The sequence below is a fragment of the Photobacterium profundum genome (assembly GCF_003026285.1).
Lineage (GTDB): Bacteria > Pseudomonadota > Gammaproteobacteria > Enterobacterales > Vibrionaceae > Photobacterium > Photobacterium profundum.
In genome coordinates this window covers 288,357-346,027 of sequence record NZ_PYOD01000003.1, presented here as the reverse complement: position 1 = coordinate 346,027, position 57,671 = coordinate 288,357, and the positions used below count along the sequence as shown (strand labels likewise).

Genomic DNA, 57,671 nt, shown 5'->3' with positions numbered 1-57,671 from the left:
TAACGTACCTACAATCGGGATCATAATACGGTCAGTTCGCTTACAAAAAACCACATGCTCAGCCAAGGTTAAACGGGCTTGTTTATCAATGATTGAAAGGTGTTGAACGATAAAAATAATATCCCAGCCTAATTTACGCGCATGAAGCAGCCAGTTAATAATCTCTTGCCGTCCTTTGTCATTCCAAGACCGAGAATTAAACCAAGTACCACACTCATCAAGCACCAATAAGCCGTTTTTATTTTCATCAAAGATGGGTTTGCCTAATGTGGAGTTACCTTTACCAATAGCAAGTAAATCGTCCAGACACGGTTTATCAGGCACGCGTAACACACGACTCTGTTTGGCTTTTCGTCCTAGCAATGCCACCAAGTTCAAATCCAGATTAGTCGCGACCTTGCAGCCTTTCTGTAAGCGCTCCTGAATACGCGCCACTGACATAATGGACTTACCGCCACCCAATTTACCTGTTACAACATAAACAGCCATAACGCCCCCTTAAACGTGACTCATCCAAGCAATAGCCCATGCTTTCCATTCCCAAACCCAGCGAATAACCCGAGCGGAAAACACAGCAGAAAGGCAAGCTGGCGCATTAGAAGGAATGACCATGGCAAACCCCTCAGAGATACCTGGAGGGAGAACATACGACAATCCCGACAAAATCCCTTTCAAGGCAAGCAAGTTGACCAACGCCAACGCAGACACTAAAGCGATAATGGTTAAATTCATCGCCGTTCTTTTCGTAAACCACGTTAAGAACCAGCCAAAAACGGACATCGCCACAGCAAAAATAGACGACACAAGGGCAGGTAGTCGCAACGCTGTCCCGATGCCCGCAAGAATAGGCAGTAACGCAACCATGATTAAAGCCCCGCTCGTTTTGGATCAGGCACAATGCCCGTAAATAGAATATCGAATAGGGTAAAGGCCGTTAAAAAATACAGAATGAAACCAAAATACTCTTTAAACCGATTAACCTGAGCGCAAGACACTTTAAGAGGACCGAAACTCAACCCATTGCAATCACCTGTAATACCGACCAAGTCGTCGTAATAAGCCCCAACGAAATCCAATGTTCCTGCATTCACCTCTAAGGCATCAGCCCCCGAACCAATAACCTCAACAGCAGAATCAATCACATCATCCATCACGCCTTCAACAATCCCCGTCGATGTTGATGCCGTACCATTCACACCGCCAGACGTTAACCCCGTCTCTAATAAGCGGTCAGTCTGTTCACCAATAGCGCCCTCAATACCATCACCAATAGCGCCAACGGCATCGATTAAATCATCATTGCCTTGCTTGTATTGGTCACGTAATTCACGCCAACGACTTTCACCCTGAGCATCACTGTTTGCCAAGGCTGCTAATAATTGGTCGGTGCGTTTTGAGGATTGGGATTCATTGACAATTAATGTTTCATTAATCGCATCAAGCTTGTTATTACCCGAACCTAATTGATTGTTCATTTGGGCGAGTTTGTCATTCACCGACTTCAATTCGTTATCCGTGACCGAGTTATCCCCGAGTTCTGCGGTTAATTCTTTTATATTCGCCAGTAGGTCGGTTTGTTTTTTGGTTTCATCAAATTGCGCGAAGGCTTTATCTAACTGGGCTTTATTGGCGTCAGTTAAATCGGTATTGTTTTTTGCCGTCATGGCTTTGATGTCATCGAGTAACTGATTATTGCGTTCTGACTTCTTATCTAACTCAGGAATACCTACACCAAAACTATCATTGAGTTCAGCCATTTTGTCGGCAATGATTTTTTGATAGGCCGTTTGTTCATCGGCTTTTGCGCCCAAGCTATCCGTGGCATTTTTAACATCGGATAGGGCATTTTTATTTGAGACTTTCAGCGCATCAATATTGCCACCCAAGCCACTGGTTAACGCTGATATAGAATCAAGACTAGAGCTTAAATTACGACGACTTGCCGCAGCAGAATTAAACTCACTGGCATTAAAACTCTTTAAACTGCTAATGCTATTTAATACAGGTCGAAGGTCAGCGGGTTCGGCATTCAAACCATTAATACCATCAATGCCATTTTTACCCGATGCACCACGTTCACCATCAACACCGTCACGACCATTTGAGCCATTTAAACCGTCAACGCCATCGCGACCATCAGCCCCATTTATTCCATCTTTTCCATTAATACCATCAATGCCGTCAGTTCCTTTTTCCCCATCGATACCATCAACACCGTCTTTGCCTGCTTCTCCTGTATCGCCGTTATCTCCCTTGTCACCTTTTTCGCCTTTGTTTCCGTCACCATTGCCAGAACCATCACCGCCAGATGAGCCGCCACCGGATGAAGAACCACCATCTCCACCACTTGAGCCACCGCCAGTATTTCCACCGTCACCGCCAGAACCTGAACCACCACAGGCATCACCCGTACAAGGCTTATCAATAGGCTTTGAATTACAGCCGCCTAAAATAGCTTTCGCATCGTTACTGCAAGAATAGGTATGAGTGTTTTCATAGCCAACGGGGGGATTAGATATGCAGGCACTGATCGCGCTACTTAATGCATTTTGACCCGCGGCTGTATCACAATATTCTTCCTCTGGCTCAGCACATTTACCCGATGAATTAAATTTCTGACCATCGGGACATGAACCATTACTACGAAAGAAACCGCACGACGTGGAAGAATTACCACCACTGGACGTCTTAAAATTACAATACAAATCTTGACGAGAAAGCCGTACATAAGTAATAACATTACCGCGCCCAATACTCTGACCTTTACAGGCACTATTAACCGCCTCTAACGAACCATAAACCCCCTGACAACCAGAGCCTAATTGCCATTGACTCACGATAAAGGTTGAGGCAAAAACACTTGTCGAAACAAAAGATAAAGTGATGAACAGACACAATGAAGCAAGAAAACGTTTCATAACTCGAACCCATAAAAAAGGGCGACCGAAGCCGCCCAGAATGTAATAACGCAGTGATAGGGTTATTCGATTAAACGGCTTTGTTAACGAATTTCTTGAACAGTTTGATGCCGATAAACGCACCCGTGACTGCCAAAATGACAGGCCATGTGTAACCTTCGTATTCAGTGACTTGAGCGCCAACAGCCGTAAACGCAGCCGCCGCGCCAGTACCTTCAGCAAACGAAGAGCCCGACACAACCATCAGGCCAGCAGCGATAAGTTTATTTTGGTGAACAGTTAACGCATTTTTTAATGTAGACATAATATTGTTCTCATTATTGAGGGTTTGAAATAAGAAACACTTACCCCGTGTAAGTGGTTTCAATGAATTTTTTGTACGCTAGAATCGAGAATCCAAAACACCAACCTAAACCCCACGCCCCGAACAGATAGGCAACAATTTCAATCATCGTTGACCGCCTTTAATCGCCCCAAGGGCGAAGCAAATGACCAGACCCACACAGAACAGAATCTTTGTGATGTCTTCGGGGTTTAAGTCAGTCATGGGTTAGCCTTGTTGTGTGGGTTTGCTTTCAAGTGACGGAACAGCCAACAAATGCCAGCCTGAAAAGCTCACGTGTTTACCGCCATCACCTGCAAAAGAACGTTCAACGTGTTGGATCTTAAACTCGACTTTCTTATCGATAATTTTCTGTAAATCAGCACCACCGCCCATCGAATCCCACACATCAGGGGACATACGGCAATCAACCACCTCTGAGGGGTTAAACAGTTGCAGTTTCACTGTGCCAGAGTCGCGGGATTCACCCGTTTTCTCATTGGTATTCGTTTTCTTTTCGATATCGTCAGCATCGTTGATGCGTCCTTTGATAATCATGTGAGTTCTCCAATTTTTAAAAGGGGTGACAGTTATTGACACAAGTCCAAGGATGAATCGAAATAACCTACGTCATGGGCTGCGCCCACGAACGCAGGCCATTGCGACTCATCAAAAGCAAAAGCCGTAAGCTCATCGACACGTTGTAAATATTGTTGGTACTGGTCGTATTGCTCATCAGCCATACGTTGGTATTCTCCCTCGCGTTCAAGTACCTCGAAGATGTCAGTAACACCCGTCATGATGCGCTTGGTGCCACGAAGGAATTTTTCTTTGTTTTCGGTCTTCCATTGACGGCCACGCGTCGCAAGATAGGCAGCTTTGAAGACCACACCAATCACACGTGTGTTGGCATCGTCCCCGTAGCGGGTTTTAGAGGCTAGGGTGGTTGTATGCTCTTCGCCAAACTCATCTATCAGCTTTTCCATGATGGTAGGCACTTGATAAACAGGCTTAACGGTTTGGTCATTACGACGCACGAACACACCGCCCATCGCTAAGCAGAAAGCCTCCCAATCAGAAGAATCCGCAGCACGACGAACATTTTCAAGAGTGAGCCATTCACCCTCATCAAGGCGGTTAAACACAGCATCATCCTCTTTCAAATCTTGACGAATTCGGCGAAGTTCACGCCAAACGGTAACGGATGGACCACCAATAAATTGAAACTGACGAATGCGATTAACACGCGCCCAAGTAACAACACGTTCAGCGGCTTCTGTTCCTTCCAGCGTGGTTGAACGGTCAGAATCGATATGTTTACCATCGATATTCTTTGACAGGTACTTAGCCACGTAGCCAACCGCAGAGCCTTTTGACCAATCGATTTTTTCAGATGTGAAACGGTATTTCTTTGCGCCTTTTTCATTCGGTGAATCCTTCATTGCTTCTTTTTTAAAGAGGCTTGTCACCGTGGATTCATGACGCTTTTCCATGAAGAACAACAGATGCCAGTGAGGACAACCGTCGGCATGAGGCTCAACAACACGTAAGCCGTACACTTTAATCTCAGCTTTATCGAGCGCTTTGCGAAAATCAGCAAACATCGACGTCATGTAATCATGTGCGTTTTGGGTTGTCGGGCACCCGGCATCTAACCATTTCTGATTGACCTTGTTACTTGCCACAGAGTGAAAGCGGCTAGGGCATGTGGGTGTATAGAACATCCCAACATGATCATTCGCTTGTGCAATACTTTCGAAACCCTTCAAACGGACAAACATTTCAGCACGTCGAATTTCAGGATTAGAAATCGATTTTCCCGCCAGTTCGTTCAGCGTGAACCAGTTCGATTCGTCCTCAGCATCATAAGCAATGGTGTTTTGCATCATGGATAAGTTGTCTTGGTCACGAACGCGACGACGTTGGAGCGAAAAGTTCGAGCAGTAAGACTGGCCATGTTTATGGACAATCGTTAAATCACGGGCAACACGTTCGATTTCTAACGCACTGCGTTGACGTAAAGCACGACGCCACCAAAGTTCATTGGTTGCGCGGTTAAGTAAACTTTGTAGTTCGTTATCTTTTTCTTTTTGTTCAACCAGCTCAGGACGAAACGCCAAGCCGTAATCAGCCAGAATGTCACGCGCAACAGCAAAGGCCGCTTGTGTGTCATCAATGGCGGCAACCTTACGCATGACATGTGCAGACTTGGCTTTTGCAAACTCACACAGTTCTTCATCGGTTGAGGTATAACGAAATTCCATTTTGGTTAGACGTTCGTTCGCTGACTCAACAGCACGAACGGCTTCAAGGTAATCAATTTTTTTCGTCATGTTGATGAAGGCACGCGTCATCACCGGTGCAAATTCTCGGTGTGACTTACACGCATCGAATGCGCGAACAACCCAACTTTTTTCAGGTGTGCAAAACGTCTTCTGTGAATTGTCATCTAAACACGGGACTAAGTGAGGCTGGGGCGCGGCATAGAATGGATTGATACCAAACTCATCAGTGAAGATTGAAGCAACTACGTTATAACACTCAGGCATAATCACTTGAACTGAACCAGACTTAACGTGACAAGGTAACGTCTTTGTTTCAGTCAGCTTAAGCGATTGACTACGAGCGTAGTTAAAAGCCTGATTGCTTAACTGTTGTTTGGTTGAGTACGGCGTGTGATTCATCTATCTAAACCTTGCGAGTATCGATTTGTGGATACTGTAGTCCTGATGAATCGATACCTCAAGACACGATTTTTGGATACTAATGGTCTAAACTAGGAAAAAAAGGAGTAATGCGATGTATGCAAATCAACTGTTAGATGCCTATAAAGAAGCTAAAAACTACGTGCAAGACAAACAAATTGCGCATGATTTGGGTATCAGTAAGCAGAAGATGAGTAATGTTAGAAGTGGAGCTAGACAACTCACTGATAATGAAGCGATTTTTCTAGCTGAAAATTCAAACATTGATGTGCACGAAGCATTGATCTTTCTTGCGGCTGATAAAGCTAAGACTCATAAAGCCCAGCAGATATGGCAGGACATCACGGCAAAGTTAAGTAGCCAAGGATTTGAGCGCCTAAGCCTTGGTATTACTGGATTCATGGCGTTTGGGATTGGTGTCCGTCAGTACGCATTATGTACCTTATGTTAAATAAAGTAGAAGGAGAATCTAGTTCATGGAAGTTGCTGTGAATTGGTATATAACCCATTTAAATCAAATGTTTAATGAGGTAATCGCCTATGAATAACGTCCCTTCTCTAATTTGTCGTAAAACTATAACGTAGACCTCATTCATACTCATAAAATAGAACGACCACTTGGTTCACATTATGCAATTTAACAGTATTGTGTTATTTACCATAAAATAGGTAATAAACATCTATTTTAAACTCTGCTGCAAATGGTCAGTTTGCAGCAGAGTTTAAAATATCTGTGTATTACAAAGCACCAACTTTGTTTGTGCTTAGGGAATTAACTATGTCGGAATATATTGACAGATATATTCCGACAGATATATTCCGACAGACAAACTTAGCACATATGTTTTATTTGATGAGCAAGCGGCAGTACCGGTACTAAAGGAAGCTCCAAAGTTAAGCGGTATTTATCAATCAAGTGACGCTGTAATACTTGTAGATACCAGCCTAAAGAATGACGTTATCGCTGCTGCTTCAAGTGGTAATATCTTTACTTTCGCAGAACAACAACGAATTAAACCTCAAAGGCGTTCACTTGTGGTCTCCACGATAGTTTACCGCTCAACAAATTGGTTGGAACACACACAAACGAAGCTGATGCTTCAACGTGGACAATTGATACTAACGTCAATCTTACGATAAATGGCATGTGTACTTTCACGGGAAAGATTACCGCGAAAGATTATTACTATAAGGGGCTACGGCTGACGTGACGGGATGTTCTTCTAGTACTTATGACGGTCAATTAACGGTGCGCCTGATTCAGTTACAGTCTATCAACGAGTTATTGGTTACCCGTTACCAACCCTGCTATAGCACTGGCGAGAAGAATCAAACCTGTTTTGGTACTTTTTTTTGATAAGCCGATGTTCATAGTATCTTCCATTGTGCCCGACTTTTATGCGTGCCATGGCTTGCAGCACTTTAGCTACTTGCAAATCGTTTAAGGCATTTCTTAGGAATACCCGTCCACTTGCTGACCATATCTGCGTAATGGTTCGAGTTGTTTTCATTGGTTGGCGCTAATGTGTGTACGATGCTGTAAATAGTGTTGGTTACACTCGATTGCTCACCCCATTAGAAGTAACCCAGAGTTCGACATTAGATTTTAAACCTCAGCATACAATTGAAACAAAATACTCAGCAACTCCCTCTCGGAAGGTTCTTCCTCCCTTGGTTGCATTTTTGTAATTCTCACCATTGATATCTTTAGTCATCGCTTTGCAATTAGCCCAATGCGAAGCATTTCGGGCATAGTCAAGATCCCCTAAAACACGTCCTGCTGTGGCGAACTGATTGATATCGTTAGACTTTGATACGAACAGAAGATGATAAATAACCAGACCAAGGGCTTGCCATACTTGTGTGGAATAATAAAAGCCATCTCTGTTTTGACGTAATTTTTCTTTTACTCCTTCAAGCCAAGCAGTTAAGAACCCTTTTATACAAGGATAAACATTTTCTAGCAGTTCAGAGTCTATAGGTGTGTTGTTACTTAATTTTTGGGCTATTTGAGTTGAAGCCTGAATTGAAGCTCCGCCGACCGCCCCGAGCAACAATCTGATCATTGTAGATTGGGTAGTGATAAAACTGTCTGATTTAGTCACTCGATTAGAGCTATTGGACATTCCACCTAAACTATCAAAAGCCAGATCATCAGCAAGCTTAGCTACACACTGAATGAGTGGTGACTGCGTATTTCCCCGATCTAGAAGCGTTGAATGCAATTGAAAAGAGTGAAGGTTTAAACTTTTACATAAATTAGCGACATCGATTTCTGATAAGGATTTTTCATCATCAAATAATACCGTTATAGGGATCATTAGGCTACTTAACTGTTGCCGTTCCTGACTATTTTCATGCATTAACTCAGAATTTTCGAAACCTCTCGAAAATGCTTTTTTAAAGCCAAGTACGCGGAGAATAGCAACTGTAGGAAGTATTCCATCAACAATAAATGCATGCTTAGCGGAATATGTAATTCTCCCGGTATTATTTCTGCTGGTGTATGAAAAGTTACTCTTACCAGAAATCGCAGCTGTTATTGTTAAAAATGGTTCTACTCTATTTGAACCCAAGCCAGCTTTGATGCTATCAACCAACGCCGTAACACGCTTTTCATTCTTTCCCTTAGCAACTTCTGCAAATGCTAACTCTAGACCCTTCGGCGCACTAGATACTGAAAAATATGAAGGAAGATCGATTGCTGAAATGTAACACAACAAACTTTTTGTCTCACCATACCTTTGATTTGTTGCGATGCCAGACAATGATAAAAAAGCTTTTTTAACAGTCACTTAAAATCAACCCTTAAGTTATTCAATCAATCTTATCGTTATATTACCACACTTATACTCTATTCTAATTCAGAAATGTATTGATCGGGCGCAGCGCCCGATCAATAATAAGGCATTACAACACTCTAATATCTGTAAGCTCAATATGGATTTAATGTACTACGCTGGTGAGACGTTAAAATTTGAGGATGGGAAGAACCGACGAATACTGTTCGATACACGAACAGCATTGCCTGTGTACTTACCGTTCCTATTTTTCTGTGAAAAGAACACCCATCGCTCATTCAGTCGCCAGTGCGCGGTCACAACAGCGATTCAGTCTTGGTATGCGTTTTGGCAACAAAAATATGGCCGAACATTTTGTGCCTCTTTTATAGACAGCGATTACAACGTTCAGCAATGTATCGAAGAAATACCCACATTCCTAAATTTCATGAAGGACGGCGGCATATATTTCGATAATGTGGCTCAGCTAACTACACCCATCGAAGCATTAAACGTTTTGCCCAGCACATTGTCAGCCAGACTGCGAGATGTCGGGTTGTTCCTGAAATATCTGATCTCTAGGTACGCCAGTTCTAAAATAATGGACGGTGATATTCAGGACATCCAACGTTATGCACAGTCCCTGCGTTTAAGTCTTGATTTCGAAATCAAAGAACTGCAAACAATGCTGGATAACTCTATGAAGACAGTATCCAGAAAAAAATCTGGGTCAGCGGATAACGATCAGTACAAATCATTAGACGTATCTCAAGTCAATGCCCTGATTCAAGTTATTAGACCTAGCACTGCTCAGAAGCCCAACACACTTAATCCCCGAGATGATTCTGATGTTCAGCTCCGTAATTATGTTATGAGCCTGTTGATGTTAAGGCTGGGATTGCGCATAGGTGAAGTCAGGTTGCTGGAGGTTAACTCGGTTAGACCAAACGTGTCAGGACATGGTTATACGCTAGACGTTCGTGTGGCTGATGATAAAGACTTCGAGACATCAGTTGAGGCGGAACTGAAGAATCAGTACGCAACCAGAGAAGTACCTTTACCTGCTGACCTGTACAAACTAATTCACATATATATAGAAAAAGCTAGATTTACTGACAAAGGCAAAACCCAGCGTCCTCGTCACCGTCGATTATTTTTAGGTGGTGGAGATCAGCCTATTAGCTACCATTCCGTACTCTCGTTCCTGAAAGACGCTTATGACGTAATTAAAAAGCACTTCCCTGCCCTGTGTGATACGGAGAATTACGCTGGTGCTATCCCCACTCTAACTCCCCACATGCTTCGGCACACATGGGCTAATGCTGAATTAGCCAAACAAGTTGCTATTTTTCAAAAGCGTAACCCTAATAACCACAGGGGGGCGGTTGAGAGTGCAAAGTCGATTCTACGTTCTAAGGGGGGCTGGTCTCATGCTAGCCGTATGCCAGATCACTATGGCAAACGTTTCTTACAAGACTCAGCATCAAATCATCGATTGCTGGCTTACTACATGAAATCTAAATGGATGTAATAATAATGGATGAGCAACTTTCATTGTTCGATAAAGTTGTTGAGGTGGTTGAATGCACCTTAACCGAAGAACAGCGTCAATTCGCTTCAAATATCAAGTTGGAACGCAGGGCGATTATCGGTGGTGGTAAAACAGTGCACTGCACGACTTCGGTAAATATGTTGGAGAGTGAATGGTCAATTCATGATGCGGGTAATTCGTTACGCTTAAAATTTAAAGACATCAAAAATATTGAGTTCAGTAATATTTTAAAAAACATTTCTTTGTCATTTTTGCGGCAGAACTCTCCAAAATATGCGAATAGAGGATTAGAAGTAGCAAAGCAAGTATTTGCAACAGAGTTGACACTTGATACTGCAAAACAGGTGTTGACTCAAATGGCGGAATCGGAAGCTTCTACGGAGGATTACTATGCTTTCAAGCGCTTTGTTCGACTATTAATGGAAAAAAATGTACCTGATTTTGACATAACGCAGATTGAAAATCTAAGCCGCTTACCTACTCCTGATAGTGACAATTTTTCCGCCTATTACGACACTGAAATTATCATCAAAGCGCCAGAAAGAAACATGCTCCAAAAGGGCTTCATTCAAGCTTCGGTCAAAGCGAAATCACTGACCTTCGATGAGCTTCGTGATGTATGCATTCTCGCATTTTTTTACACAACAGGTTGTCGCCCAGTACAAGCAATTCAAGTCCTTACTTCTGATCTCCACAAAAAAGCAAATAGTAGCTTCTACATAATTGCTCTACCGTTTGCAAAAAAGCGTAGGGGTGAAATGAAACCATATATGATACAGCTTCCATCAGAAATTGCCTTGTTATTGAATGAGTTGAAATCTAGGTTGAATAAATTAAAGGGTAGCAAGGCTCAACAAATATTTGGTTTTGAAACAGGCGATATGAAATATACTAAATTCTTTAGTGAAGCTATTCAGCGACAAATGTTCCGCTTTGCTCCTAAGGATACACAGAACGCAATTTTATCAGGGGACTACGAACAGCCAGTATTCACCCCAACCGATTTTAGACACAATGTCGGACACTCGATGGCTATGTCTGGCGCTACAGCTGAAGAAATCGCATATGTACTGGGGCATTCCAATCTTGTCGTAGCTCGTCACTATATTTCAGCAACACCAGAGCTTGCCATGATTAAATCCAGAACACTGGGTCGCAACGATGCTTATAACGATATGATCGGAATGCTTCTTACAGGTTCAATTGTTAATGAAGAACGTTGGGAGAAGAAAAAAGTACTCGGTGTTGTTGGCGGTGAGTTGTGTTCTGGTATTGGAGGCTGTTCGGCGGGAGTAACCTGCCCCTACTCACCTGTTAGAAGTTGTTACGGCTGTTTTGATTTCGACCCATTTTCTGATGGTAATCATGAGCATGTATTAACATGCGTGAACAAAGAAGCTCAACAAGCATATGACCTTTCAGCATCCACCGGGTGTATTAAGCGCAACCCTGTCCTCGATATTTCGGAGCAGACAGTCTTTGAGATTGAATCAGTTATTGCACGTTGTAAATTACACAAAGAGGATAACCAATGAGACGGGCTTACAATAATCATGACGTTTTCATCGCAGAGCAGCGTGCATACTACGAGGAATATCTGAATAAATCGAATACGCCTTGGGAGTCGGATGCGTGGGGTTCTAAAGATGAAGGTGGCTGGTTGGTAACAGCAAATAAAGCAGCTGGTTTTAATTTTGCGGTTATTCAGAGGATGAAGGGACTTTCAAAACGGGAAGTCCAACCTGAATTCCAAGACTTTATCAGAGCGATGTGTGTAGCAAAATATAGAAACCGTACTTGTGGTCATGATGCATTAAAAGCGTTTACTCTGACTATGAAGCGACTCTATTCAATGTTGGTAACAGAAACGGCCCAAACTCATCCAGCCCATTTGACAACCGATATTTTTGAAGCTGTCGATAGGCATAACGAAAAAGTTGCGAAACTGGTTAATCTTGCTGATGAAGCGACTACTTTGGGATGTGTACAAGATCTAATGATTCAACATGGGGTTACGATCAGTCCATTACTCTATAAAAATAAACGCCCAGCATCCAATAAGGCCAACGCAGCACGTAAGGCAAATAAAATGGAGGCGGAAAAAGAGTCACGTTTCAAAGATGATATTAATCGTGACACTGACAGGCAAATTTCCCTCCATGCGTTTATTCAAATTGCATTTCTTACCAACAGTGTGGACGATGAAATGCAGCGCTTGGGGATGAAAGTCCTCGACACACTGATTTGCACAGGCTTTCGTTGTACCGAGGCTATGATGCTACCTCTTAACTGTCTAGTTGAGCGAGAGTTAGAGCTAAATGAAGAAGATTCTGAGCCAACCAAGGACGCCCCTGAGTTAACTAAAAAAGCACCTAAATCTAAACCTCCTGAACTAAAGGTGGCTTACGGCTTAAAGTACCTAGCACTAAAAAATTCCAAGGCTCGTATACATTGGATTGAACCAAAGGCGTATGCTGTATTGAAGCATGCCATCGACGATGTAATTAAGATCACTGAACCTTATCGCAATCATGTCAAGCTAATGCGTGAACGCGATGACGGCACACTTCTACCCGAAGGGCTGAGTGATGAGCTTACACTTGATTACATTGCGACTCATCTGGTAGACGCAGCCGAAGGCCGCCACTTTCGAGATAAGAAAGTTTACGTTTACAAGTTCTTAAAAAACAAAGGTGTCTTACCTATACGGGAAGAAAAAGCCCCTCGGACATCAGGGGTTGTGAGAACCTATGCCCGACAAGATCTTGAAAATGCACTTCGTAATGAATCTGAACAAGATGATCCTTTATCTGTCTCCGTAATCATTCGCCAGAAAGCAGAAACTGTACAATTGGAAGATTTGTTGTTTATCGCCCCGTCAGGTTCAATGAATATTGCGCAGAAAGCGGGTTTTAAGCATGTAATTACCAATGTCATTCAAAAAGACATTATGCGTTTTCTCGGTAAGGGAGAAGCCGCTAGGAAATCAATTTTTAAATGTCACGACTGTCGAGAGGAAGACGGTCGCTTTATCGTAGTCCCGACCCATGTACCTAGGCACAACATCAACACATTCCTTGAGATTGCGGGGGTAACAGATCACCTTCAGGCAATGATGATGGGACGTGCAGACATTGCACAAAACTTAAGTTACCAACACACCAACTTACTTGAAACCAACTTATTAGAAGAAAAAGATTTACCAGAATCTGAACCAGATTTCGACGATATGGTGGTTAATGATTCTCTTCCAGAACTTGATGATTTTTATATTCCAGAAAGTTCGCTGCTTGACACCATTGATTCTCAGGATCACAACGACATCTTGACGGCGTTTGGCATGGACGTTGTTACCTCGCCCTCAGAGCATACTCTTCAAAACAACGTGATGGAGTACTCTCCAGAGCAAAGTCTTGAGCATAATTTACAGCGCAACTGGCACTCTTTAGATAACGAGCAACTCAATGTTGACTTTCTGTCTGCCGCAATGGATGCAAACGAATTGGTGGGCGACATTCAGGATGTCTACAATGAAATTAAAACTGGAGAAGGACTACAGGCAGCTAAGGAATTTATTGCTATCAACCCGCACCTACACCCTGTTCTCAATGGTTCATGTACGCGTGATTTAGCAAGAGGCGGCTGCCCTCACCGCCTTAAATGCGTTTCAGGTAGTGGTTGTGCAAACCTTGCTATGACTGGTCGTGCAGGTGAATACGAGAATCTGGTAAAACTATCACAAAACCTAAGACAAGCTTTAGAACTAGCGGAGTCCCAATTTGGCTCAGAGCCAGCCTACGTAGAGCATATTGATGAGTTAAGAAAAAATCTGACGAATACCGAAATTGCTTTAGAAAAGGCTAAATTAGCAAAATATAAGCGCATTAGAATCCAAGTTTTTCCAGATGGTAATGCTGTCCACTCGAGTATTGATAGACCTAAAACACTGATTGACTTGTTTGCAGAGCAGCAATTACTGATTGATAACAAAAAAGGATAAAAATAATGGTTGCAAAAAAAAGTGCAAGCAAACCTTTAAGAGGAAAAGACCTGAATGATGCTATTGAAGTTGAACTTAAGTTCATGCTCGACGAAGGTTTTGAATCATCGCCAATCTCTAAGAAGGCTGTACACGCTCGGATAACAAAGAAAGGTTACATTTCCTCAGGACTAAGTGTCTTGAGTCATAAAGATCGAACCGATTTAATAGATCACTATATAAATAAGCAGCTAGATGCGAGCTGTGATGATGCGGATATCAACGAATCATTTAAAGCTGGCCGAACAGTCGAGGGCTATAAAGCCGCAAGAGATAAGCTAAAAAAAGAAAATGATGTACTCAAAGAACGACTTCGTATAAATACGGAAGCATTGGTTAAAATAGTGCATCAAATACAAATGACGAATATCTCTGTTGATAACGTTTTGCCTGAGCATTTGGTTGCGCAGCTCGATGAGTCCGTCCCTGATTACAATTCAGAGTTTACCCCTAAATTCGTTCAAGATGAGGAGTGGTAAATGTCTCATGGTGAACAGGAAGGGTTAATTGAGCGCGATAGCCGAGGGGATGCTAGCCAGTCCATAAATAAGCTCAACGCCTACCTCGCAACACTCAAGAAACATGATATCCCCGTTATCCTTAACACTCAAGATCGGCCCAATAAAAAGCAGATCGCTTTAGAGGCTGGCTTTTCTCGTTCTTGCTGGGGTTCGAACCCTGAATTAGAGCCATTACTGAAGCGTTACGAGGATAAGTGGCGCAGCGAGGAAGTGAATTGGTTGCCACCATTACTATCATCTCCGTCAACAGAAACAAACAATGCATTGAAAAGTGATAGTACAGAGTATAACCAAAGCGCAAATAAGCAATTGGTCGAGACCACTCGATTAAGGCAACTTGAAAGACTAGTCACGGAGCAGGCAACCGAAATAGAATCACTTAAAAAATCGATCGATAAGTATAAGTACCTGAAAGAATTGAGGGAGGTAATCGCAGAGCAAGGAGAGCAGCCATGGTGAAATCAGCTAATTCAAGTATAAACCTTAAAGTAACATCAGTTTGGTATGAGAATGCTGACAAGGTGGTCTTTGGAGCTATGGCCGCTGATGATGAGGGTAGAAATGTTGCAGTATTCAAGTATTACGTAGTTCACGCCCCGAAGCGCCATATTCCTTTTCCTATAAAACGCATGCAGATTTGGAAAGTTACTGGGCATTATACTGATCGTTCAGTTGTAAAAAACAACATTCCCCAAACGGAAGTCAATATTACAGCTTCGAAGCTTAATATGATTTTACCTAAAAATGTAAATGCATTTATGGGGTTGATTGTAAATGATAATTCATTTGAAGGTATTGGTGAAAGATTAGCATTTAAGCTATGGATGAAGTTTCGCAAACGTATTTACAGTATCTTAGAAAATGGCTCGATTAATGAGCTATTAGAGACTAAAGGGCTTGGTTTAAAGGGGGCTGTAAGCCTTATTCAAGGTTGGAATAAGTACAGAAATCTAAGGCATATTGCTTGGTTTGACAAGTATGATATTCCCTCAGGTATTGCAATGCAGCTAATTAAGCATCACAAAGGAAAATCAATACAGGCTATAGAGGAAGACCCCTATAGATTAATGAGCTTCGGTTTATCCTTTGATGAGGCAGATCAGGTGGCAAAGCAGTCGTTTGGTTTTAAAGATAATAGCCCGAAACGATTGTTGGCAGTAGTTGCACTTGCACAAAAAAAACGAATGCTAGATGGGCATACTATTTCAAATCATTCTAATTTACTTCTAATTATATCAGAAACATTGGGGGAGGAACTTGCGGCGCAGGCTTTAAGACTAGAGCATTCAAACTTTTCATTTTTCGTAAGTTCAAATGGCATTTATCACAGTATGGCTGCATGGACAATGGAATGCGTCATTGCGAAAAGGCTTGCATCTTTATCGTTGCGAGAAACGTGGACTCCTAGTTACGAGGAAGCCTTATCTAAAACGATCTATAATTTGCCATTCTCAATGACAGAGCGTCAAGTAGAAGCCGTTACAACCTCATTCAGTCGAGGTGCTTCAGTGGTTTCGGGAGGCGCTGGAACTGGAAAAACCACTATTTTAAAAGTGGTTTTTGAGTGTTATCTAGCACTCGGTGCAGAAGTAAAACCTATGGCCTTATCTGGTCGAGCTGCACAACGAATTACTGAGCTAACAGGTTTTCCGGCTCAAACTATTGCAGCCTTTTTAAAACAAGATCCTATTTGTTCGACTAGCCGAACTGTACTTGTGATTGATGAAGCATCAATGCTTGATTTACCTACAATGTTCAAGCTAGTAACGCATGTCCCACCAATGACTCGCTTTATTCTTGTTGGTGACCCAGCACAGCTCTGCCCTATTGGCGCGGGTAAGATACTTCATGATGTAATAGATATTATTCCAACTACTACACTCGACATTGTTAAACGGCAAAAAGGTTCGACTGGTATACCTGAATTCTCTCAGGCGATACGAGATAAAAAAATACCTCTGTTTCGTTCTGGCAATATTCGTTTTCATGAGGTTGCGGTAAATAATATCAATGCCAAAATCACTGACTTGTATGCTCAAAAGAGCATTCATAGTCATATTGTTGCTGCGAAGTATTCAGGAAATGGTGGTATCGATGTTATAAATGAATTATGTCAAAGCCTATGTAATAACGATGGACAGCGAATTGAATTTGAGCAGCAAGGTAAGCTAAGACATCTCAACATCAAACAAGGCGATCCTGTTATTTTTATTAAAAACAATTATGACAGAGGTGTTCGGAATGGAACCATGGGGACTGTTGTACTTGCTGGGCGATCAGATGTTTCGGCAGAAGGCGAATTTGCAGTAGCTGATATAAAGATTGATGGTGAAGAAAGAGTAATCCCGCTTACTATGGATTTGATCGACAGCGTCAGAGTTGCTTATGCGGTATCTTTACATAAAGCTCAAGGATCTCAATTCAAGCGTATAATTATTCCATTGGTAAATGCGAGGATGGTCGATAACTCATGGTTGTATACTGCCGTAACTCGGGCAGAAATTAAAATTGAACTTGTTGGTAGCAGAAAGTTATTTGAACGTTTGATTATGCGGGATAGCGCAATAAATAAGCGCGATACATACCTAAAAGTATTATTGATAAAAGAGATATCAAAACGATCGTAGGTCGCAGGTTTAATATAGTAAGGGATGAGTTGTGAACAAAAATATAACATTGCAGATTAAGTTGATTTATAACACTTTGCTTTAAACATAGCGGCCATATTATAAAGGCAGCCTATGAGCGGTCTTTTATTGAAGGAAAGGAAGCCTTCCGCTGAAACCATGAACCAATACACCAAGGAGATTATATGTCTGTTGAATTTAACTTGTTGCTGCCTGAACTCAATGAGTTTGAGATTGATAATGTTCAATACAAAGTCGTTGACCCAACAGAGCTTCCAGATCGCACGTTTAAAGCATTTGATGCATATATGAGGGGCTCCGCAGCACCACATCTCGTCTATGTGTACAGTCATGATTATTCGCATTTTTGCATGCTTGTCCGCCGTGGTGACATAACCATAACCTAGACCATGATAATGACAACAATGCAACTAGCGATGCGAACGACAGCTGCCCCTCAATTGTTATAAATAAGCTCAGTGGCGCTCTCTCTGCCTTGCCTGATGCGAGCATCCCGTGATCATTATTGTGTGCAACAGTGTCATTGGCCTTAATATCTAGTTTTCATAAAGACTACTCCGGTAGCCTTTTTTCTTATTGTGCTGGGTATATTAGACATAAAGGCTATTACACTAGCCTTTTAAAATGAGCACATATTTTGCTTTCAATGTACTACAAACCAACAACCATGAGTTTCACCTGAAACCGTTCACTAAATTTCAAGTGCTTTTCTACAGTGACCTGTAGATGCAGTTTATAAGGCTCTTGGGGTTAATAAGTAAAGACTGCTAAATAGGACGCGGTTGAAAAGACCGCTTTAAAGTACTTGTTCTGCTAGTCAGTTCTTTAAGTTAATTGAGATAACACGCTTGCGAATAATTTATAACATGGGATTTCCACACTTTTTAACATACACTTAAGTAAGTCACACCTAGATTGCAAGCGATTGCTTTAAATATATATGTAAAATTATACCTTGAAGAGTGATATTACTTTCTGTCGATATTGACCAATCAATTGATAATCTGGCGCTTTGTATAATTCATTTAAATTAGCATCGTTATTCAGATTGGTATTTGTTCGTCCGTCAAAGCTTAGTGATAGTTCACTAATGCCATTTGGCAGAGATTGCCCTATTTGACCACCATGAATATAGCTAGCTGCTTCATTTTCTAACTCATAGATAACACGAGTGTCTGGTAAGTCGCTTTGAATTCTATTTGCATACTTAACCAAGTTAGCTTCTGCGAAAGTGTAGAACCATGCCTCTTGGTTTGCTGAAGTGTTTACTCGCAAAATTCTGCCTAGCACTTGCCGATAGTACATTTCGGTTCTTACGTGGCTTAAATAACAACACACCTGAAGCCTTGGAATATCAGTGCCTTCTGAAATCATCCCTACACTTACAATCCATTCTGTATTTTGCTTTCTATAACTATCAATGATCTCTGACGGCATCGAGTCTTGGTGTGAGACCATTACAGTACTTTGATCAAAATCGCTTTGAAGCATTTGTGCCAATTCAATGGCATGTTCAATCGAAGATGCCACTATTAAACCACCTGCATCAGGATTTTGTTGTCGTAACTCAGATAATTTTGATATACCTTGAGAAAGGATATACTTCATCGTTTCTTGTTCAGAAATTATTGATTTATAAGCCAAATCAGAACCAGAAAAGGCATCTGTCAGGCTAAAAAATGTTTTGGCTTCTTCTTTTCTTGATGTAACTGTGATTCTATCATTATCAATCAGTACAATTCGTGGTTGACGACAAACGGCATCTGCAACAGCCTCTTTTAAACCATAAGAGAAGTCACATTCAATTTTATTATCTTCAAGATATCTGCCTAGTGTTATAGGTAGTTGATCCGACCGCCATGGTGTTCCTGAAAGCCCCAGTGTATACGTTGCGTAGCCACAGATATTAATCAATATTTGAGCTCCCCAGGCATTAGCATTCGCAAGACGATCCCCAGCGCAATGATGAAGCTCATCAAAAATCACTAATACACGATACTCACGTAATATTTGCCAAAATTCTGATGTGAGAGTCAGTAAACTTTGATAAGTATACACTCCACCTAATGCTCCTATTGAACCATTAAAACTCCGGTTTAGGTGGCGTTCAAAAGTACGGCGAATTCCCTGCTCTACTTCTTTTGTAGGACAGAAACATATGACGAAATCTATTTTATCTTGCTTAATCAATTGCAACGCTACTTCAGCTGCCATTGTGGTCTTACCCGCAGCAGGAGTCGCTAAACACATGAAGTGTTTTAAGTAATTATTATATTTCTGTAGTACTTGTTTAACGCAAGCAGATTGCCATTTTCTTAGCTTCACCCTCGCACCTTCTTATAATCAGTAAGAATTGTCTCGATGGCAGTAACTTGCCCGAGTAGCCTTGAACATTTTTCACGTGCTTGCATAAAGTAGATTTCGATCTGAGGTTTCAATTCAGGCAGTTTTTCATGCAGGCGTTGATATTCTTCCGATTCGGCAATACTCGATGATAAATCGACCTGATACTGTTGCAATTCTGCTTGAAGAAATGAAATAACAGCACTAACATTTGGTGCGCTTTGCTCTTCACTTAAGTTTAACAACACGATAGTGGATTTATTAAACAAATCAGTTTTCTTATAAATCACATTCCGTACTGTATTTCCTTCTTGTTTTAGTAATAACCCTTTTTGCAGCAATCTTGTTATCTGCCGATAGACAAACTTACGAGCTTCGATCTTGCAGACTTCGTTTCGATTGCGGTTAAGGTAAGCATCCCTCAACTCAAGGACAGTGAATTCGTCCATCTTGCTTACAATCAATAGCGCATGCATTTTTTCATTAATTTTAAAGACTTGCTTTTCCACAATCACTTTTACTCACGTATTTGACTTTAAAAATTTCCACATGAGTATGTTATTCAGTTCACAAACTCAATACTTAGGATTGCTAAGTATACCTGAATGATAAAAACTTAGAAAATCTAAGTTACCTAGGATTTATATAATGACGTTTTCATGCATACAGAAAGCCCTTTGCCGATACGACTCAAAGAATCTCGTAAGACAGCTGGTATCAGTCAGAAAGAGTTGGGGATTCGCTTGGGAATGGATCCAAGCTCTGCAAGTGGGCGTATGAACCATTACGAAAAAGGCAGACACATGCCCGATATTGCAACCCTTCGCCGTATAGCAGATGAACTTGGAGTTCCACTCTCTTACTTTTTTTGTGATTCGGACAACTCAGCAAAATTAGTACGCTTAATTGAGAAGCTTTCCGAGGAAGACAAGAAAGAGCTAATTAGGAAGCTTGAGAATGATGCCTAATCAAGTTCCTTGTTTTATTTAGAATTAAAAATAATACGCAAAAAGTTAATGGGACACGATGAAGGCCTGAACAGCTAGAAAAGGTGGAGCCTTGCCACATTTGAATACACGCATGCCGACCGGTAGTGATACGATTCAGCATTCTGGTGAAAAGTCTGTTGAATCGAGGCGTTCGTATTCAATCAACCGTTGCGTGTGGCATTACCAGTAAAAGCCCATGGCAAAGTTCAAAGACACTAGGAATACAGCAAGCATTATCCAATGCTTACCTAAGATCTCAGGGGTTGGTTGAACTACGTGATGGATGGATTAGGCTTCACCATTCTAAGTGAAACGCCCTGTGCGGATCCGCATGCAGGGTGTTGTGGGGGGGAGGGTTAAAGACTCTCGGCTACCCGATTATAAGGCAATTTAGTAATGAATCCTAGCGAACCTACGTGCCTTAAACTGCTTTACGTTTGGCTGTCTACGAACTAGGTTCATTAGCTCCCAATATGAGTTTTGTGAGAACTGACTGTTGATCTCTTTTGGTACATGGTAAGCATACTGACCATCAAGTCGATTAACCCAATGATGACTCGACTCATACTCTGGCAATAGGTACATTTGAATACCCCATCGAATGTTGTTGAGCATCTCGGATATATGGCTCAAATGGTAACTTAAAATGTCATCATGAAACTTTTCGTGAAAATCGCTTAATGCCAACAGAGATTGCTCATCATCAATGTGAAAACCATTGTCTTTAAAGATTTTCTGCAAACCTCTCGCTGTTTTCGTTAAGCGACCTAGCCCATGTTTACAGATATTCCCACAGATTTTTATAAAATCTATCCGACGAACTTTAAAGCAAGCATCAATACCAACAGACGGAAACCATACGTCCACTGTTACAACTTCTTCCAACCAATCCTTTAGTTGGTCAACGGGAGCTTTTAAATGCTCAGTTGAGTTGTTGATATTAAAACATGGCGATTTACATACATTACGTAGAACACGTAAACATGATATTGATTGTCCAAATACTCCACCATCTAGATTTGACAAGAAATCAACCAACATGATGTTGAAATATTCTTTGTGGGTCAAAGATTTGGCAGTTACAGCTGTGTAACCCTCATAAGAGGAGAATTCCATAAGCGAATGATTAACCATGTCATCAAGAGAATCGACAACAGCCTTTAGCTGAATCGATTCGAGCTCAGTACCTTTATATTTCATATATTGATTTTGCCTTATAACGCCAGCAATAAGGTGTGCCAACACTGAACCAGCCAAGCACACCGAACTTCAAACCAAAACTGCCGAGTGTAACGCATCACCTTGATTGCCTTGTTATGCGTGTAGATTCCTTGTCTATTAATTCCTTATAAACATCTTCAATTTTTTTCCATCTCAATATATCAGAATCATTTTGAATAAATAACTCATATTGACCATCTCTTGTGGTTAACCCAATATCAACTAGTAGCTTTTCATTTAACTGCACTAAAATATTAGAACTAGCTGGATCATCTAAGAACCCTTTTACTATAACTTCGACTTGTAAACCAGGAGGCAAAGGATTTATGAGAACTATATGATCTCCCTTCTTATAATCCCCGCCCCGAGTGTGCTGTTTATTAATATAAACACCGATTGTATCATTTGATTTAGCTGTTGAATAAACGGCAAGAGCTCTAAATTGCTCTAGACGCTTATCTCTAATTCGTTTGTCCTGTTGTTTAGCCCATAAATGAGCAGCCTCTATAGCGATTTGTACATTTATAATGCTTTTTGAATTAGTATTAAAATCATTACCTAATTCAGATACACTTTTATTAAACTTATTCTCAAGATCAACAACTTTCAAAAGTGAATTGTCTTCGACTCTTTTCGACCAGTCACTTCCATGATGAATAGAGATAGCACCTTCTTGGACAGCTAGTTTTTTATCAAGCTCAGGAATTGATTTTGTTTTAAGTTCTTCAATTTGTTTATTTAGCTCCTTAATTGTAAACTCAACCCTTGCCGAATAAGCCCCTACAGAGAAAATTAATACTACAATAGCTGCGTCAGCAGCCCATTTAGGTATAGATACAGCCATTTATCACCTCCCCAGAAATTTTTCTGACTAAGATGAGATGAAAAGCATCACATCATATTCATAGATAAACCTACATCTTCTAAGGTTAAGTAAAGCGGCTAAAGCGCCAATATGCAAAACATTGCATCAGCTATTTATCAAGCGGTTGAAAGTGGCAGTATCACACGAGTGTACGCATAACGAATGGCATGGACTCCCCCTCATAAGGCTCTGCCACACTTGGTAATGTCTGACGACCAAATTCCTTGGAGGCCACCATGTCACAATTACTCTATGGCATTGATTTAGCCAAACATAGCTTTAGTATCCACGGCGAAGATTCTACAGGCAAGGTATTGATCCACAAAACAATAACGAGATCTAAAGTTTTAACCACTTTTGCCAATATCCCACCGGCTATCATCGGGATGGAGGCCTGTGGTACTTCGCATTATTGGGCTCGTGAACTGACTAAACTCGGTCACACGCCAAAAATTATGGCAGCCAAATATGTTGCACCTTTCAGAACGGGCGCCAAAAACGACCTCAATGATGCCGTTGCTATTTGTGTTGCTGTCCCCGTCCTTCAACGCGCTGCATTAAAATCAAATCCGCAGACCAACAAGCCATACTATTACTTCACCGAGCACGTGAGAGCTGGGTTCATGAACGTACTGGATTGCTCAATCAAGTTCGAGCTATGCTCGCCGAATTCGGTATCATCCCCCCTGTCTGTCGGCATGCTCTCCAACGCGCAATACCCGAAGCATTGGAAGATGCCGAAAACCAACTACCTGATTTATCGAGAGCGATTATCGCCGATTGTTACGACCATCTTTTAACACTCAACCAGCGCATTGAAGATCAAGAGAACTGCTTCAATATGTTGGTATCACGTAGCCATAATGCCAAGAAAATAATGAAAGTAGCCGGTATTGCCCCAATCACGGCTACGGCAGTTATTGCCAGTATCGGCAAGGGTGAACAGTTCGATAAAGGCCGCTACTTTGCTGCTTGGCTGGGCCTCGTTCCTTCCCAATACTCGACTGGTGGTAAACCTCAGCTAGGGCGTATTACTAAACGAGGCGATAAGTACCTTCGAACGCTGCTCGTTCATGGCGCGCGGGCAGTAATTGCCAACCTCGGCGACAAAACCGACAGGCTCAGCCTCTGGTGTAAAGGCCTCGTTGAACGACGAGGCTTCAAACGGGCGACCGTGGCACTAGCAGCCAAGAATGCGCGAATTATCTGGTCGTTACTCCGCCACGATACCGACTACGAACCGATTAAAAACAACAGTTGTAGAATCATATTTAAAATGGAGTAACAAGCTTCACCAGGTCATTGCAATAGCTAATGATGATGTATGGTTAAGACCATTTGCGGGAAAACCTGATATGCAGGCGGGCAATAAAAATGCCTTCTAACGAATGAGGAACCGCAACCGCGTAGTTTCATCAGGGTCATGGCAAATATGCCAATAAACAGACCGAATGTAGAGCGGCAGTCCCAAACCTTATATTACCTGACGCTGTTGTTGACAATCGGGGGAGTCCATGTAACCTCATTAAGCGGCGTGAAACAGTTTGCTAAACTTAGCGAGGAACGAGCGCGAGCCAACTGTTACACGTCCGTTTAAATGACTTGTTATACGTTCTAACTCGATTCGGTGATGAATTTAACAAAGTTCCTTCCTGACTCTGTTGTACATGGTTCAAGAAGCACATCGCCAGTCATAGTCCTGATAGGTGAAGCTACATCAACTAGAGACCTCACATACAAATCATTCCAAAGTAGTTCATAAAAATCATTATCTGAAGTTAACTCAGGAAACATAAGCTCTATTAACTTACTACGAGAGCCTGTAGTTTGCTTCGGTAGGGCTTTATTATTCTTGTCAGCCCATTTTTTAGGATCATTAAATAGAACCAAGATTTTTATATGCCAAACAGTAAATTCTGATATATATCGTAAGAACATAAATCTCTTTGAGAACTCTGGTGCCTGACCCAATGCCGAGTTAACAATAGCAGCCTTCAATGCATTTAATTTTTCTTTTTCGTGTGTTTTTAATGCTTCGTTGCTTGCTGTTGTTAGAGTACTTATAAATTCTTCACTTTCAAAAATTGAGTTTATTGACTCCTCATTTTCCAAGTGAAGAATTGCTTCAGTGACTTCAATCATCCATTTAGTTCTTCTGGCTTCAATTGGCGGAGTAATCAGGCTATTAAAAATTTCTACGGCAGTTCCGCTTCCAACAGGCAATAGACCAAGAGAAGCACGAACAACTCGGTGCATTTTATCACCAGATCTTTCACAACTAGGATCTATATCTTCTACATCTAAACTCACAATGCACTCCGAACGTATAACGTTGGCATAAGGTGCGCCAGCGCATTACTTACAAAAACAATTACACTTCAAACCAAAACCGCCGAGTGTAAGGCGTCACCTTAATGCCTTTTTTACCCGGCCGTTCGACTTGGCTAAGGCAGCTTGCCTGCCAGGATGCAGTGAAATTAAAAGCTGCGCTGATTCAGCGCGACAAACATCCAGCTCAAAGCAGACAAATTCAAAACTATAACCACGATAATTACCGCGTGTTTACCCACAAAATAGCGGCTACGATGATGTTAGAACTATGGTTTACCTAGAAAAGATAAAACAGAAACGTTCGCCACTATTGATAACAAGGCAGCCTAAACTAAAGCCGCGAACAACATCAACAATTCTATTGCTTACGGCAACCACCAAAATGTAACCACTTCCATGCCAACGTACCGACCACAATATTGAAAGCGGCATTCCTCGATGATGGTGCGGCAATAGCTAAGAAATTTAAGAACTGGTGAGTACGCGGAGCATCAACCGCCACGGCCGACCCATGGTTAAAACCAAATAAAGAAGTTGGCGCGGTTACCAGCGAACATTCACACAAGTCATTGAAACGTTTGAAATAAGAAGCCGCTATGAACGACGAACGATTCTTACTGCATACGGATTTCTCAGGAATTGACCAATTCACAGCGACAACGGAAAGAATTCAACCACGTCGGGTAACGCCTGCAATAAGGTGTACGCCCACTAAGCAAGAAAACTGCCGAGTGTAACGTATCACCTTGATCGCTTTGTTATAAGCCTACTCTCGACACCAAACACATTGTCCATTTTCTACATTAATTTTAGTTTCTCTACACTCTATGCATGAAGCTTCGAAAACCTCCAAAGTATTGTTGCATATAAAACAGGTGAATTTTGTTTTGCTTTCAGAGGATTGAATTAACGTGTCCACTAAGTGCTGCCTCCAGCGACCATGGTCATAAAACTCGATTTTTTCAAATTTTTCTTCACAGAAATTACATTCCATTGCTTTCGATTTTTTATTAAAACCAAAGAATTTCCTCACCAAACTCGGAGCCAATGCATTGACTACAATAGATATTTCCTCATGTACCTCAAAGTACCTATAACCTTCTTTTTCATTATCACTAATGAAATCCAAGCTATTACTAGGAGACTTTATGTGATAATTGAACCGAGATTCAACCCAATTAGTAGAGCCAAAGAAGTACCCATGAGCAGTTAAAATCACTTCTGCTAGTTTGGACGGTTCTATCTGATTTTTGGAACTTACCGAGTGAATAATTTTATTGCGTTCATTACGCATTTGGTTGAACCAAGTGTTAAACCCATCATCCAGTTTCTGGGAAGCAAACGTATTGTGTATTTTCACCAAATCTTGAGCATCGATAGTACGAAACTCCAAAAAGCTAATATCTGACCTACTTGCATTTTTTGGCCAATTACGCCCATCATTCGCTATCAATATGTATGGTGAAATCTCAGCGATCCTTCCCTTTAGATAAAACTCCACGGCTTGCTGTACAAGAGTAAATGAAGACATCAGCTTAGGTTTAGAATGCTGAAAATACTGTTCCTTAAAATCAGCCTCACACACTAAGTCCAAATGTTCATCGTAATCTTTGAGAAGAGCGACTAAATTATCCCAAGCAGAGTTGAGTAAGGAATCTCCCATGGCAAAGAAGTCATCTTTACTGGGAATGTCGAAAACCATTTATATGCACCTATCCTTTTTTATCGTGGCTTATAACGTCTAACATAAGTTGCACCACGGCTAACTCACCAAGCGCACTGAACTCCATACCAAAACCGCGGAGTAAAACGCATCACCTTGATTGCTTTGTATATTTTTACCACATCCGAATACCAGTAACATTTAGAGGGCATTCTCTTAAGTGCTGAGGCTCATAAAGTGGATGATTTACAGTATCCGGGTAAAAACCATTCGCCTGTATATCTCGCTCAATTTCACGAGCTGCGGCTACAAAAGATTTAAAGAGCAAGTAATTAGTATTTCTAAATGAAGCACTTGGAATTGAAGTCATCTGTCTAACGGTTTCTTCATTGTCAAAATCATCTGATAACTCAACTTCAACAGATTCCATGACAGTTTTTCCATGTGCAAAAGCATCTCGCATCTCAAAACACTTTTTGGCAAGCTGATAGTTTTTAGAACCTAGGTAATTAGTTAAATTAACTTCATTAAACAATTTTCTATGAAGATTTTTTCGATCAAGCTTGAGCTTATTCCAATTTTGGTCATAGATCTTACCAAAATGATTTAGCATCGCTTCTATTGAAAATGCAGTAAAAGTAATACCCGTTATGCAATGATGGTCTATTTCCCAATCTTCTTCCGCACGTCTAGCTAATTCTAACGAAGTAGTAGCAACTCTAAAGCAATCATAAGCAGATCTTGCTTCAATTTTGACTGTTAATTTCTTCATACCCACCTAAAAATATAATGTCTAACATAAGTTACGCCACGGCTAACTCACCAAGCACACTGAGCTTCATACCAAAACTGCGGAGTAAAACGTGTCAACTTGATGTTCTTGTTAAATGTGCTTTTAGCTCCTGAACAGTGAAAGCAGGTTTACGTTTGTGAAGCATTGCGTGACAATTTGGACAGACTGGAACTAAATCTTTTTTGGGATCAACTTGATATGCATACCCAATACTTGAAATATCAACGACGTGATGAACATGGATAAATCCAGTACCAAGTTCACCATATGCTTTTTCGAAGTTAAACTCACAAACTGAGCAACTTAAGCCGTACTCTTCAATACAAGAGTTACGTGCGGTTTTGTTTCGCTCAAATGAGTTAATTACTACTTTTTTAGCCATCCCCTCGGGAAAACTTTTCTCGTCAATCTCATCGGGATAGATTGAGAATAATTCAACGTCAAGTCGATATTTTTTACTTAAACGCTCAATAATTTTGGATATAGATGTTCGGCGACCTTTATTAAGAGAGTTATAGTAAGTTACATGGAGAGCTGTAGAGCGAAGTGCTACAAGAAACTGTTCGTGACCATAATCGGTATAAATGGCTTCAAGAAAATACTCTGTTGAATATTCATTCATTGCTCGCTTGTGTGCCACACCACTCATTAAACACTTAAATATACTTATGTATATGCGTGCTGAGCCAGCAGCCATAAGTTTTTCTTCTTCAACTAGATCAATTGCATGCTTAGCTGATAACTCAGAGTTATATACCTGCTTTGATAACTCATAAATCCTATGAACACTTTCATCAGTGATTTTCAATGAAACTCCTTAGCACATTTAGCCGCATTAAGGTGTGCTCAACGCTACCACTAAACTTAACCATACCACCGTAAACACAATACCCAACAATGGAATGAAAAATGCCAAGCGTTGGGAATCACTCTTAAATGCTTTGTTAGCACTCTTTTTCAACAGCAATACACGCTTGTGAAACTTGTGTTGCGAAGTCAGAAAGCACATGGTTGAAAACAATAGTGTCGATACTTGGATACGGTGTTAAGCACGCTATTGTAGTAAAAAGTAGCGACAATGCAGTGCAGTCGATAGGTTCCAATTGACCAAAACTACTAGCGCCAACTAAAAATAGTGGATTTTGCTCGCTACAACTTGTACCCAAGTTTGCATAGTTCACTTTAGATGGAGCGTGGTTTTTCTCACATGCCCAAGAGAAATATGGGCGATAATGGTCGAGACCAACTAACTCTTCTAGCGTCTTTAATGATATGCGCTTCTTTTTCGGAATACCGTTATCGGTGGCTAAGGGCCTAGCCCATTCATAGTCGCCTTTCTTAGCATAGTCCTTACCGAGAATAACTAATGCTTCAGTTTCTCTAAGCAAGTTTAAATCCCGCATTTCTTTAGTAAACGGGGCATGATTTAGACGCTGATGATACTCTTCGAAACAGCGCATACCATTGGCATTTTTTACATGCTCAGACAACAAAAATCTAAAACCCGATTCTTTGGACAACGCAATAGCTCTAGCACAAACAGCTAACTCATGTGATGTACGCCAACGAGCCAGTGCACCGTCCGCAAACCCCGCAGAAACTAAAGCTTGAGTTTCACGAGCCACAAGTATTGCTTTTGCATGGAGTTGAATTAACGCTATGAACTGATGGTCTTCAGCTTTTTCGGCAGAAGCTTCATTATGTTTTCTGTATTCGGAAACAACCTCAAATACCAATTGTATATAACTGTCGAACAGACTAAATGCTTGTTCCCACTTATCCACATTACGAGACTCAAACTCACGCCTTTCTAGCAGTGCATCTTGATAGCTTTGAGATGAAGAGCTTAGATAGTTTTTAAGCATTGGCTCCGCAATAGACTTTGATATTTCAGTCAACTTTTCACTTGAAATATCATCAAGTTCATCAGCTAATTCATAGAGCTGATTTTGGATATCTCCAAACTTATATCCTGCTGTCAATTTATACTCCAATGAGTGCTAACGCCCAATTAACTTGCGCAGCAACGCAATACATAGGTTCTGCATTGTGCCTTAATCACTAAAACTGATTAGGAGTAAACTGCCACGCGTTGCAAGTCAGGTTAAATTGTTTGTTAGACGCCTACTTCAATTGCTTCGTGAAAAAGTAACGAGAATGCGAGGTCGGATAGTTATCCAACGTCATCTGGCACTCATAGCCTAATTTGTCATAAAACGGTTTTGCTTGAAAACTAAAGGTATCAACCATTGACGAATGGCAACCTTGTGACATTGCATAGCTCTCAAGCTTTGCCATTAACTCACTTCCTGTTCCTCGACCACGAATAGTCTTATCAACCCACAGGAAGTTTATCAAAAGCCAACTTCCAAAAAATTCGGCAGTAATCCCTGCTACTTTGCTCTCGCCATCAATCGCATAATAAGCCACTTTCCTACGGTCAATATCAGTTAAAAATGGAGAGTTATGCTCAACTAAACCATTACGTATTTCATTGATATTTTCTTCTGTCGGAGCCAAATCTAACTCAAATTCCATTTTAATCCTCATGACGACTAACGCCTGCATAACTCGTTTGCTACGATACAGACTTAGCTGAATTTTAACGCCTTAATCACTGAGACTAAAGGCAAACTGACAACGCCGAGTGTAGCAAATCGTGTTGATGCATTTGTTATGTGAAATCAGCTTGCTAAGTTGTAACAATTACCTTAATTTCACTTATAAAGTACAAGATTAAGAAAACCTGCATACGCCCAAATAAGAGTACCTAAAACTGTTAAAATAAAATATAACGATATATTACGATACTTTTCTAAAGCAGAGTTAATATTTGATTCCTTAATTTTATCTATTTCCTTTTTGCCCTCAATTATTTCAGCTAATGCACTCCCTCCTCGAAAATATATCTCTCCCTTTTGGGTTTCATCAAGATCTCTTGGATTAACTTTCACTAATGGAAAAGAATAAGAAAACGATGTTAATAAACCAAATATTGATAAAAGAGCACCAAATGCAGCTAACCACGTAAAATCTTTAAACCAAACAGATAAAATCATATGCAACGAAAAGATTAAAGAAATCGTAATAAAAAGAATAATTTTTGAGGTTTTAGATAAAGCATGTAAAGATTTGATAAATGTTATCGATTTACTTGAAAGTGGACTATTCATTATTGGATATACCTAATTATAAAAGTTTAAGATTTTCACATAACGCCGGCATCTTACGAATCCCCACAAAATACCTTTGTAGTTCAATAAGTAGACACAAAGCTTGTCTATAAATCTAATGAATTCGCTCCAAATACAAAAATTCAAAAGCAAGTTGCTTAATGTTCAAACATTACACTAACCTTCGGACAATCAACACCATGAGCCAAGTAAATCAACATATATAACAAACCTAATTGGTGGTAATTATTCATGATTTTGTGGGGATTCCCCAGCGCCGGCATAACACGTTTGCTACCATGCAGATTAAGCTTAAATTTACCACTTAATATGAGAAACCCAAAGAAATCTAGAATGCCGAATGTAGCAAATCGTGTTGATGCATTTGTTATAGCTCACTTGCCTGTTGCGCCATCAGTCCCTTAAACGTTTTAGCTTCTTCATCGAAAGCCTCTTGAGCTTTAATAAGTTCATCTAGTTTTGGACGTTTAAAGCTTCTCTTATCACGACAATACTCTAGAACACCATCACGGAGCTTTAACATTTGAGAAAAATCATCCATTAACTCCGGAAAATAAAGTTGGAGTATTGTTTGTAGTTTTTGGTAATCCCCCCTCTCTTGAAGACGATTATCAGTTGAAAGTCTCATGGCATTTTCAGCTGTATTTGAACCTTTATAGACGGGTATAAATACTAAACACAAACCTTGAAGGTCAATTTCCCACTTTTGAAAAAGCAAATGAAGTTCTTCTAATTTCACCCGTTTAAATTCGATATTTTTGAGCTTTAAATTGTTTTTATATTCAAGCTTTAATCGATGATGATTAACTATGCTTGTGACAATGACACCAAACAAAGCACCTATAGCCCCAACTACTGCGGCAATTATTGGAATAAAATCCATTAATGTAGATTGCACGTCTTGATCCAAATTTTATCTCCTGAGCTATAACGGCGGGCACTTACGAATCCCCACAAAATACCTTTGTAGTTCAATAAGTAGACACGCACCTTACCTTCTGATCTAATGAATTCACCACAAACACAAAAGATTGGAAGCAAGGTGCGTGATATTCAAATACTACACGAGTCGCTGGAAAATCAATGCCCTAACATTCACAAAAAGAGACTCAAATCACTCATGGACTCTGTGCAAGCATTGCTTAGCAATGATGCACTTACGCTTACTTTGCTTGGGCGTTCGCTTCCTTCAAAGGCCAAAACGAAACATTGTATTAAGCGCGTTGACCGTTTATTAGGTAACAATCACCTGCATCACGACAGACTCGATATTTATCGTTGGCACTGTCATCAATATTGTTCGGTCAATCCACAACCTATTGTCTTAGTCGATTGGGCTGATATTCGCGAATACGAACGACTCATGGTACTAAGAGCTTCTATTTCTGTCGAAGGACGTTCTATTACGCTTTTCGAGCAAACTTTTACTTTTACTTTTACTTTTAAAAACTACAATTCTCCGCGCAGTCATCAGCAGTTTCTCGATAATTTCAAAGCTGTTTTACCTTCGCATGTCATCCCCATCATCATGACTGATGCTGGCTTTCGTAATACTTGGTTTAGACAGGTTAACGACATGGGTTGGTGTTATCTTGGACGTGTCAGAGGAGACGTAAACGTCTTAATAAAAAACCAATGGCAACACATCAAGCAGTTGTTTAATAAAGCGAATAGCAAACCTAAATATATCGGATTCACACAGCTAGCCAAGCGAAAGCGATTACAATGTCATCTTCATCTCTATAAAAAACAAACACCTAAAAAACGTAAAGACCGACCAAAAGGCCGAGAGCATTTTTCCGCTCAAGCCGTCCATAAGAAGTCAGCACTAGAACCTTGGTTGCTGGCGACTAATATCCCAACAAATATATTTTCATCTCGATGTATCGTCAGGCTCTACACCAAACGTATGCAAATTGAAGAAACGTTCCGTGACTTAAAAAGTCCGCAATACGGTTTTGGCTTACGCCAAAGCCGAACCCATGATCCTAAACGGTTCGATATTTTACTACTCATTGGACTGCTCGCTTTTATGGTCTATTGGTGGTTTGGGATAATTGCAGAGCATAACGGTTGGCACCGTCATTTTCAGGCAAACTCAGTAAAAGACCGACGAGTTTTATCATTTGTTAGGCTAGGAAAAGAGGTCTTCCGACGGCTGGAATATCACATCAACGAATCAGCAATACGTTGGGCGCAATGCACCCTAATTCTAATGGCGAGGAACAGTTATCGTGCGTAAATTATGTGGGGATCCGCCAGCGCTGGGCATAAGGTGCACCATCACCGAACTCACCAAGCGCACTGAACTTCAAACCAAAACCGCCGAGTGTAACGTGTCACCTTGATGCCTTTGTTAGGCATTGATTTCATTGAGTTTTGTTACAACTCCAACATCGGTCTTCGATGGGAAAATGATACCTTCACCATATTTATACTTTTGAGAATACTCTCTCAATTCATCAGAATCTGATTCAAATAGAGTAAAACGAAACTTTTTACTTATGTTTTGCTTCTCATCAGTACACTTCACAACTATATTGATTATGTATTCGCCATGCTGCCATATGAACTTGTCGTCAAAAAAAGATTGAATTTCATTAACTAAATCTTCTTCAAGTTCTACCATTTCTTGAGTCGAGTTTTTGACTTTAAATTTTTCAGTAAGCTCATCTCTTGCACGCTTAGAGAATAATTTTGACTTCTTTTCTTCTGATTTTGCGAAATCATTAAAAAAGTTAGTTAGATGAGCCCATTCCTCGCCTGACTTAAGCTTAAATTTAGTTAATAGTACTTGCCCATTTGATTCATTACTTTTAATAAAGTTTTGAGCCTTAATTATATTTGTTGGTTCTGATTCAAGTTTAACTTCTGCTTCAATGCTTTTTACAGTTACGGCCCTACCACCAACATTATTCAAAATTAAATGGAATTGAAGGTTAGGATTCCCAAGAGAATGAGTAATATGTGCTTTCTCGTACACATCTAACTCAAGCTTACCTCTTCGTATTAATTGATATATTGGTGGAAATTGAGAAAGAACAACTGCTAACGCAGCAATAACAACTGACCATACTTTAGGGTCAGTAAAAAATGATACTTCTGGATTTGGCACAATACCTCCTACTAACGTGTAAATGCCTAACGCCTGCCATAATACGCCACAACGCATTACGATAATGTTGATAAGACCACCGAAAATACTAAAGCCAATCCTTACCTAGAATGCCGAGCGTTGGTGGTCGTATTGATGGCTTTAGGTGCGTTCTAAAGTGTTGGAAAAACAAGCTTTTCATTCTTGTTTCTATGCTCATCAGACCAACAAAGTTTCAACTTATGCTTGCTTGGTGTCTGCATATGTACTGAAGCTATTAATTCGATAGATGCATGTTTCTCCAACGATTCGTAAGGGAGCTTGCTTTGCAGTTCTGAGTCAGGGATTAAATGATTACCGTCAGGAAATTCTACAGTTACATTTTTGGCATCAGCATTTCCTTTATTCCAAACTTTAAGCCGATATTTGTGATTTCCCAACTTGATGATTGACGCACCCAAGTCTGCTTTACGATCATCGAGAACTTCTTCAGTTTCTTTAGCTAAAAGCAACTCATTGAGCTTATTCTGAGTTTCCACTAAAGAGTCTTGCCTTTTATTAAACTGTATCGTGCGCCATGTAGCATAAGTGGAAAGCCCCAAAGCTATTAACGCAACACCGTCACCAAAATCCATACTACTAATACCCTTTATCTAATCTTGATGTTTTTGCTTCCTTTGAATGCATTTTTGAGCATTTTTTTCATTTCCGCTTCAATCTGCTTTTTTGCTTCTTTAGCGATCTCGTTTTGATTTTCTGCTATTAGCTCGGAGTTTTCAGTTAGGAGATCACTACGAGTCAACTGGCGTTCACATTGAGTACAGGTAACAAGCCCATTCTCGTCATGTTCATCGAATGAAAAGTCCTTACAGCCGCAAGTTGGACACAACATGCTAATTTGTCTATCAAGATTCTTTAGTTTCATTTTTCCTCCATAGCACCTAACGCCTGCAATAAGGTGCGCCCCACTGAACCAACAAAGCACACCGGACTCCTTACCAAAACCGCCGAGTGTAACGCGTCACACTTGATTGCCTTGTTATGTACCTATTGTGCGGCTTCGTGAAATTTTTTAATCATACTTTCTGCATCTTTAGGTATTATTTTCTCCATCCTCTGCTTCAAGATCTTTACTATTTCATCAGAATGTTCAAAAAGAGCTACCATGAAGTCAACATCATTCTCGAACTTAGCTCGAACAGAAGGTGCATTTTGAAATGCATTATTTTGGTCAAAAAACTGTGGCCTTACATTTAAAAGAGTATTGTCTGAATTCCTTTCTATTAAGTAGAAGTAATTATCTTGGAAATACCATAATAAACTATGACCTGTAACTGGATCTTGATTAATTACTATACCTTTCAGTAGCATTGTTTGTGGCTGACCACCAAGCATACTATTGTTTTGTGATGTTTTTAACGCGATTAGATTGTTATATCCATAAGCATCTACTATAAATCCGACTATTTCATTGTAATTTTCATCGAGAATATTTCGAATAGATGATTTCCATTTTTTATACTCATCAATTGTTTTTATCAAGTCTTTCATATTTATCCTTTTTATATGTAATTTTACCGACTATATTTTAACATCTACAAAACGTGGGGTACTCTGGTACATAACGCTTAACATAAGTTGCGCCACGATGAACCTACCAAGCGCACCGAACTCCAAACCAAAACCGCCGAGTGTAACGCGTCAACTTGATGTTTTTGTTATGTTTATTTTAATCCGCATCTCTCAAACATGAACCCCTTCGGATCTTCGAGAAATTCTTTACCAAATAATGCTTGAACTGATTTCCTATCAAGTTCTAAAAGCTTATTTAGCTTTAGTAATTGCTCCGATAAATGAGTTACTTTAATACCAGCAATGTTCAAGTTTCTATGTGAAAGTTCTTTCGTGATCAATTGAGACGGACTAACAAAGCCACCCTCTTGCCAGTCAACATACAGGCATTCATTCTTTCTATGGTTAGCGAACTCAACACCAGAAAAAAGCTCTTGTTCATTAAACTCATTTTCGCCACCATTGAGCTTCAAGTACCAATAAGTTAAAGCCTTATCGTGTTCAATTTTTTCTTTATGATCTCGGAACTGACGATTAAGCTGCTTCCAGTCTATTTTGCCTTTATTTACTACTTTGATCATTGCTACATAAAGCATCAAAGCCTTACTCAATTCTTCCCGTGCGAAATGGGACAAGGCATATGATCGGCTGTACATTTCATGCTCATGCAGTAATTTAGCTTCTTGGCAAAGTTCCTGAGCGTTGATAATGCACTTCATCGCGCCCTCAGCCAGTTTTTCAGGCTTTAGATTATTTATTTTTGATTGAGTCACGATATTCCTTAATAAACATAACGCCGCATTAAGGTGTGAGCGACGCTTGGCTATACTTGAGCGAAGCGAAAATGCCAAGCGTTGAGAATCACTCTTAAATGCTTTGTTAGCCATCGAACTCAACACGCTCAATTTTGCCTCTAACAGACTGAACTTTATACATTTTGCATTGCGGAAAATGAACCTTGATTAAACTAACTAGGGCTGTAAGATTTTCATCTACAATTCGAGCAGCGAAAGTTACCGACACCAACTCTTCTTTGTAAAACTCAAAGTCACTGTACCTTTTACCCTCTCCCGGACGGCGTGTCATCACACGCCACTCTTTTTCATATTCCCACTTTGCAGTTTTGGTGTAATAAATCGCATCAGCAGTTTTGGCAAGCAACTCTTGACGCTCGTCGTACAATAAGAAGTCCAAAGCAGAACCTAAATTAGGCGTACAGTCTGTATAAGTTACCTTTTTTGCCATTTGAAAAGGTGTATCTAGCTCATCAATATGTCTAAATTCGAACATGCATCCAGTATGGTTGTCTCCATAGTGAGCCCACATAACTTCGTTGTTTTCATCTTCAGATAAGCAGATTATGCGTAAGTCACCGTTGTTATAACGTTCAGTTTCCTCACGCAGATTATCTTCTAAACTAGACAAATTCAGCTCTAGCGAGGAAAGTTCACGATACAACGTATCTTTATCGAGTCCCTGCCCTTTGGTCATTTGCATAACAGACACTAGATACTTAGAGTCCGGAGAAAGAGATTTATTTAATTGCAATTCCCCATACGCAAAGTTCATAAGAGTTTTTAGGTAATCATCCTTACATGCTTCAATCGAAGGTTTGAAAGCGGGCATCCTTTGCAGTTCATTTATATCATTGAATGAACTTGGACACGACCAACGAAGCTTTTGAGATCCAAGCACTAATTTTGCTGTATTAGCACTCATGTATTTGAATAAACGACTCGGTACTTTCAATATTCCTCCTAGATGGCTAACATTTTATTATACGATCTACTTTCGTATATCTGCTTCTAAGCGAAGATATACGAAAGTAGATCGTACGTCATGTTCCAAGCATGCTACCGCCCTCGCGCGCTAAAAAGTCAGCACTAAAGTAAAGATAGTTGTGCATTCTACTCTTCGTAATGTGTAGTGCAAATGTGCAGTTCACATTGAGTATTTTAAGATGTGCAAAGCTTAAAGGTAACGCTTTAGGGTAAGCTATTTAGATCAACTTATTCCTCAACGTGACAGATTTAGTCAATAGTGAGGATAGTGTTCACGAGTAATTGTCCAATTAGGTTGGTGAGATGTAATTAAGAAGGTCGTAGACAGTTTATCAAGGATAAATGGCAGTTCATGAACCATTTCTCGATAATATTCAAAATTCTGGTATAAAAAACGTTCTTTGACTAATTTATGAACCAGTTTTGTGTGCAGAGTAATACTTAGTACAACATAAATCCTTATAGTACATGGGGTTAGTTTACTTTTTGTCGGTCAGTCAGCCACTCAAATAAACCTGTGAATCTACATTAGTTAAATAGTGTTTGAGGTGATTTAGTCTAATCATGGTATGGCTTTATCTTGTTCCCCGCTGTTTCACTGAGATCCTTTTTTGCTTATCTGGTGCATGCTATTTAACAGTAAGGTGTTATTTACCATAAAATAGGTAATTAACACCTTACTTTAAGGTACTGCTGCAAATGGTCAGTTTGCTTGGTACTTCAAGTTCTGTATTCATTACTACGCTACGCGTTGTTGCCACAGCAAATACAATATACCAACGGCAAGAACAACAAATAGTCTTTGCTGTTGTTGATAGCCCGACAACTCATTAGTTCTCTATTACATTAAACAAAAAAGCCTGAAGATATACTTTTGCTAAATATTCGTTCAGCTTCAGGCTTTTTCAATAACTACGAAGCAATCGTTGCCATCGGCTTAGCCGCCAGCAAGTTTAACGGTGTGTCCTTCTTTTTCTAGCGCAGCTTTAATCACTTCACGTTTATCACCTTGAATCTCAATGGTGCCGTCTTTTATAGAGCCACCACAACCACATACTTTTTTAAGTTTAGCTGCCAGCAATTTTAGTTGTGCATCTTCCATATCAAGACCTGTCACAATACAAACGCCCTTACCTTTACGGCCTTTAGTTTGGCGTTGGATACGGACAATACCGTCACCAGCTGGACGTTGAGGTTTGACTTTTTCTTCTGGAATACGACCTGTCTCGGTCGAGAAGACTAAACGGCTGTTATCATTCATTATGTAATAATCCATGAATTTTCAGTTAATTGTGAGTGTGGTATTAAGATTACGCATTCAAGTTGCGTATTACCTTTTATCGCATACTATCAATAAAAGGTAGTTAAACGGAAACTCTAATGATTCGTAACGTGATTTTTGATTTCGGTGCTGTTCTATTTGAATGGAAACCGACCAGAATTGTTCAAACTTACACTGACTCAGTTTTTGAACAAGAGATGCTATTAAATGAAGTACTCAATCATCCTGATTGGTTAGCTCTTGATCGCGGTACAATGCTCATGGCTGAAGTTATTCCTAAATTTGCAGCGCGCACTGGATTTCCTGAAGCTAGAATGGAAGACTTTTTTGAACATATTCAAAATAGTCTTGAGAAAATCAGCTTAACGGAATCTATTTTTTACAAAGTGTTAGATCAAGGTTACTCGTTATACTACCTAACCAACATGAGTAATGCTTTCTTTGATACGCTCAATGAACGTCACCCTTTTATTGCGTTTTTTAAAGGAGGGATTGTGTCAGGTAACGAGTTAGTCATTAAACCAGAAGCTGAAATTTTTGAGTTATTACAAGCACGTTTTGAGTTGGACACCTCTGAGTCACTTTTTATTGATGATAATGAAGAAAATATCAATACCGCTCGATCTTTAGGTTTTAAAACGATACATTTTAACCAGTCCAGTGATTGCTATAGACAAATCAAAAGCACACTTAACATAAATTGAATTAATGTTAAGTGTGCTCTGTATATTCATTATTTTTAATATGTTGAACAACAACACTAAATCAATGTCTATTATTCATAGTAATACGAATATTTATAGTTAGGAGACAATGTGAAGAAAGTTCTTTTATCAGCCTTGATTCTACTTTCAACTGCTTCACCTTTTGTAATGGCAGGTAGTAAAGTGTCTAGTGACAAATCTATCGTCGGTCAAGTGGAAACGATTAAGATTCATGAGCTTGGGATGGATTATAAAGCACGAATTGATACGGGTGCTGCCACCACATCGATAAATGCTTATGATATTAAAGTGACCGGTGAAGATAGCGACAGTGATGACATGCGCGATCACCTTGGTGGCATGGTTGAATTTAAAACCAAAAATGAAGATGGTAAAGAAGCGACATATAAAGGGAAAATTATAAAAGTAAGCAAAATTCGTAATGCGCAAGGTGTAGAGCGTCGTTATGCCGTTGTTATGGATTTAGGGTGGAATGGCCAACATAAAGCTGTTGCGGTTAACTTACGTAATCGCAGCAAGCTTGATTACAAGCTTCTTATCGGTCGTAATTGGCTTGAGGGAAGCTATTTGGTTGATGTAGAGAAATCGGATGATGACGATTAATTCCCCTATTCACTCATTATTGAACGGTACTACTCGTTTATAGCTACTTTATAAAAACGCCCAATTGGGCGTTTTTACTTACAGAATTATTATTAATAGAAAACATAAAAGTATAGCGGTGTTACTTTTGTGCATTGAGTTTGATTATTACCATATCAAGGTGTTTCTTTATCTTATCCGCTGGGCCTTTTAATAATTGGCCACGTAAGATCACATACCATTCATTGGGTTTACCACTATCATTGATAAGCTTAAAACCTCTGTAACCTTCTGTTTGCTGGCTTGATGTTTCTTTCTGACGAGAGTTAATACCTTCAAAGCTGCTTGGTGGTAAAAATGCTTTCATATCACACCACCAATCGACACTTTTTTTAAGAAGCGATAATTGTCCTGATACGGAATGACCATTAATCGATGTTTTCCAACCATCAGGTGCACCTGAGCTATTTTCTAATATATAGCTACGATGAAACAGGCGTTTTTTCATATCAACAACTCCTTGTTGGAAGTTTCGAATAACATAGCAGGCTGTAATATTGACGAGTAAACATCATCCAAACTCTTCTTTTTTTATATGTTTGTAGCTTTTATATTATTAACTACTTTATCTGTATAGCCCGCATTTTGTTTCCAAGCAAATAAATGTTAATTTTGTATGCGAGTCTACAATTATTGATATTTCTGCTATTATAGCAAGAGATAAATATATAGTTATAGTGCACTAGGGTGATGAGAATGACTAAAGGCATCCAGGCGATAAAAGATACAAAACAACTGAAAAGTAGCCGTTCTGAATTCTCCGTTATTATGGATAGCATTGAACTTTGGCAATCATTAACACATCAAAAATACGCTAAAAATACACTCCTCGCTTTTAAAAACGATTGGAATAACTTTATCCTTTACTGCGAAAGTCATAAGCGCACTGTGTTGCCTGCATCTGTCGACACAGTGCATGGATTTATCGAGTTAATGGCAAAAAAGAGAAAACTAGCCAGCCTAAAACGTTACATTGTGACTATTGGGTTGGTGCATCGTTGCCATGCCCTACCAGACCCATGTGCTCACACTGAAATTCGCTTAGTAATGAGAAAGCAACGTATTGATAAGCATGATGATTATAACAATGCTCGTGCATTTAGAGATGACCATCTACAGCAATTGCTTACTCTATTTGAAACCTCTCCAAAAGTAAAAGATATTCGAGATATGGCAATTTGGTCGGTTGCATTTGAAGCAATGCTAAAACGTAGTGAGTTATCAGATTTGACCGTAGATAAATTAGAGACTGACTCAAAAGGCTTAATCTATATAACATTAGGTGACCGTGTTATCCCGCTCAGCGCTATTGCGTCAAACGCCCTACAGCGCTGGATAACTATAGGCATTATTGATACTGGTTACATCTATAGACGAATTGATCGCCACAGTAATATTGGTGTTTTACCTTTAGATCATTCTTCAATATATCGCGTATTCCGCAGGGCAAGCGAAGAATTAGGGTTACCAGCCAATGTTATTTTTTCAGGCCAATCACCTCGTGTAGGAGCTGCTAAAGACTTGTCTGATGCAGGATTGTCGATCAGTGAGATACAAAGCCATGGTCGTTGGAAGAGCCCTGCTATGCCTGCTCAATATGTGGGGAATACAGAAAAAAGAGACCAAGAAATGGCGAAATTTTTAAAAGATAAGCCTTGGGAGAGCTGATATTCCTTGTTTAGAGAGTCATGATTGCCATGTGTATCTCTAACGAGGGCTATCGGTCCAATGTTCTTTATAGCCTTGTTGAACATCTATATATACCGTAATTCGTTCAAATAGTTTTTCTAAAGGATGCAAGTCACCAAAGTATCCCGCTTGATTGGCATCAACCCATTCTTTTAAGTTAATGCCTTCCCAACAAATTTCATAGCCAGCATTTATGGCTAGAATTTCAAAAAATATCCGCTGTACCCTTCCATTACCTTCTCGAAACGGATGAATAACATTAAGCTCGCAGTAATAATGGGAGATACGTTTAATGAAAGCATCGAACGGTAAATTACGCAGTAAATTATCATTGTTAAGCTGGATAAAAAGACGTTCTGTTTCACGTTCTATATTATGTACATGGCAAAAACGTGTTTGTCCTTTAGTTATATCTACGCGACGGATTTTACCAGCCCAACTGTACAGATCTTGAAATAAAGTGAAATGAATTTTACAGAGATATTGTAGGTTAAATTGCTCGAATTCAGGCTCAAAATGTTCTGCTCGCACTTTTGTGAAATCTCTTTCAGCCAAGGCAAGAGTATCTTCGTCAGTAATCGATAAACGGTTAATCAATACCGATGTATTTGGGTAACAATCCGGGTCATGACTAACACCATACTTATCTATCATAATATTGTATCAAACTTTCTATCTGTTCTTTTTCCGATTGAGTGCTCTTAGTTTCACGTTTTGTCGGCTCTATATCAAACCCTTCCAATTGAAGGCTTGCCTTGTAGTTACGTGAAGACAACCGCTTAAATTGTTTACGCATTTGATCTTTTGTTAGCTTTGATTCGGCATTTTTCGTCGTTTCAGCTTTTAGCATATGCGCTTCTTTTTGCATGTTCTTCCTTGATGGGTATCTACTACCAGTATTACAGGATTAAGAAAAAAAGCCATTCTGATAATAACCAGAATGGCTTCTAGAATGCTAACGACGCATTACGTTTTACTTAGCAGCAGCTTTGATTGCTGTTTCGATAAACCCTGCAAAACTGTGCCCATGATGTTCTAACATTTTGGGAAACATTGAAATTGGCGTCATACCTGGGAACGTATTAATTTCGTTCAGTAAGATTTCGTTGTCTTCACTCAAGAAGAAATCAATACGAGAAAGATCTTTCAATTTCATCTGGGTAAAAGCTTTACGCGCATATTCGCGAATTAACTCAACTTGTTCATCCGTTAAGTTTTCAGCTTCAACCGTTGTAACTGAATGGCTATCGGTACTGTATTTCTCTTCGTAGCTGTAGAACTTATCCTCAGGACAAGCAACTTCACCAGGCTTTGAAATAACCAGTTCATCACCGTATTGATATGCTGCGATTTCTAACTCACGCGGCTTAATTGTTTTTTCAATCAGCACTTGGTTAGAGTAGGTAAACGCATTGTTTACCGCTTCTGCCAGCTCATCTTTATTTGCGACACTGTAACAACCTACTGATGACCCCTGAGAGGCCGCCTTAATAAATACCTTACCCCAATCATCAAATGCTTTCGCCGCTAATTCGTGTGCAGCATCATCATTTTCACTTAAGAAAACATAGGGGGTATTCGGTATATTTAATGCGTCGAACCACAGTTTAGTGGTGATCTTATTAAAACAATTCGTGCTAGATTCAGCATCACACCCCAAATAAGGCAGACCTGCCATTTCTAAAAATGATTGTAAGTCACCTGTTTCGCCAGGGTAACCGTGAACACATGGAATAACGTAATTAATCGGTGTTTTTTCGTCGCCAATTTGAAGCGTACGATCGAGGTTTAGCTGGCACAATACATTATTAGAATCAAACCAACCTTCCGTTTTCATTTCAACACGGGTGTAAGAAACCCCTTCAATGCTCTGTAATTGTTGCTCGATATAATTAGCCGATACGAGAGAAACTTCGTGTTCGGCACTGCCACCGCCGCAGAGTAATAAAACATGGATCGAGCTCATTTTCATCCCTTGTTGTACACTGTCGGTTAAATGTATCGACCGACTAAATTAGTTTGTCTGTAATGGCGTATGCAGAAAATGCAAAAAAGCACGCCAACACAATAAATAGAACCCCATATTAATAAAAAAAAGCGAACTATTGCACCTTCTCTTACTTCTATTGGTTAAATATCTCAGTTTTACACTTAAACCCAGCCGATATGACCAACTAAATAGCATTAATCAGCTGTATCGCTACTGTTAATTACTCGAATAACCTTCGCAGGCGTACCACCAACGAGTGTATCAGGCAGAACATCATGTGTAACAACACTACCTGCCGCCACTACTGAACGGGCGCCAATGGTTACCCCCTGACAAATAGATACATTACCACCAATCCAAACATCATCTTCAACATTGATTGGCTTACACCATGATTCCCATCGTCGACGAGATGCGTGATCGAGTGAATGTGTTGGAGTAAAAAATTGTGTCGATGGTCCAATTAACACATTATCGCCAATATAAATATCGGCATTATCTAGCATCACGATACCAGCATTCAGAAAGGTATTGTTGCCTATATGAATAGTTTTACCAAACTCGCAGCTAAAAGGCATGCGTATTACTGAGTTATCTCCAAAAGAGCCAAGTAGCTGCTTCAACAAAGCTTGATGTTGAGATGAAGGCGACGATCGTAGCTGAATAATCAGTAACTCTGATTGCTGACGCAAAGTATCAATAGATACATCATTGCCATCGTATAACAACCCTGAGCGCATTTTCTCTAATTCATTCATCTTGTTTACTTAAAATTTATAACCAAAAGAAAAAGAGAGCTTTAGGGCTCTCTTTTTAGGATTAATTCAAACGGGAAAGTTTTGGTGTAGATGAGGCTTTAATATCATCTAGGCTACGAATAAAGGGGCCATAATTTTTAACATCTTGCGGTAAAGCATTAAGAAAACGCTTAGCTTCTGCACGGCTATCAAATTGTCCGTACAATAAGGTGTACCACGGCAGTCCCTGTAACTCTTTTTTATTCATCCACACCGGTTGGTTCGACGGTAACTTATTCATATAAGTTGTGAAGTTTTGATTATGGCTCAATGCTAACACTTGAATGGTGTAACCTTGGTTACTCACATCCGCGTACTTATAAACCGTTTTTTTAGGCTTTTCTACTGGCTTTACAGGCTCAGAAACGGCTTCTTCTGTGTATGCAACGATTGTATCTTCCGTTATGTTTTCAACTTTTGCTTCTTGCAGGTGATCCATCATTGCAATTTGCTCTGCTGAGTACACCTCTTCAGACGAAGATGTTGTCAGTTGCATTGTTTCTGAATCTGATGCACAACCCGCTAATACCGTGACTACGGCTAAAACAGCTATTTTTTTCATTACTTCTCTGCCAAAACGATATCTGCTTTTATTTTGCAGCTGTATGGATTACCGATCAACCCTAAGCTTAAGATAGATCAATAACTATTGGTCATAAGTCACATGATTTGGGTTCAATTAGCCATATAACAGCCGTACAATATTGCACTATTAACAATTTTGGAGTTAACAATGGCAGATCCTCATATTCAGTGTGAATTAGACGGGCTCGATAAACTAACCGTTCTACTGTACCGCTGCGCCCTTACCTTTTCTGCAATTATCATGTCTATTGTTGCATGGGAGCCTACATTTGCAATTCCAGCCTTGGTTATAGCGGCACTGATTGCATCATCAACTGTACATATTTACGACAAACGTTTTCGTTGGCTAATTCAAGGCAGTGGCTTATTTGCAGCAGTTTGGTTAATTTCAGGCTTATGGCAACCTTTAGCTCTAGGGGCTGCACTGTTTGCATTTAGTGCATTAGCGATTAAAGAATACTTCTGCTTTCAGCTAAAAATATTAATGCTAACACCTGTCGCACTTGCGGGTTTTTGGTTCTGCCTCGTATTCGGACAAGAACACATTAGCATTGCTTTTAGCATGTCTGGTTCAATTTTACTTGCGGTTACGGCTTTCTCTAAATGGCGTATGCCACTGCATTACGATATTGGTGACAAGATGCGGTACCAAGTATAAATCCCTCTCAGCTGTGTTTTTCAAGGTAGTTGGCACTCTTTACTTAAAATATAAACTCAAGGATGTTACGGATAGAAAGTCCTTGGGTTTGATCACAGCTCCCATACATTAGTCAGAAACTCCCCTCGTCATCCGCTAATATACCCAAGCTACCTCAAGATGCAGGATTCAGAGTTATATCAGCGTGTTTTGTTGAAACGAGCATCTTGCGGTAACTTGGGTATATCATTATGATATTTCAATATAAATTCGGGGTGAGAATATGAACGGATTGGATAAACTGCTTAAGCCAAAATCCATTACCGTTATTGGTGCATCAGATAACCCAAATAGAGCGGGTAATGTTATTATTCGTAATTTGCTCGCTGGAAGTTTTCATGGACCGATAATGCCCGTTACGCCAAAGTATGATGCCGTTGCCGGCGTGCTTGCTTACCCAACTATTGATAGCCTTCCCCGAATCCCCGATCTCGCAGTACTTTGTACCAATGCACATCGTAATGCCGATATTATTGAACAACTGGGTAAAAAAGGCGTGAAATTCGCTATCGTCTTAGCTGCAGGTATGAATACAACGGTTTCTTCAAAAGGTGAAACTGAAGAAGCAAAAATGTATAACATCGCTAAGCAATACGGAATGCGTATTGTTGGCCCTAATAGTATGGGGCTAATCTTACCTTGGTTGAATTTGAATGCCTCGTTTTCCCCTATTTCAGCCAACAAAGGTAACATTGCATTTATTTCTCAATCTGCTGCAGTTTGCACCACAATTCTTGATTGGGCGAAAAACAAAAGTATTGGTTTTTCTACTTTTCTCTCGCTGGGTGATGCGTGTGATGTTAACTTTGCAGAATTGCTTGATTACTTATGTAGAGACAGTAAAACCGAAGCCATTTTATTGTATGTCGACTCAATAAAAGATGCTCGTCGCTTTATGTCTGCTGCTCGAGCCGCTGCGCGAAACCGTAGAATTCTTGTGTTAAAAAGTGGCAGAACGGAAGCTGGCAGTGCAGCTGCACACCTACATACTGGCGGTGAAATTGGGCTTGATGCGGTATATGATGCGGCCATTCGACGCTCAGGTATGTTACGCGTACACAATACCCACGAATTATTCGCAGCGGTAGAAACATTAGCGCATTCAGTGCCGTTACGTGGTGAGCGACTCGCCATCATCACCAATGGTGGCGGGCCCGCAATTATGGCGGTAGATGCCTTATCTGATCGTGGCGGAAAGCTGGCAGTATTAAGCAATGAAACCATCGAGAAGTTATCAGATGTTTTGCCCTCTTGTTGGTCACATGCAAACCCCGTCGATATTATTGGCGACGCTGATATCACTCGGTATGAAAAAGCAGTCAACATATTATTAGACAGCGATGATTTTGATGCGTTATTAATCATGCACTCACCATCTGCGATTGCACCCGGTAATAAAACAGCACAACGTTTAACGGAAGTATTAGCAACTCACCCTCGTACTAAACGTTTTAATGTACTTACCAATTGGTCGGGTGAAAACGAAGCTGCACAATCGCGTAAAATTTTTACTGAAGCGGGCTTTCCTGCTTATCGTACCCCTGAAAGTGCTATTTCAGCCTTCATGCACTTAGTCGAATACCGACGAAATCAAAAACAATTGATGGAAACCCCCATTTCATTTGGTGATACCTCAATTGTATCGGGCGAAAACAAACGCAATCCACGCCACGTACACGATGTATTAAATCATTTACTCGCACAAGAAATCACTCATTTAGAAACACATGAAGTGCGTCCTGTACTTGAAAGTTATGGTTTTAAAACACTACCAACTTGGATTGCATCTGACCCCGCTGAAGCCGTTCATATTGCAGAACAAATTGGTTACCCTGTAGCGATCAAACTTCGCTCACCAGACATCCGACATAAATCAGAAGTGCACGGTGTGTTGCTACACTTACGCACTGCCGATGAGGTTGCCAATGGTGCACAGGCGATTTTAGATCGCGTTTCAATGAACTACCCGAGTGCGCGTATCGATGGTTTATTAGTACAGCGCATGGCAAGCCGTTCTGGCGCACAGGAATTACGTATTTCTGTTCACAATGATTCGGTATTTGGTCCTGTTATTTTAATGGGTGAAGATGCTGCTGCGTGGAATATTCACAAAGATGCTGCTGTTGCAATTCCTCCGTTGAATATGGCGTTAGCCCGTTATATGGTCATAAATGCAATTAAAACGGGAAAAATTAGACAGAGAAGTAATCTTGAGCAAATTGATATTCCTGCACTGTGTCATTTATTAGTGAAGATATCGCAGCTAATTATCGATTGCCCTGAAATCGTCGACTTTGATATTCATCCACTGTTAGCATCGGGCACTGATATGACAGTGATTGATGCATCAATGACGTTACATCCGTTCAGTGGCGACAAACAAGCACGCTTGGCTATTCGCCCATACCCCAAAGAACACGAAGAATCATTTACCTTAAAAGATGGGCGTAAAATTTTATTAAGACCAATCTTGCCAGAAGATGAACCCAAGCATAAAGACTTCATCTCGCATGTGTCTGTTGACGATTTATATAAGCGCTTCTTTTCAGATGTTGGTGAATTTAACCATGAAGCATTAGCCAATTTTACCCAAATTGATTACGACAGAGAAATGGCATTCGTCGCCACCAGCTTAATCACCAACGATGAAGGAAAACCAGAAGAAATTATCATTGGTGTTACTCGTGCTTTATCTGATCCTGAAAATGTTGAGTCTGAATTTGCGATCTTAGTAAGATCTGATTTGAAAGGCGTAGGATTAGGACGGATCTTAATGGAAAAAATCATCCGTTATTGCACCCAAAGTGGTGTTAAAAGAATAACTGGAATGACGATGCCTTCTAACCGAGGCATGATAATGCTAGCACAGAAAGTCGGTTTTGAGATTGACGTTCAAATGGCTGATGGCGTTGTTGAAATGCTCTTACCATTAGCAACCAATACGCCAGAATAGCTATCAAAAAGCGAGTTAATAACGGCAAGATTCACCATTATTAACTCGCCTTCTTATTTAACCTTAACTAGAGCATTCTAATATTCTTTAAAAACGAAAAATATCACTAAAAATCAACGCTGAATTAAGTATCAGTTAAGCTGTTTTTTCCAAAGCTTTTCAATATTTTTAATGCACCACACTTTTGCCTTACCCATTTGATTTCGATTCCATGCAAGAACCATATCAAGCTCGTAAATGGGATCGTCACCAATAACTTCCAACTCACCGCTATCAAGTGCCGATTTGGCATAATACATAGGTAGCGTACCAATCCCCATACCTGTTTTCAGTGCCGCCAGCTTATCATTCATGGTACTGACAGTAACAAGTGCTTGTTCTTCTAGAATATTATGCGACATAGGTGGCATATTACGTGCTGTATCAGCAACCGCAATCGCTAGATATTGTTTACGCACAGCAGGATCTAATGGGTTCTCTTGTTTATGAATAGGATGAGCAGGATGAGCAACCCACAGAGTCGATAATTTACCTAATGGCTGAATTTTAACTTCAGGAGGTGCAACCGTCGGTGCTGGAGCAATCAATAAATCGGCACGATCTTGCGCTAATGCTTCCCAACAACCAGCAAGAATCTCTTCTTTAAAACGAATCCGGGTTTTGCTTTCTTTCCCCAATTCTGCCACCAGCGGTAGCATACTATTTACGCTCACTAGCCCATCATAGGCAATGGTTAAATCAAGCTCCCATCCATGCGCGAGTGCACTGGCATCTGCAATCATTTCATCGGCAGCTAATAATAATAACCGGCCACGTTCAAGTAACAATTGCCCAGCTTTAGTAAAAACAGCTCGGTGACCTGAACGATCAAAAATAACTAAATCCAGATCTTGCTCAAGCTTCTGAACTTGATAACTCAATGAAGATGGTGCTCTGCCTAATTCTTCTGAGGCTGCTGCAAAGCTTTTCCGACGATCTATCGCATCAAGTACGATCAAAGCTTCAAAAGATAATAATTTATTCACGACATCTCCAATCTATGAATTATTTAGCGTATATATGCCACTATTAATTAATAGAAATTAAACACTTTTTGCACAATAATGACACGTTATAGGTCACTGGTTTTTAAGTCAATGCTTTAAGAGGGACATACAAGCATAGCAACAATTTCTTATTGATTGATTACACTTATTCTTTTTTTATTACATCATGGATGTTCACGACTATGTACATAAAGCTCCCCTTTTTAGGTTTTTCTTCCCAGTGTATGTATTACGCAGCTATTTTGTTGCTGACTCATTCGTTTTCAGCGCATGCCAATTCCGAACAAGCTTCGACAACATCAGTCACATCTGTCCCTACCGTTACCTACCAATATCTTGAACCCACTTCAGCGCAAGATAAAAAAGCAATGCAATTAATTAAACAATCTGACGCGATTAAAATGGTTAGTGACATAAGCCGCCAGCATGTGCAATTTTCACCCCAGCTCACTATTGTTTTCGGTGCAAAAGATGGCCCTCTTTATGATCCTGAAATCCATCAAATTCAAATCCCCTATCAATATATCAATGATGCGATGGAACGTTTTTCTCAAAACCATTATGCAGAAACAGGCGTAGATGAAGTTCAAGCGACACTCGACACTTTGGCGCATACATTACTTCATGAATTAGGCCATGCATTTATCGCAGACAGAGACATTCCTATCTTGGGTAAAGAAGAAGATGCCGTCGATAATTTTGCAACAATAATACTACTCAACTATGTCGATAATGGTGCGGACATTTCTATCAGTTCAGCTGACCTATTCGCTTTTGAAGATCAAGATATAGACACATTTGATGATCTAGACTTTATCGATGAGCATAGTTTAGATATTCAACGTTACTTTCATATGTTGTGCTTAATCTATGGTAGTGATCCTGACGAATATAAAAGTTTACTATCAGAAATAGATGATGGATCACGACAAGAACGTGAAGATACCTGCATCTATGAATATGAATCAGTTTCTCGAAATTGGTTAAGGTATTTAAACTAATCTAGTCACTAAAATCAGGTATCCGACCACATGCAAATAATCAATAAAGTGAATATAATTTCAAAGCTGCAAGTATTACCCTCGGTAAATGTCTAACCTTAGCGATAATTTAGTCATTAGAGTGAATAAGCGAAATTTCTATAAGAGTGTGATCTATATATAAAAACATCTATCCAATGTTGTTAGAGTATTGCCTCTACAAACGAAAACTAGACTTTATTCAAAGCAAATATTAAGGATAATACGCATGACACCGAAATCTCTGACAGATACCATTTTATCGTTGAAGCAACACACAGCCCAAATCATAGAGACATCGAATCAAAGCATTGATGACGTGATATCTAATGATATTCGTGAAATGGCGCTAAACGATTTACTCGAGATCGAACACACGATAGAACATATTGAACACATACAAGCATCTCTTAACACGGCAATCAATGCGCTTGATACCGACAATAAATACTTACTCAAAGATGCGTTATTTTCAGCCATGCATACGATTAACCATCAATCGACAGTGAGATCTTTTGACAAATACGAAAGCGCCCCTTCTCTTGCTGGATAAATCGTCAGAGTTATATGAAACCGTAATAAGTGACACAAAAAAGCCCTCACTGTTTGAGGGCTTCTTTATTAAAACGCTTATTAATCTGACTACTTAAGCATTTAAGCTAGCGCGGTTACATTAACCACTTCCACCAAATGAATATAGCAAGGAAGCCAAATAGGTACGTTAAGCCCGCCCAAGATAACACTTTCATCGAACGGCTCATCGATAACTCTTCAGGCAGCTTAGTACGTGTCACCAGCAAGTAGTTAACTAACGCAAAGATTGGCGTGGTCATAAAGGCCAGTACCATAGCGAAATCTAGCATAGGCATAAGCGCCGATGTGAAGAACAATAAGATCCCCATGGCACTGCCGCCAACAATTAGCATCCAAGCATTGTGGTAACGACGCTGATCAAGCTCTTTCTTCTGAATAAGTAAATTGGCTTCTGCTAAAGCACGTGAATAGCCATCGATTACCGTTATAGTACTGCCGAAGATACAAAAGAAGGCGATAACCGCAATAAGGTAACGAGACCATTCACCAATCGTTGAGGCGTACATACCCACTAACTGATGCGAGAACCCAATGCCTGATGTTTTCAGCTCTGTACCATTTCCGTTTAATACTAAGGCCCCTAAGGCCAAAAATACGATAGCCAATAATGCTGTGCCAATGTAGCCCACGTTAAAATCAAACAGAGCAGATTTTGCAGTTACATTTTGCTCTTTACGTTGGCTCTTCAACCACAACGACGTTAAACATGAAATTTCAATTGGGGCTGGCATCCATCCCATCATGACAACAAGAAAACCAATAGAGGCAATAGCCCAAGGTGATGGTGCTTCAAAATCAGCAGGTGCAACACTGCCCTTGCTCGCCGCCACAATCACCGCACTTACTGTTGCAATAACAAGCACGACCATGATGGTTTTCGACAGTGCATCAAGCGCCTTATAATGCCCTGCAAACAAAATAGCCAGACATGCCACCATCACAACACCCGCTAAAGTTGTTAGCGGTAATTCGAATGGTAAAAAATACCCTAATAAGCTCGCACTAAATAGCAGCAAAGCTGCCGTATTCACAATACCAGAAATTAAGTTAAGCCCAGTGAATAACCATAAGTAACCGCGCCCCATTTCACTGTAACCTTGAATAAGACTATTTCCTGTCCCCATCGTATATTGAACACCAGCTCTAAAAAATGGGTATTTGAAAAAGTTAACTAATAGAATGAGTCCCGCCAATTGCCAGCCAAAAATTGCCCCCGCCTTTGTCGAAGCAACAAGGTGTGACCCGCCAACAGCAGCTGTTGCCATCATAATGCCAGGACCAAGGGAATGTATAAGTTGTTTTAACCGGTTATTCGGCACTGAACCAGTTGAAGCTGAAGCGGTATTTTGCATAATCACATCCTGATGATTTTTATCTATCGTTTTTATAATTGTTTTTTTATATTTTTAGTACTTTCAGGTTATTTCTTAACGCTGACAGTCTTTTTTCTCAGTTTTAAACAAAATTAGCAACCCTTCAAAAAGACCTATAAAGTCGATAACACTACAAAAAAGAAGGTACCCAGTTATTACTTCCATTTACTAGCTGTGTAACAGATCTGTTATCAGGTATAAATGACAAAAAAAACAATAAAAAAAACCTTTTATTTCAGTGTCATTTTAAAAAACTAGAATTTACGTCTAGATAAACATTAATCACCTCAGTGGCATACAGACAGTGAAAAATAGTACAACCCATCGTATTTATGGCATCACCTCGGCATCTTTCTAAGTGCTCTCTATTTTATATGTACACTTTGTCTCAAAACCTATACGAAAAAAATCCGCCAAACTTACGCTTCACGGTTTATGCTTAAAAGACCTTATCTGATAGCTATCTTCCTGATACAGATAATAATTATACTCCGTCATAACACATTCAAATTCATTGGGAAATGCATAGAAAACAAAACGAATAGAAAAAGGAATAGAAAAAGGAATACGACAAAACACCAAACAGCGCATTAATAGGTGAAGTAATTACTAAAGGATATGACGCAAACCAAATCTAACGTTCCATTAAAAACAACGAGTTCAACACCAACAAGAGCTCACAAAAAGCGTTATCTACGCTTCATTCTGTTATTTTTATTAATCAGCCTTTTGTTGCCCAGCATTTTCATTCCACCTTGGTTAGCCACCAAAGGAATAGAGATCACCTCAATTTCAGGTATTAATATTAATAATGGTTTTGTGATAGAGAAGATCTCTGTGGTGATAAGCCAATACCGATTAAGGTTCACCAATATTTCTGTCGGGCGATTTATTGATAATGAAAGTGCTATATCTGCCGCATCATGGCGTTTATTTGCAGAAAAAACAGACATTCGGTTACCCACAGCGGTAGAAGATGCGCTAAATAAGCAAGGGATACGTCTGCAGTACATTCACTTATTTGACACCTCACTCAATTTTACCGATTTATCTTCCCCCTATATATTCAGCGCCCACGCTAGGCGTATCACAACAGCGGCATTTCATTCAGATGGAACAGAACTGAGAGCAAAGCAAGCCGTTAACGATGTGGATTTAGTACTCGCAACACAACCAAACTTCACGATCAGTGGGATGATTCAACAAGGGGATTTTTCACTATTTTTTCCTAACTTAAAAAAATCACCACATTATCCACTGAGGTTTAATAAAGCTAATTTCTCAATTGCTTGGCGTCCTAACAGTACACCGTTATCGATTCACATCGCTAAAATTGAACCTACGTGGAAAACCATTAATGAAGGATTTAAACAGTACGTTACCAATGCATCACTAGAAATGGATATCAACCGCCCAACAAAAACCATGATGTTACACGCAGATACCGCCTTACTCGATCAACCTACTCGGCTACCTAGCTTTATCGAGCAACCTGATAATGAAAACAAAAGCATTCATTTAGGGCAAACCATTGCAAACCTCGCCCAATTGCCCTTTAAAAAGCTAAAAGTGAAAAAATTCACTTACGGACAACTGATTCTTGAGGCCAAGCTCGTGCTTGAAACACCAACACTACAATCAGGTAAAAAATCTAAACTGGCGAGGTTCACTCTAAAAGGAAAAGCTCTCGCGCCCAACCCTTACAACCTTAATGTGCACATTAAACATTTAAACAAAGATGATGCGTACTTTACTGGCTTGATGTCGGGCCCTAAAGGTAATTCACTTAACTGCAAGGCAAACATTCGCTTTAGCCAGCCACTACCTAAAGACCTAAGCTGTACTGCTGATTTTAAAAACACCAAGGATATTACCGAACGATTCAAACTCAACGATATACCCAGTGCGAAGCTCACTGAACCTATTGTTATTACAGCAAAGCAATTGGAGAGTGATGAGAAAAACATTGTGATTGATAACAAAGTCATCGATGCAAAGTATCAAGTCGACATCTCATTACCTAAATCGTTACCCGTCGAACTCAATCATTATGCGGTGTATATAGCAGGGCTATTTAGCAAAAAACTCATCACACCAAATAAACCATATCCATTCACTAAACCTAATTCACCGTTACAAACCGTTGCCAATATCGAACTCATAACAGACGGAAAATTACGTTTAATTGCGCGTTACCATAAAGAAAAACTCAAATTAACGTTAGTCGATAAGTCGGAAGTAATACGCTTAAAAAACAAAAAGACACAATCAGAAATTACACACACATTCAAAGTTTTAACGTGCGAAAGCGATACACCACAACGTACGCTACAGTGTCACATAAAGGGGGGTATAAAAGCGAATATAGCGTTTTTGTCTCCCATCGAGAATCTGCATTTAAAAACATTTTCGCTACGTTCAAATCTCGATTTGCTATTAGGCAGAAATACAACAATCTCTTTTCTTGATACTCAAATAGCAAGCGAGCGATTAGTCTATTCCGGCCACCCTGAGTTTCTGGTTTCTGAAGCCTCCAATGCCCAACTAAGCATCGATAATCTATTACTCAACTACAACGCAATGAATGGCTTAACATTAACCCAAACCAAACCAACAGAAGCCTCTTTTTCTGCGAGTTTATATGCGGAAAAAATCATCAATAGCGCTCCTATTTCAGAGAAAAAGCGCCAACAGATTGTGGCTAAGAACACTCCTATTCCCACTCAAAAATACAGTGGAAAGCTTGAGCTTAGCATCGCTGAATTCCGTTTAAGCAAGCCTATTGATCAGTCGCTAACACTGCAAAGTAATTATCAAACAACAATCAATATGAAACAGAACCAACAACGTTTACCTCCTTTCTCCAGCCAGGGAAACCTTTCTTTCAACCCTGAAAAACTAATGATTACAGGTGATTTAACTAATTACAAAATGGCTCGTTTAGCCCGTTTTACCGTTAATTCTTATCTGAAACGTCAAAAAACCCAAATAGAGCTACACCGTAATGAAATCGCCTTTTCATCAACTAACTCTTTGAAAAAACATTTTTTCCCACACTTACCGATTGATTACGATCTTCACCAAGGCTCTGTTGCCTTACAGGCAAATATTCTTATCGATAAAGGGGTTACCTCTGGAGATATATCAGTCTTTGCAAATAGCTTGTCGGGTTATTATAAAGGGTTTCATTTTGCGAATGTCGACTCATCCACCACAATATTATTTTCTCCTCAGGGTATTAAGTCAAAATTCCCCATTAGTGTTCATGCCGAATTAATACATTTAGGCGTGCTATTCAACAATGTTTCTATGGTGTTTGAATTAGATACAGAAAAAGAAAAATACCATTTAAACCGTGTATTTGCAGAGGTTTTCGGGGGCAATATTAGTACGCATAATGTATCAAGCAATAGCCTTACTACAATTGAAAGTATCCCTATCGTGATACATAACCTTCACCTTGAACAAGCCTTGGCACACATCGAGCATGAAGAAATAGAATTAACAGGAATTTTAGATGGTCAAATACCATTGGCAATTCATGAGGGCTTGCCCGTTGTTACTAATGGTAAACTTCACTCTCGTTACCCTGGTGGCGTATTACGTTACTTAGAAGGATCGCGTATCGATAAAAATGTAGAAGCCGCAGGAGAAAATAGCATATTAGTAGTTAGTAAGATTCTCAAAAATTATAACTACGACGCGCTCGCGATTGATATAGACTATTCTAAAGAAGGTAAATTAAAGGCAAGTTCACGATTTAAAGGTCGCAATCCTCAGTTTCAAAATGGAAGACCAGTGAATTTAAACCTGAATATTGAAGACGACATTCCAGCATTACTAAAAACGATGAACGCTATCGATTCATCAAAATTGGAAGGTCTATTTTTAAAGCAATTGGGTATAGATGAGTAACTATTTTTTTCGCGCGAGCATTAAACAAAGGCTAAGAAGGTTACAGCCCCATGGATATACAACTAAAGTTTTCGTTCATACTCACAGTTCTTACATTGATGCTAATGTTATCGATGGCGGCAGGCTGCACGCCAACGGTACAAGTGGCAGCGTCTGATAAACCCATCGAGATTAATCTCAATGTTAAGATTGAACACGAAATCAGAATAAAAGTTGATAAAGAAATTGATGATTTATTTAGTGATGATGATGTATTCTGAATGCGCAGGGAGAATGCCATGAAGAATTTACTACTATTTTGTATCGCGATATTCATGAGTGCAAATGTATTCGCACTTGACTTACAGCAAGCTAAATCACAAGGTTTAGTAGGTGAAACCAATAAAGGCTATGTTGCGGTTGTCACCTCTAGCTCATCTTCTGATGTCAAAAAGCTCGTTTCTCAAGTCAATTCACAACGTAAAAGTCGCTATAAAAAAATTGCTGTCTCTCACGGATTAAGCGAAGCAGAAGTCGGTAAGCTTGCCGCAAAAAAAGCACTCGAAAAAACACAACGTGGACATTATTACCAAACACCTTCGGGAAAATGGAATAAGAAATAATACCTTTACCTTGTAAATATTGGGTTTATTTCTTGCTTTGATTTAATAGATATTTTACCGTGATCAAGATGAAAAGCTATTTAGAACTTTTTAACTGTACGTTCAATAATATTGAACCCCCGCATCAAAAGATTTAAATCTACGGAATGTTTTTCAGCACGTATACTGCTTTTACTTTTATTTCCTCATTTTAGTGTAATCAATGTCTTCTAATAAGCCTTCTCGTAAACCACATACCTTTCAGTTCCGAGGGAAGCAATTTCAAGCGTCTGACTCTCTGTTTTTTATTATTGCGCTTTTATGCCTGCTGCCTATTATCAGCTCACCAGTCGCGCTTATCTTAGGCTTTACGTTAGCCAGTTTTGGGTTTGTTCCTACCAAACTAAACATAGCCGCAGCCACTAAAAAATTACTCGCTTATTCAATCATCG

The 57,671-nt window shown here is 39.9% G+C and carries 58 protein-coding genes and 1 pseudogene (2 of these 59 cut by a window edge); 23 read left to right on the top strand and 36 right to left on the bottom strand.

Going from position 1 to position 57,671, the window contains the following annotated elements; genetic code table 11:
* The 7 genes from C9J48_RS11085 to C9J48_RS11055 all read right to left on the bottom strand — a co-directional run.
* A protein-coding gene (locus C9J48_RS11085; protein WP_006229726.1) for a zonular occludens toxin domain-containing protein crosses the window boundary here: on the bottom strand, window positions 1-489 show its start. Its footprint begins 585 nt before the window's first position; 489 of the gene's 1,074 nt are visible here — the first part of the coding sequence; its start codon is at window positions 487-489; the stop codon falls past the left edge of the window.
* A gap of 9 nt (window positions 490-498) precedes the next feature.
* Window positions 499-864: a DUF5455 family protein gene (locus tag C9J48_RS11080; RefSeq protein WP_006229727.1), complete on the bottom strand. Its 366-nt coding sequence runs from the start codon at window positions 862-864 to the stop codon at window positions 499-501.
* A 2-nt stretch (window positions 865-866) separates the two neighbouring features.
* Window positions 867-2,918, bottom strand: coding sequence for a hypothetical protein (locus tag C9J48_RS11075; RefSeq protein ID WP_006229728.1), 2,052 nt, complete (start codon window positions 2,916-2,918; stop codon window positions 867-869).
* 70 nt (window positions 2,919-2,988) lie between these two features.
* A complete protein-coding gene (locus C9J48_RS11070; RefSeq protein ID WP_006229729.1) occupies window positions 2,989-3,222 on the bottom strand; it encodes a major coat protein in 234 nt (77 codons plus the stop codon).
* A gap of 144 nt (window positions 3,223-3,366) precedes the next feature.
* Window positions 3,367-3,465, bottom strand: coding sequence for a tail virion protein G7P-2 (locus C9J48_RS28415; protein ID WP_107253478.1), 99 nt, complete (start codon window positions 3,463-3,465; stop codon window positions 3,367-3,369).
* A gap of 3 nt (window positions 3,466-3,468) precedes the next feature.
* The gene (locus tag C9J48_RS11060; protein WP_006229731.1) at window positions 3,469-3,798 is read right to left on the bottom strand and encodes a hypothetical protein; all 330 of its coding nucleotides are present in this window, start codon (window positions 3,796-3,798) and stop codon (window positions 3,469-3,471) included.
* Between the two features lie 32 nt (window positions 3,799-3,830).
* Window positions 3,831-5,924 carry a replication endonuclease gene (locus tag C9J48_RS11055; protein ID WP_258191558.1) on the bottom strand — a complete coding sequence of 698 codons (2,094 nt, stop codon included), beginning with the start codon at window positions 5,922-5,924 and terminating at the stop codon, window positions 3,831-3,833.
* Between the two features lie 115 nt (window positions 5,925-6,039).
* Between C9J48_RS11055 and C9J48_RS11050 the strand changes: the two genes are divergently transcribed.
* Window positions 6,040-6,396 (top strand): DUF3693 domain-containing protein, encoded by a 357-nt coding sequence (locus tag C9J48_RS11050; RefSeq protein WP_006229780.1) that lies wholly within the window; start codon window positions 6,040-6,042, stop codon window positions 6,394-6,396.
* 1,162 nt (window positions 6,397-7,558) lie between these two features.
* Here C9J48_RS11050 and C9J48_RS11045 read toward each other — a convergent pair.
* Complete coding sequence (locus tag C9J48_RS11045) at window positions 7,559-8,740, bottom strand: hypothetical protein (protein WP_006229778.1); 1,182 nt, start codon at window positions 8,738-8,740, stop codon at window positions 7,559-7,561.
* Window positions 8,741-8,885: 145 nt separating this feature from the next.
* Here C9J48_RS11045 and C9J48_RS11040 point away from each other — a divergent pair, with 145 nt between their 5' ends.
* The 7 genes from C9J48_RS11040 to C9J48_RS11010 all read left to right on the top strand — a co-directional run bounded on the left by C9J48_RS11040 (window position 8,886) and on the right by C9J48_RS11010 (window position 17,871).
* Window positions 8,886-10,256: a tyrosine-type recombinase/integrase gene (locus C9J48_RS11040; protein WP_006229777.1), complete on the top strand. Its 1,371-nt coding sequence runs from the start codon at window positions 8,886-8,888 to the stop codon at window positions 10,254-10,256.
* A gap of 5 nt (window positions 10,257-10,261) precedes the next feature.
* Window positions 10,262-11,812: a site-specific integrase gene (locus tag C9J48_RS11035; RefSeq protein WP_006229776.1), complete on the top strand. Its 1,551-nt coding sequence runs from the start codon at window positions 10,262-10,264 to the stop codon at window positions 11,810-11,812.
* Window positions 11,809-14,277 carry a hypothetical protein gene (locus tag C9J48_RS11030; protein ID WP_006229775.1) on the top strand — a complete coding sequence of 823 codons (2,469 nt, stop codon included), beginning with the start codon at window positions 11,809-11,811 and terminating at the stop codon, window positions 14,275-14,277. Before C9J48_RS11035 ends, C9J48_RS11030 begins: the two co-directional genes overlap by 4 nt.
* A 5-nt stretch (window positions 14,278-14,282) precedes the next feature.
* A complete protein-coding gene (locus tag C9J48_RS11025) occupies window positions 14,283-14,795 on the top strand; it encodes a hypothetical protein (RefSeq protein WP_006229774.1) in 513 nt (170 codons plus the stop codon).
* Window positions 14,796-15,296 (top strand): VPA1267 family protein, encoded by a 501-nt coding sequence (locus C9J48_RS11020; RefSeq protein ID WP_006229773.1) that lies wholly within the window; start codon window positions 14,796-14,798, stop codon window positions 15,294-15,296.
* Window positions 15,290-17,464: an ATP-dependent DNA helicase gene (locus C9J48_RS11015; RefSeq protein WP_006229772.1), complete on the top strand. Its 2,175-nt coding sequence runs from the start codon at window positions 15,290-15,292 to the stop codon at window positions 17,462-17,464. Before C9J48_RS11020 ends, C9J48_RS11015 begins: the two co-directional genes overlap by 7 nt.
* Before the next feature lie 185 nt (window positions 17,465-17,649).
* Window positions 17,650-17,871: a hypothetical protein gene (locus tag C9J48_RS11010; protein WP_006229771.1), complete on the top strand. Its 222-nt coding sequence runs from the start codon at window positions 17,650-17,652 to the stop codon at window positions 17,869-17,871.
* 562 nt (window positions 17,872-18,433) lie between these two features.
* On the opposite strand, the gene C9J48_RS11005 is transcribed toward C9J48_RS11010, so the two are convergent.
* Complete coding sequence (locus C9J48_RS11005) at window positions 18,434-19,810, bottom strand: DEAD/DEAH box helicase (RefSeq protein WP_006229770.1); 1,377 nt, start codon at window positions 19,808-19,810, stop codon at window positions 18,434-18,436.
* Window positions 19,807-20,337 carry a VspR family transcription factor gene (locus C9J48_RS11000; RefSeq protein WP_006229769.1) on the bottom strand — a complete coding sequence of 177 codons (531 nt, stop codon included), beginning with the start codon at window positions 20,335-20,337 and terminating at the stop codon, window positions 19,807-19,809. Before C9J48_RS11000 ends, C9J48_RS11005 begins: the two co-directional genes overlap by 4 nt.
* A 150-nt stretch (window positions 20,338-20,487) precedes the next feature.
* On the opposite strand from C9J48_RS11000, the gene C9J48_RS10995 reads away from it, so the two are divergent.
* On the top strand, window positions 20,488-20,796 hold the full coding sequence (locus C9J48_RS10995; protein ID WP_006229768.1) for a helix-turn-helix domain-containing protein: 309 nt from the start codon (window positions 20,488-20,490) through the stop codon (window positions 20,794-20,796).
* A gap of 411 nt (window positions 20,797-21,207) precedes the next feature.
* On the opposite strand, the gene C9J48_RS10990 is transcribed toward C9J48_RS10995, so the two are convergent.
* Window positions 21,208-22,017 carry a hypothetical protein gene (locus C9J48_RS10990; protein ID WP_006229766.1) on the bottom strand — a complete coding sequence of 270 codons (810 nt, stop codon included), beginning with the start codon at window positions 22,015-22,017 and terminating at the stop codon, window positions 21,208-21,210.
* Between the two features lie 97 nt (window positions 22,018-22,114).
* Complete coding sequence (locus C9J48_RS10985) at window positions 22,115-22,882, bottom strand: hypothetical protein (RefSeq protein WP_006229765.1); 768 nt, start codon at window positions 22,880-22,882, stop codon at window positions 22,115-22,117.
* 257 nt (window positions 22,883-23,139) lie between these two features.
* On the opposite strand from C9J48_RS10985, the pseudogene C9J48_RS10980 reads away from it, so the two are divergent.
* A pseudogene (locus C9J48_RS10980) lies at window positions 23,140-24,188 on the top strand (IS110 family RNA-guided transposase).
* Window positions 24,189-24,517: 329 nt separating this feature from the next.
* Here the strand turns inward: C9J48_RS10980 and C9J48_RS10975 are convergent.
* From C9J48_RS10975 to C9J48_RS10935, 9 genes are all read right to left on the bottom strand, one after another.
* On the bottom strand, window positions 24,518-25,213 hold the full coding sequence (locus C9J48_RS10975) for a hypothetical protein (protein WP_006229762.1): 696 nt from the start codon (window positions 25,211-25,213) through the stop codon (window positions 24,518-24,520).
* 379 nt (window positions 25,214-25,592) lie between these two features.
* Window positions 25,593-25,736 carry a hypothetical protein gene (locus tag C9J48_RS27885; protein ID WP_165481763.1) on the bottom strand — a complete coding sequence of 48 codons (144 nt, stop codon included), beginning with the start codon at window positions 25,734-25,736 and terminating at the stop codon, window positions 25,593-25,595.
* A 264-nt stretch (window positions 25,737-26,000) separates the two neighbouring features.
* Window positions 26,001-26,936 carry a hypothetical protein gene (locus C9J48_RS10965; protein ID WP_006229759.1) on the bottom strand — a complete coding sequence of 312 codons (936 nt, stop codon included), beginning with the start codon at window positions 26,934-26,936 and terminating at the stop codon, window positions 26,001-26,003.
* 136 nt (window positions 26,937-27,072) lie between these two features.
* Window positions 27,073-27,669, bottom strand: a complete 597-nt coding sequence (locus C9J48_RS10960; protein WP_006229758.1) for a hypothetical protein — start codon at window positions 27,667-27,669, stop codon at window positions 27,073-27,075.
* A gap of 94 nt (window positions 27,670-27,763) precedes the next feature.
* On the bottom strand, window positions 27,764-28,498 hold the full coding sequence (locus tag C9J48_RS10955; protein WP_006229757.1) for an HNH endonuclease: 735 nt from the start codon (window positions 28,496-28,498) through the stop codon (window positions 27,764-27,766).
* A gap of 136 nt (window positions 28,499-28,634) precedes the next feature.
* Entirely contained in the window at window positions 28,635-29,672 is a 1,038-nt protein-coding gene (locus C9J48_RS10950; protein WP_006229756.1) for a DUF5677 domain-containing protein, read from the bottom strand.
* Between the two features lie 142 nt (window positions 29,673-29,814).
* Entirely contained in the window at window positions 29,815-30,228 is a 414-nt protein-coding gene (locus C9J48_RS10945) for a GNAT family N-acetyltransferase (RefSeq protein ID WP_006229755.1), read from the bottom strand.
* 179 nt (window positions 30,229-30,407) lie between these two features.
* Window positions 30,408-30,863: a hypothetical protein gene (locus tag C9J48_RS10940; RefSeq protein WP_006229754.1), complete on the bottom strand. Its 456-nt coding sequence runs from the start codon at window positions 30,861-30,863 to the stop codon at window positions 30,408-30,410.
* A gap of 388 nt (window positions 30,864-31,251) precedes the next feature.
* The gene (locus C9J48_RS10935; protein ID WP_006229753.1) at window positions 31,252-31,794 is read right to left on the bottom strand and encodes a hypothetical protein; all 543 of its coding nucleotides are present in this window, start codon (window positions 31,792-31,794) and stop codon (window positions 31,252-31,254) included.
* A gap of 132 nt (window positions 31,795-31,926) precedes the next feature.
* On the opposite strand from C9J48_RS10935, the gene C9J48_RS10930 reads away from it, so the two are divergent.
* A complete protein-coding gene (locus C9J48_RS10930) occupies window positions 31,927-33,126 on the top strand; it encodes an IS4 family transposase (RefSeq protein WP_036802681.1) in 1,200 nt (399 codons plus the stop codon).
* 114 nt (window positions 33,127-33,240) lie between these two features.
* On the opposite strand, the gene C9J48_RS10925 is transcribed toward C9J48_RS10930, so the two are convergent.
* The 6 genes from C9J48_RS10925 to C9J48_RS10900 all read right to left on the bottom strand — a co-directional run bounded on the left by C9J48_RS10925 (window position 33,241) and on the right by C9J48_RS10900 (window position 37,299).
* Window positions 33,241-33,999 carry a hypothetical protein gene (locus C9J48_RS10925; RefSeq protein ID WP_036802679.1) on the bottom strand — a complete coding sequence of 253 codons (759 nt, stop codon included), beginning with the start codon at window positions 33,997-33,999 and terminating at the stop codon, window positions 33,241-33,243.
* Window positions 34,000-34,151: 152 nt separating this feature from the next.
* Window positions 34,152-34,613, bottom strand: coding sequence for a hypothetical protein (locus tag C9J48_RS10920; protein WP_006229750.1), 462 nt, complete (start codon window positions 34,611-34,613; stop codon window positions 34,152-34,154).
* Between the two features lie 14 nt (window positions 34,614-34,627).
* Window positions 34,628-34,903, bottom strand: coding sequence for an ECs_2282 family putative zinc-binding protein (locus C9J48_RS10915; protein ID WP_036803023.1), 276 nt, complete (start codon window positions 34,901-34,903; stop codon window positions 34,628-34,630).
* 122 nt (window positions 34,904-35,025) lie between these two features.
* Window positions 35,026-35,529: a hypothetical protein gene (locus tag C9J48_RS10910; protein ID WP_006229748.1), complete on the bottom strand. Its 504-nt coding sequence runs from the start codon at window positions 35,527-35,529 to the stop codon at window positions 35,026-35,028.
* A 173-nt stretch (window positions 35,530-35,702) separates the two neighbouring features.
* Window positions 35,703-36,437: an AbiV family abortive infection protein gene (locus C9J48_RS10905; RefSeq protein WP_006229747.1), complete on the bottom strand. Its 735-nt coding sequence runs from the start codon at window positions 36,435-36,437 to the stop codon at window positions 35,703-35,705.
* Complete coding sequence (locus tag C9J48_RS10900) at window positions 36,430-37,299, bottom strand: DUF2971 domain-containing protein (protein ID WP_242610807.1); 870 nt, start codon at window positions 37,297-37,299, stop codon at window positions 36,430-36,432. The genes C9J48_RS10905 and C9J48_RS10900 overlap by 8 nt, the downstream gene beginning before the upstream one ends.
* Before the next feature lie 731 nt (window positions 37,300-38,030).
* On the opposite strand from C9J48_RS10900, the gene C9J48_RS28230 reads away from it, so the two are divergent.
* Window positions 38,031-38,165 carry a hypothetical protein gene (locus C9J48_RS28230; protein WP_006229745.1) on the top strand — a complete coding sequence of 45 codons (135 nt, stop codon included), beginning with the start codon at window positions 38,031-38,033 and terminating at the stop codon, window positions 38,163-38,165.
* 103 nt (window positions 38,166-38,268) lie between these two features.
* Here the strand turns inward: C9J48_RS28230 and yciH are convergent, their stop codons facing one another.
* Complete coding sequence (gene yciH, locus C9J48_RS10895; protein ID WP_006229744.1) at window positions 38,269-38,592, bottom strand: stress response translation initiation inhibitor YciH; 324 nt, start codon at window positions 38,590-38,592, stop codon at window positions 38,269-38,271.
* A 119-nt stretch (window positions 38,593-38,711) separates the two neighbouring features.
* On the opposite strand from yciH, the gene C9J48_RS10890 reads away from it, so the two are divergent.
* Both C9J48_RS10890 and C9J48_RS10885 read left to right on the top strand, forming a co-directional pair.
* Window positions 38,712-39,317, top strand: a complete 606-nt coding sequence (locus tag C9J48_RS10890) for an HAD family hydrolase (protein ID WP_006229743.1) — start codon at window positions 38,712-38,714, stop codon at window positions 39,315-39,317.
* 111 nt (window positions 39,318-39,428) lie between these two features.
* Window positions 39,429-39,941 carry an ATP-dependent zinc protease family protein gene (locus tag C9J48_RS10885; RefSeq protein ID WP_006229742.1) on the top strand — a complete coding sequence of 171 codons (513 nt, stop codon included), beginning with the start codon at window positions 39,429-39,431 and terminating at the stop codon, window positions 39,939-39,941.
* 121 nt (window positions 39,942-40,062) lie between these two features.
* Here C9J48_RS10885 and C9J48_RS10880 read toward each other — a convergent pair whose 3' ends face one another.
* Window positions 40,063-40,428, bottom strand: coding sequence for a DUF3319 domain-containing protein (locus C9J48_RS10880; protein ID WP_006229741.1), 366 nt, complete (start codon window positions 40,426-40,428; stop codon window positions 40,063-40,065).
* A 248-nt stretch (window positions 40,429-40,676) separates the two neighbouring features.
* Between C9J48_RS10880 and C9J48_RS10875 the strand changes: the two genes are divergently transcribed.
* On the top strand, window positions 40,677-41,648 hold the full coding sequence (locus tag C9J48_RS10875; protein WP_006229740.1) for a tyrosine-type recombinase/integrase: 972 nt from the start codon (window positions 40,677-40,679) through the stop codon (window positions 41,646-41,648).
* A gap of 39 nt (window positions 41,649-41,687) precedes the next feature.
* On the opposite strand, the gene C9J48_RS10870 is transcribed toward C9J48_RS10875, so the two are convergent.
* From C9J48_RS10870 to C9J48_RS10850, 5 genes are all read right to left on the bottom strand, one after another.
* Window positions 41,688-42,323 carry a putative adenosine monophosphate-protein transferase Fic gene (locus C9J48_RS10870; RefSeq protein ID WP_006229739.1) on the bottom strand — a complete coding sequence of 212 codons (636 nt, stop codon included), beginning with the start codon at window positions 42,321-42,323 and terminating at the stop codon, window positions 41,688-41,690.
* Window positions 42,313-42,537 (bottom strand): YhfG family protein, encoded by a 225-nt coding sequence (locus C9J48_RS10865; protein ID WP_006229738.1) that lies wholly within the window; start codon window positions 42,535-42,537, stop codon window positions 42,313-42,315. Before C9J48_RS10865 ends, C9J48_RS10870 begins: the two co-directional genes overlap by 11 nt.
* A 105-nt stretch (window positions 42,538-42,642) precedes the next feature.
* Window positions 42,643-43,635, bottom strand: coding sequence for a D-alanine--D-alanine ligase (locus C9J48_RS10860; protein ID WP_006229737.1), 993 nt, complete (start codon window positions 43,633-43,635; stop codon window positions 42,643-42,645).
* Between the two features lie 218 nt (window positions 43,636-43,853).
* Window positions 43,854-44,417: a sugar O-acetyltransferase gene (locus C9J48_RS10855; protein WP_006229736.1), complete on the bottom strand. Its 564-nt coding sequence runs from the start codon at window positions 44,415-44,417 to the stop codon at window positions 43,854-43,856.
* A 61-nt stretch (window positions 44,418-44,478) separates the two neighbouring features.
* Complete coding sequence (locus C9J48_RS10850; RefSeq protein ID WP_006229735.1) at window positions 44,479-45,018, bottom strand: SPOR domain-containing protein; 540 nt, start codon at window positions 45,016-45,018, stop codon at window positions 44,479-44,481.
* A 171-nt stretch (window positions 45,019-45,189) separates the two neighbouring features.
* Between C9J48_RS10850 and C9J48_RS10845 the strand changes: the two genes are divergently transcribed.
* Window positions 45,190-45,699: a DUF2301 domain-containing membrane protein gene (locus C9J48_RS10845; protein WP_006229734.1), complete on the top strand. Its 510-nt coding sequence runs from the start codon at window positions 45,190-45,192 to the stop codon at window positions 45,697-45,699.
* A 262-nt stretch (window positions 45,700-45,961) separates the two neighbouring features.
* Window positions 45,962-48,691, top strand: coding sequence for a bifunctional acetate--CoA ligase family protein/GNAT family N-acetyltransferase (locus C9J48_RS10840; protein WP_107281118.1), 2,730 nt, complete (start codon window positions 45,962-45,964; stop codon window positions 48,689-48,691).
* A 131-nt stretch (window positions 48,692-48,822) separates the two neighbouring features.
* Here the strand turns inward: C9J48_RS10840 and C9J48_RS10835 are convergent, their stop codons facing one another.
* Window positions 48,823-49,716, bottom strand: coding sequence for a LysR family transcriptional regulator (locus C9J48_RS10835; RefSeq protein WP_006229786.1), 894 nt, complete (start codon window positions 49,714-49,716; stop codon window positions 48,823-48,825).
* 203 nt (window positions 49,717-49,919) lie between these two features.
* Here C9J48_RS10835 and C9J48_RS10830 point away from each other — a divergent pair, with 203 nt between their 5' ends.
* Together C9J48_RS10830 and C9J48_RS10825 are read left to right on the top strand one after the other, a co-directional pair.
* A complete protein-coding gene (locus tag C9J48_RS10830; RefSeq protein ID WP_107281117.1) occupies window positions 49,920-50,738 on the top strand; it encodes a DUF4344 domain-containing metallopeptidase in 819 nt (272 codons plus the stop codon).
* A 247-nt stretch (window positions 50,739-50,985) separates the two neighbouring features.
* Window positions 50,986-51,309, top strand: a complete 324-nt coding sequence (locus tag C9J48_RS10825) for a hypothetical protein (RefSeq protein WP_006229784.1) — start codon at window positions 50,986-50,988, stop codon at window positions 51,307-51,309.
* Between the two features lie 115 nt (window positions 51,310-51,424).
* Here the strand turns inward: C9J48_RS10825 and C9J48_RS10820 are convergent, their stop codons facing one another.
* The gene (locus C9J48_RS10820; RefSeq protein WP_006229783.1) at window positions 51,425-52,702 is read right to left on the bottom strand and encodes an NRAMP family divalent metal transporter; all 1,278 of its coding nucleotides are present in this window, start codon (window positions 52,700-52,702) and stop codon (window positions 51,425-51,427) included.
* A 639-nt stretch (window positions 52,703-53,341) separates the two neighbouring features.
* On the opposite strand from C9J48_RS10820, the gene C9J48_RS10815 reads away from it, so the two are divergent.
* The 4 genes from C9J48_RS10815 to C9J48_RS10800 form a co-directional block, all read left to right on the top strand.
* The gene (locus tag C9J48_RS10815) at window positions 53,342-56,638 is read left to right on the top strand and encodes an intermembrane phospholipid transport YdbH family protein (RefSeq protein WP_107281116.1); all 3,297 of its coding nucleotides are present in this window, start codon (window positions 53,342-53,344) and stop codon (window positions 56,636-56,638) included.
* Between the two features lie 50 nt (window positions 56,639-56,688).
* Complete coding sequence (locus C9J48_RS10810; protein WP_006229841.1) at window positions 56,689-56,898, top strand: YnbE family lipoprotein; 210 nt, start codon at window positions 56,689-56,691, stop codon at window positions 56,896-56,898.
* Between the two features lie 18 nt (window positions 56,899-56,916).
* On the top strand, window positions 56,917-57,240 hold the full coding sequence (locus tag C9J48_RS10805; protein ID WP_006229840.1) for a YdbL family probable chaperone protein: 324 nt from the start codon (window positions 56,917-56,919) through the stop codon (window positions 57,238-57,240).
* Between the two features lie 202 nt (window positions 57,241-57,442).
* Window positions 57,443-57,671, top strand: the 5' end (the start) of a protein-coding gene (locus C9J48_RS10800; protein ID WP_006229839.1) for a YeiH family protein. Its footprint extends 752 nt past the window's final position; 229 of the gene's 981 nt are visible here — the first part of the coding sequence; it begins with the start codon at window positions 57,443-57,445; its stop codon lies off the right edge, out of view.

What these genes read in the sequence shown, in the direction of transcription:
- C9J48_RS11040 (WP_006229777.1), top strand. Translation starts at nt 8,886, where the DNA reads ATGGATTTAATGTACTACGCTGGTGAGACGTTAAAATTTGAGGATGGG.
- C9J48_RS11055 (WP_258191558.1), bottom strand. Translation starts at nt 5,924, where the DNA reads ATGAATCACACGCCGTACTCAACCAAACAACAGTTAAGCAATCAGGCT.
- C9J48_RS11010 (WP_006229771.1), top strand. Translation starts at nt 17,650, where the DNA reads ATGTCTGTTGAATTTAACTTGTTGCTGCCTGAACTCAATGAGTTTGAG.
- C9J48_RS10905 (WP_006229747.1), bottom strand. Translation starts at nt 36,437, where the DNA reads ATGGCTAACAAAGCATTTAAGAGTGATTCTCAACGCTTGGCATTTTCG.
- C9J48_RS10825 (WP_006229784.1), top strand. Translation starts at nt 50,986, where the DNA reads ATGACACCGAAATCTCTGACAGATACCATTTTATCGTTGAAGCAACAC.
- C9J48_RS11030 (WP_006229775.1), top strand. Translation starts at nt 11,809, where the DNA reads ATGAGACGGGCTTACAATAATCATGACGTTTTCATCGCAGAGCAGCGT.
- C9J48_RS10865 (WP_006229738.1), bottom strand. Translation starts at nt 42,537, where the DNA reads ATGCAAAAAGAAGCGCATATGCTAAAAGCTGAAACGACGAAAAATGCC.
- C9J48_RS11035 (WP_006229776.1), top strand. Translation starts at nt 10,262, where the DNA reads ATGGATGAGCAACTTTCATTGTTCGATAAAGTTGTTGAGGTGGTTGAA.
- C9J48_RS10915 (WP_036803023.1), bottom strand. Translation starts at nt 34,903, where the DNA reads ATGAAACTAAAGAATCTTGATAGACAAATTAGCATGTTGTGTCCAACT.
- C9J48_RS10810 (WP_006229841.1), top strand. Translation starts at nt 56,689, where the DNA reads ATGGATATACAACTAAAGTTTTCGTTCATACTCACAGTTCTTACATTG.
- C9J48_RS10870 (WP_006229739.1), bottom strand. Translation starts at nt 42,323, where the DNA reads ATGATAGATAAGTATGGTGTTAGTCATGACCCGGATTGTTACCCAAAT.
- C9J48_RS11080 (WP_006229727.1), bottom strand. Translation starts at nt 864, where the DNA reads ATGGTTGCGTTACTGCCTATTCTTGCGGGCATCGGGACAGCGTTGCGA.
- C9J48_RS11070 (WP_006229729.1), bottom strand. Translation starts at nt 3,222, where the DNA reads ATGTCTACATTAAAAAATGCGTTAACTGTTCACCAAAATAAACTTATC.
- C9J48_RS28415 (WP_107253478.1), bottom strand. Translation starts at nt 3,465, where the DNA reads ATGACTGACTTAAACCCCGAAGACATCACAAAGATTCTGTTCTGTGTG.
- C9J48_RS10920 (WP_006229750.1), bottom strand. Translation starts at nt 34,613, where the DNA reads ATGGATTTTGGTGACGGTGTTGCGTTAATAGCTTTGGGGCTTTCCACT.
- C9J48_RS10940 (WP_006229754.1), bottom strand. Translation starts at nt 30,863, where the DNA reads ATGAATAGTCCACTTTCAAGTAAATCGATAACATTTATCAAATCTTTA.
- C9J48_RS11015 (WP_006229772.1), top strand. Translation starts at nt 15,290, where the DNA reads ATGGTGAAATCAGCTAATTCAAGTATAAACCTTAAAGTAACATCAGTT.
- C9J48_RS11060 (WP_006229731.1), bottom strand. Translation starts at nt 3,798, where the DNA reads ATGATTATCAAAGGACGCATCAACGATGCTGACGATATCGAAAAGAAA.
- C9J48_RS11050 (WP_006229780.1), top strand. Translation starts at nt 6,040, where the DNA reads ATGTATGCAAATCAACTGTTAGATGCCTATAAAGAAGCTAAAAACTAC.
- C9J48_RS11020 (WP_006229773.1), top strand. Translation starts at nt 14,796, where the DNA reads ATGTCTCATGGTGAACAGGAAGGGTTAATTGAGCGCGATAGCCGAGGG.
- C9J48_RS10985 (WP_006229765.1), bottom strand. Translation starts at nt 22,882, where the DNA reads ATGGCTGTATCTATACCTAAATGGGCTGCTGACGCAGCTATTGTAGTA.
- C9J48_RS10965 (WP_006229759.1), bottom strand. Translation starts at nt 26,936, where the DNA reads ATGGTTTTCGACATTCCCAGTAAAGATGACTTCTTTGCCATGGGAGAT.
- C9J48_RS10890 (WP_006229743.1), top strand. Translation starts at nt 38,712, where the DNA reads ATGATTCGTAACGTGATTTTTGATTTCGGTGCTGTTCTATTTGAATGG.
- C9J48_RS10990 (WP_006229766.1), bottom strand. Translation starts at nt 22,017, where the DNA reads ATGAAATATAAAGGTACTGAGCTCGAATCGATTCAGCTAAAGGCTGTT.
- C9J48_RS10995 (WP_006229768.1), top strand. Translation starts at nt 20,488, where the DNA reads ATGCATACAGAAAGCCCTTTGCCGATACGACTCAAAGAATCTCGTAAG.
- C9J48_RS10910 (WP_006229748.1), bottom strand. Translation starts at nt 35,529, where the DNA reads ATGAAAGACTTGATAAAAACAATTGATGAGTATAAAAAATGGAAATCA.
- C9J48_RS10880 (WP_006229741.1), bottom strand. Translation starts at nt 40,428, where the DNA reads ATGAAAAAACGCCTGTTTCATCGTAGCTATATATTAGAAAATAGCTCA.
- C9J48_RS10945 (WP_006229755.1), bottom strand. Translation starts at nt 30,228, where the DNA reads ATGGAATTTGAGTTAGATTTGGCTCCGACAGAAGAAAATATCAATGAA.
- C9J48_RS10875 (WP_006229740.1), top strand. Translation starts at nt 40,677, where the DNA reads ATGACTAAAGGCATCCAGGCGATAAAAGATACAAAACAACTGAAAAGT.
- C9J48_RS10830 (WP_107281117.1), top strand. Translation starts at nt 49,920, where the DNA reads ATGTACATAAAGCTCCCCTTTTTAGGTTTTTCTTCCCAGTGTATGTAT.
- C9J48_RS10855 (WP_006229736.1), bottom strand. Translation starts at nt 44,417, where the DNA reads ATGAATGAATTAGAGAAAATGCGCTCAGGGTTGTTATACGATGGCAAT.
- C9J48_RS10960 (WP_006229758.1), bottom strand. Translation starts at nt 27,669, where the DNA reads ATGAAGAAATTAACAGTCAAAATTGAAGCAAGATCTGCTTATGATTGC.
- yciH (WP_006229744.1), bottom strand. Translation starts at nt 38,592, where the DNA reads ATGAATGATAACAGCCGTTTAGTCTTCTCGACCGAGACAGGTCGTATT.
- C9J48_RS10805 (WP_006229840.1), top strand. Translation starts at nt 56,917, where the DNA reads ATGAAGAATTTACTACTATTTTGTATCGCGATATTCATGAGTGCAAAT.
- C9J48_RS10820 (WP_006229783.1), bottom strand. Translation starts at nt 52,702, where the DNA reads ATGCAAAATACCGCTTCAGCTTCAACTGGTTCAGTGCCGAATAACCGG.
- C9J48_RS11025 (WP_006229774.1), top strand. Translation starts at nt 14,283, where the DNA reads ATGGTTGCAAAAAAAAGTGCAAGCAAACCTTTAAGAGGAAAAGACCTG.
- C9J48_RS10850 (WP_006229735.1), bottom strand. Translation starts at nt 45,018, where the DNA reads ATGAAAAAAATAGCTGTTTTAGCCGTAGTCACGGTATTAGCGGGTTGT.
- C9J48_RS10815 (WP_107281116.1), top strand. Translation starts at nt 53,342, where the DNA reads ATGACGCAAACCAAATCTAACGTTCCATTAAAAACAACGAGTTCAACA.
- C9J48_RS10860 (WP_006229737.1), bottom strand. Translation starts at nt 43,635, where the DNA reads ATGAGCTCGATCCATGTTTTATTACTCTGCGGCGGTGGCAGTGCCGAA.
- C9J48_RS28230 (WP_006229745.1), top strand. Translation starts at nt 38,031, where the DNA reads ATGGTCAGTTTGCTTGGTACTTCAAGTTCTGTATTCATTACTACGCTA.
- C9J48_RS10845 (WP_006229734.1), top strand. Translation starts at nt 45,190, where the DNA reads ATGGCAGATCCTCATATTCAGTGTGAATTAGACGGGCTCGATAAACTA.
- C9J48_RS11075 (WP_006229728.1), bottom strand. Translation starts at nt 2,918, where the DNA reads ATGAAACGTTTTCTTGCTTCATTGTGTCTGTTCATCACTTTATCTTTT.
- C9J48_RS10840 (WP_107281118.1), top strand. Translation starts at nt 45,962, where the DNA reads ATGAACGGATTGGATAAACTGCTTAAGCCAAAATCCATTACCGTTATT.